The sequence below is a fragment of the Streptomyces sp. NPDC028298 genome, from assembly GCF_055565895.1.
The window spans coordinates 14,594-71,255 of record NZ_JBVHTL010000011.1; the positions used below are offsets into that span (position 1 = coordinate 14,594).

Annotated in this window: 48 protein-coding genes; 27 read left to right on the plus strand and 21 right to left on the minus strand. The window is 71.4% G+C overall.

The features are described 5' to 3' along the window. Positions 1 to 129 precede the first annotated feature (129 nt). Positions 130 to 1,980 carry an MFS transporter gene (locus ACZ4TO_RS36410; protein WP_468026433.1) on the minus strand — a complete coding sequence of 617 codons (1,851 nt, stop codon included), beginning with the start codon at positions 1,978 to 1,980 and terminating at the stop codon, positions 130 to 132. A 176-nt stretch (positions 1,981 to 2,156) separates the two neighbouring features. Here ACZ4TO_RS36410 and ACZ4TO_RS36415 point away from each other — a divergent pair, with 176 nt between their 5' ends. Next, complete coding sequence (locus ACZ4TO_RS36415) at positions 2,157 to 2,774, plus strand: TetR/AcrR family transcriptional regulator (RefSeq protein ID WP_382787274.1); 618 nt, start codon at positions 2,157 to 2,159, stop codon at positions 2,772 to 2,774. A 193-nt stretch (positions 2,775 to 2,967) separates the two neighbouring features. On the opposite strand, the gene ACZ4TO_RS36420 is transcribed toward ACZ4TO_RS36415, so the two are convergent. Further along, a complete protein-coding gene (locus tag ACZ4TO_RS36420; protein ID WP_468026539.1) occupies positions 2,968 to 4,383 on the minus strand; it encodes a cation:dicarboxylate symporter family transporter in 1,416 nt (471 codons plus the stop codon). Positions 4,384 to 4,715: 332 nt separating this feature from the next. Between ACZ4TO_RS36420 and ACZ4TO_RS36425 the strand changes: the two genes are divergently transcribed. The 6 genes from ACZ4TO_RS36425 to ACZ4TO_RS36450 all read left to right on the plus strand — a co-directional run bounded on the left by ACZ4TO_RS36425 (position 4,716) and on the right by ACZ4TO_RS36450 (position 11,419). Next, entirely contained in the window at positions 4,716 to 6,551 is a 1,836-nt protein-coding gene (locus ACZ4TO_RS36425) for an ATP-binding protein (RefSeq protein WP_468026434.1), read from the plus strand. Next, positions 6,548 to 7,225, plus strand: coding sequence for a response regulator (locus tag ACZ4TO_RS36430; RefSeq protein ID WP_468026435.1), 678 nt, complete (start codon positions 6,548 to 6,550; stop codon positions 7,223 to 7,225). The genes ACZ4TO_RS36425 and ACZ4TO_RS36430 overlap by 4 nt, the downstream gene beginning before the upstream one ends. A gap of 211 nt (positions 7,226 to 7,436) precedes the next feature. Further along, positions 7,437 to 8,807, plus strand: a complete 1,371-nt coding sequence (locus ACZ4TO_RS36435; protein WP_468026540.1) for an extracellular solute-binding protein — start codon at positions 7,437 to 7,439, stop codon at positions 8,805 to 8,807. Further along, on the plus strand, positions 8,804 to 9,739 hold the full coding sequence (locus tag ACZ4TO_RS36440; RefSeq protein ID WP_468026436.1) for a carbohydrate ABC transporter permease: 936 nt from the start codon (positions 8,804 to 8,806) through the stop codon (positions 9,737 to 9,739). Before ACZ4TO_RS36435 ends, ACZ4TO_RS36440 begins: the two co-directional genes overlap by 4 nt. 1 nt (position 9,740) lies before the next feature. Continuing rightward, positions 9,741 to 10,595 carry a carbohydrate ABC transporter permease gene (locus ACZ4TO_RS36445; protein WP_468026437.1) on the plus strand — a complete coding sequence of 285 codons (855 nt, stop codon included), beginning with the start codon at positions 9,741 to 9,743 and terminating at the stop codon, positions 10,593 to 10,595. 110 nt (positions 10,596 to 10,705) lie between these two features. Next, entirely contained in the window at positions 10,706 to 11,419 is a 714-nt protein-coding gene (locus tag ACZ4TO_RS36450) for a helix-turn-helix domain-containing protein (RefSeq protein WP_382788022.1), read from the plus strand. Between the two features lie 168 nt (positions 11,420 to 11,587). Here the strand turns inward: ACZ4TO_RS36450 and ACZ4TO_RS36455 are convergent, their stop codons facing one another. Further along, positions 11,588 to 12,613, minus strand: coding sequence for an ATP-dependent 6-phosphofructokinase (locus ACZ4TO_RS36455; RefSeq protein WP_037626119.1), 1,026 nt, complete (start codon positions 12,611 to 12,613; stop codon positions 11,588 to 11,590). A 251-nt stretch (positions 12,614 to 12,864) separates the two neighbouring features. On the opposite strand from ACZ4TO_RS36455, the gene pta reads away from it, so the two are divergent. From pta to pyk, 3 genes are all read left to right on the plus strand, one after another. Then, positions 12,865 to 14,955, plus strand: a complete 2,091-nt coding sequence (gene pta, locus ACZ4TO_RS36460) for a phosphate acetyltransferase (protein WP_468026438.1) — start codon at positions 12,865 to 12,867, stop codon at positions 14,953 to 14,955. Positions 14,956 to 14,981: 26 nt separating this feature from the next. Then, a complete protein-coding gene (locus ACZ4TO_RS36465) occupies positions 14,982 to 16,217 on the plus strand; it encodes an acetate kinase (RefSeq protein WP_468026541.1) in 1,236 nt (411 codons plus the stop codon). Positions 16,218 to 16,313: 96 nt separating this feature from the next. Continuing rightward, entirely contained in the window at positions 16,314 to 17,744 is a 1,431-nt protein-coding gene (gene pyk / locus ACZ4TO_RS36470) for a pyruvate kinase (protein ID WP_355769438.1), read from the plus strand. Positions 17,745 to 17,835: 91 nt separating this feature from the next. Here pyk and ACZ4TO_RS36475 read toward each other — a convergent pair whose 3' ends face one another. From ACZ4TO_RS36475 to ACZ4TO_RS36490, 4 genes are all read right to left on the minus strand, one after another. Continuing rightward, positions 17,836 to 19,140, minus strand: a complete 1,305-nt coding sequence (locus ACZ4TO_RS36475; protein WP_382787287.1) for a hypothetical protein — start codon at positions 19,138 to 19,140, stop codon at positions 17,836 to 17,838. Beyond that, positions 19,130 to 19,705: a DUF6114 domain-containing protein gene (locus ACZ4TO_RS36480; RefSeq protein WP_382787289.1), complete on the minus strand. Its 576-nt coding sequence runs from the start codon at positions 19,703 to 19,705 to the stop codon at positions 19,130 to 19,132. Before ACZ4TO_RS36480 ends, ACZ4TO_RS36475 begins: the two co-directional genes overlap by 11 nt. 121 nt (positions 19,706 to 19,826) lie before the next feature. Then, a complete protein-coding gene (locus ACZ4TO_RS36485; protein ID WP_382788026.1) occupies positions 19,827 to 20,462 on the minus strand; it encodes a DUF6230 family protein in 636 nt (211 codons plus the stop codon). 618 nt (positions 20,463 to 21,080) lie between these two features. After that, positions 21,081 to 22,055, minus strand: coding sequence for a tetratricopeptide repeat protein (locus tag ACZ4TO_RS36490; protein ID WP_382787291.1), 975 nt, complete (start codon positions 22,053 to 22,055; stop codon positions 21,081 to 21,083). Between the two features lie 245 nt (positions 22,056 to 22,300). Between ACZ4TO_RS36490 and ACZ4TO_RS36495 the strand changes: the two genes are divergently transcribed. Continuing rightward, a complete protein-coding gene (locus tag ACZ4TO_RS36495; RefSeq protein ID WP_382787293.1) occupies positions 22,301 to 22,945 on the plus strand; it encodes a TetR/AcrR family transcriptional regulator in 645 nt (214 codons plus the stop codon). A 236-nt stretch (positions 22,946 to 23,181) separates the two neighbouring features. On the opposite strand, the gene ACZ4TO_RS36500 is transcribed toward ACZ4TO_RS36495, so the two are convergent. The 4 genes from ACZ4TO_RS36500 to ACZ4TO_RS36515 all read right to left on the minus strand — a co-directional run bounded on the left by ACZ4TO_RS36500 (position 23,182) and on the right by ACZ4TO_RS36515 (position 27,543). Further along, positions 23,182 to 24,882 carry an acyl-CoA mutase large subunit family protein gene (locus ACZ4TO_RS36500; RefSeq protein WP_382787295.1) on the minus strand — a complete coding sequence of 567 codons (1,701 nt, stop codon included), beginning with the start codon at positions 24,880 to 24,882 and terminating at the stop codon, positions 23,182 to 23,184. A 74-nt stretch (positions 24,883 to 24,956) separates the two neighbouring features. After that, a complete protein-coding gene (locus tag ACZ4TO_RS36505; protein ID WP_382787297.1) occupies positions 24,957 to 25,295 on the minus strand; it encodes a DUF3817 domain-containing protein in 339 nt (112 codons plus the stop codon). Between the two features lie 115 nt (positions 25,296 to 25,410). Continuing rightward, on the minus strand, positions 25,411 to 25,920 hold the full coding sequence (locus tag ACZ4TO_RS36510; protein WP_382787299.1) for a MarR family winged helix-turn-helix transcriptional regulator: 510 nt from the start codon (positions 25,918 to 25,920) through the stop codon (positions 25,411 to 25,413). A 192-nt stretch (positions 25,921 to 26,112) separates the two neighbouring features. After that, positions 26,113 to 27,543, minus strand: coding sequence for an MFS transporter (locus ACZ4TO_RS36515; protein WP_468026439.1), 1,431 nt, complete (start codon positions 27,541 to 27,543; stop codon positions 26,113 to 26,115). Positions 27,544 to 27,615: 72 nt separating this feature from the next. Between ACZ4TO_RS36515 and ACZ4TO_RS36520 the strand changes: the two genes are divergently transcribed. Continuing rightward, the gene (locus ACZ4TO_RS36520; RefSeq protein WP_382787303.1) at positions 27,616 to 28,599 is read left to right on the plus strand and encodes an ArsR/SmtB family transcription factor; all 984 of its coding nucleotides are present in this window, start codon (positions 27,616 to 27,618) and stop codon (positions 28,597 to 28,599) included. A gap of 130 nt (positions 28,600 to 28,729) precedes the next feature. After that, entirely contained in the window at positions 28,730 to 29,728 is a 999-nt protein-coding gene (locus tag ACZ4TO_RS36525; RefSeq protein ID WP_468026440.1) for a glycoside hydrolase family 6 protein, read from the plus strand. 40 nt (positions 29,729 to 29,768) lie between these two features. Here the strand turns inward: ACZ4TO_RS36525 and glxA are convergent, their stop codons facing one another. The 4 genes from glxA to ACZ4TO_RS36545 all read right to left on the minus strand — a co-directional run bounded on the left by glxA (position 29,769) and on the right by ACZ4TO_RS36545 (position 34,457). After that, positions 29,769 to 31,724 (minus strand): radical copper oxidase GlxA, encoded by a 1,956-nt coding sequence (glxA, locus tag ACZ4TO_RS36530; protein WP_468026441.1) that lies wholly within the window; start codon positions 31,722 to 31,724, stop codon positions 29,769 to 29,771. 3 nt (positions 31,725 to 31,727) lie between these two features. After that, on the minus strand, positions 31,728 to 33,503 hold the full coding sequence (locus ACZ4TO_RS36535; protein ID WP_468026542.1) for a glycosyltransferase family 2 protein: 1,776 nt from the start codon (positions 33,501 to 33,503) through the stop codon (positions 31,728 to 31,730). 319 nt (positions 33,504 to 33,822) lie between these two features. Beyond that, positions 33,823 to 34,116 (minus strand): MTH1187 family thiamine-binding protein, encoded by a 294-nt coding sequence (locus ACZ4TO_RS36540; RefSeq protein WP_382787309.1) that lies wholly within the window; start codon positions 34,114 to 34,116, stop codon positions 33,823 to 33,825. Further along, positions 34,113 to 34,457, minus strand: coding sequence for a DUF3817 domain-containing protein (locus ACZ4TO_RS36545; RefSeq protein ID WP_382787311.1), 345 nt, complete (start codon positions 34,455 to 34,457; stop codon positions 34,113 to 34,115). Before ACZ4TO_RS36545 ends, ACZ4TO_RS36540 begins: the two co-directional genes overlap by 4 nt. Positions 34,458 to 34,704: 247 nt before the next feature. Here ACZ4TO_RS36545 and ACZ4TO_RS36550 point away from each other — a divergent pair, with 247 nt between their 5' ends. The 4 genes from ACZ4TO_RS36550 (at position 34,705) to ACZ4TO_RS36565 (ending at position 37,367) form a co-directional block, all read left to right on the plus strand. After that, the gene (locus tag ACZ4TO_RS36550) at positions 34,705 to 35,337 is read left to right on the plus strand and encodes an AIM24 family protein (protein WP_468026543.1); all 633 of its coding nucleotides are present in this window, start codon (positions 34,705 to 34,707) and stop codon (positions 35,335 to 35,337) included. A gap of 1 nt (position 35,338) precedes the next feature. Further along, entirely contained in the window at positions 35,339 to 35,989 is a 651-nt protein-coding gene (locus ACZ4TO_RS36555; protein WP_382787313.1) for an AIM24 family protein, read from the plus strand. After that, entirely contained in the window at positions 35,986 to 36,786 is an 801-nt protein-coding gene (locus tag ACZ4TO_RS36560) for an AIM24 family protein (RefSeq protein WP_382787315.1), read from the plus strand. The genes ACZ4TO_RS36555 and ACZ4TO_RS36560 overlap by 4 nt, the downstream gene beginning before the upstream one ends. A 104-nt stretch (positions 36,787 to 36,890) precedes the next feature. Continuing rightward, positions 36,891 to 37,367, plus strand: a complete 477-nt coding sequence (locus ACZ4TO_RS36565; RefSeq protein ID WP_103550943.1) for a MarR family winged helix-turn-helix transcriptional regulator — start codon at positions 36,891 to 36,893, stop codon at positions 37,365 to 37,367. A 40-nt stretch (positions 37,368 to 37,407) separates the two neighbouring features. On the opposite strand, the gene ACZ4TO_RS36570 is transcribed toward ACZ4TO_RS36565, so the two are convergent. The 3 genes from ACZ4TO_RS36570 to ACZ4TO_RS36580 form a co-directional block, all read right to left on the minus strand. Then, positions 37,408 to 38,700, minus strand: coding sequence for an MFS transporter (locus tag ACZ4TO_RS36570; RefSeq protein WP_468026442.1), 1,293 nt, complete (start codon positions 38,698 to 38,700; stop codon positions 37,408 to 37,410). Between the two features lie 365 nt (positions 38,701 to 39,065). Further along, positions 39,066 to 40,022, minus strand: a complete 957-nt coding sequence (gene meaB / locus ACZ4TO_RS36575) for a methylmalonyl Co-A mutase-associated GTPase MeaB (protein WP_382788032.1) — start codon at positions 40,020 to 40,022, stop codon at positions 39,066 to 39,068. A gap of 40 nt (positions 40,023 to 40,062) precedes the next feature. Beyond that, a complete protein-coding gene (locus tag ACZ4TO_RS36580; RefSeq protein ID WP_355760401.1) occupies positions 40,063 to 41,265 on the minus strand; it encodes an acetyl-CoA C-acetyltransferase in 1,203 nt (400 codons plus the stop codon). A gap of 147 nt (positions 41,266 to 41,412) precedes the next feature. Between ACZ4TO_RS36580 and mce the strand changes: the two genes are divergently transcribed. The 5 genes from mce (at position 41,413) to ACZ4TO_RS36605 (ending at position 48,987) form a co-directional block, all read left to right on the plus strand. Then, a complete protein-coding gene (gene mce, locus ACZ4TO_RS36585; protein WP_382787320.1) occupies positions 41,413 to 41,853 on the plus strand; it encodes a methylmalonyl-CoA epimerase in 441 nt (146 codons plus the stop codon). A 241-nt stretch (positions 41,854 to 42,094) separates the two neighbouring features. Next, positions 42,095 to 45,937, plus strand: coding sequence for a polarized growth protein Scy (gene scy, locus ACZ4TO_RS36590; protein WP_382787323.1), 3,843 nt, complete (start codon positions 42,095 to 42,097; stop codon positions 45,935 to 45,937). Positions 45,938 to 46,197: 260 nt separating this feature from the next. Further along, positions 46,198 to 47,133 carry a coiled-coil domain-containing protein gene (locus ACZ4TO_RS36595; RefSeq protein WP_037624897.1) on the plus strand — a complete coding sequence of 312 codons (936 nt, stop codon included), beginning with the start codon at positions 46,198 to 46,200 and terminating at the stop codon, positions 47,131 to 47,133. A gap of 97 nt (positions 47,134 to 47,230) precedes the next feature. After that, positions 47,231 to 48,217, plus strand: a complete 987-nt coding sequence (locus tag ACZ4TO_RS36600) for an ABC transporter ATP-binding protein (RefSeq protein WP_385043060.1) — start codon at positions 47,231 to 47,233, stop codon at positions 48,215 to 48,217. Positions 48,218 to 48,219: 2 nt separating this feature from the next. Further along, on the plus strand, positions 48,220 to 48,987 hold the full coding sequence (locus tag ACZ4TO_RS36605) for an ABC transporter permease (protein ID WP_382787327.1): 768 nt from the start codon (positions 48,220 to 48,222) through the stop codon (positions 48,985 to 48,987). Positions 48,988 to 49,005: 18 nt separating this feature from the next. On the opposite strand, the gene ACZ4TO_RS36610 is transcribed toward ACZ4TO_RS36605, so the two are convergent. Beyond that, on the minus strand, positions 49,006 to 50,019 hold the full coding sequence (locus ACZ4TO_RS36610) for a hypothetical protein (protein WP_468026443.1): 1,014 nt from the start codon (positions 50,017 to 50,019) through the stop codon (positions 49,006 to 49,008). A 173-nt stretch (positions 50,020 to 50,192) separates the two neighbouring features. Here ACZ4TO_RS36610 and ACZ4TO_RS36615 point away from each other — a divergent pair, with 173 nt between their 5' ends. From ACZ4TO_RS36615 to ACZ4TO_RS36625, 3 genes are all read left to right on the plus strand, one after another. Continuing rightward, a complete protein-coding gene (locus ACZ4TO_RS36615; RefSeq protein WP_382787331.1) occupies positions 50,193 to 51,116 on the plus strand; it encodes a hypothetical protein in 924 nt (307 codons plus the stop codon). A gap of 227 nt (positions 51,117 to 51,343) precedes the next feature. Next, positions 51,344 to 52,612, plus strand: a complete 1,269-nt coding sequence (locus ACZ4TO_RS36620; RefSeq protein ID WP_468026444.1) for an ABC transporter ATP-binding protein — start codon at positions 51,344 to 51,346, stop codon at positions 52,610 to 52,612. Further along, positions 52,609 to 53,466: an ABC transporter permease gene (locus ACZ4TO_RS36625; protein WP_468026445.1), complete on the plus strand. Its 858-nt coding sequence runs from the start codon at positions 52,609 to 52,611 to the stop codon at positions 53,464 to 53,466. The genes ACZ4TO_RS36620 and ACZ4TO_RS36625 overlap by 4 nt, the downstream gene beginning before the upstream one ends. A gap of 45 nt (positions 53,467 to 53,511) precedes the next feature. Here the strand turns inward: ACZ4TO_RS36625 and ACZ4TO_RS36630 are convergent, their stop codons facing one another. Next, entirely contained in the window at positions 53,512 to 53,844 is a 333-nt protein-coding gene (locus ACZ4TO_RS36630; RefSeq protein ID WP_361683319.1) for an ATP/GTP-binding protein, read from the minus strand. Between the two features lie 243 nt (positions 53,845 to 54,087). On the opposite strand from ACZ4TO_RS36630, the gene ACZ4TO_RS36635 reads away from it, so the two are divergent. Further along, positions 54,088 to 55,116, plus strand: a complete 1,029-nt coding sequence (locus tag ACZ4TO_RS36635; protein ID WP_385043067.1) for an LLM class flavin-dependent oxidoreductase — start codon at positions 54,088 to 54,090, stop codon at positions 55,114 to 55,116. 105 nt (positions 55,117 to 55,221) lie between these two features. Here the strand turns inward: ACZ4TO_RS36635 and ACZ4TO_RS36640 are convergent, their stop codons facing one another. Continuing rightward, positions 55,222 to 55,614 carry an SCO5389 family protein gene (locus ACZ4TO_RS36640; protein WP_103550954.1) on the minus strand — a complete coding sequence of 131 codons (393 nt, stop codon included), beginning with the start codon at positions 55,612 to 55,614 and terminating at the stop codon, positions 55,222 to 55,224. Positions 55,615 to 55,978: 364 nt separating this feature from the next. Between ACZ4TO_RS36640 and nucS the strand changes: the two genes are divergently transcribed. Beyond that, entirely contained in the window at positions 55,979 to 56,650 is a 672-nt protein-coding gene (nucS, locus tag ACZ4TO_RS36645) for an endonuclease NucS (RefSeq protein ID WP_382787339.1), read from the plus strand. The last annotated feature ends 12 nt before the right edge of the window (positions 56,651 to 56,662 follow it).

The following is a 56,662-nucleotide window of genomic DNA, read 5'->3' on the forward strand; positions in this document are numbered from 1 at the left end:
CTGTTGGGGGGGTGGTTCCCCCTTACCGCCACCATGCCATCTCTCCCCCCCCCCCCCCCCCTCCCCTTCCCCCCCCCCCCCCTCCCCTTCCCCCCCCCCCCCCCCCACCCCCCCACGGTAGTGCATGTTCTACGAGACGGCGGCCCGGGGGGGCACGGTTCCGGCGTGATCACCATCGCCCTCCGCACCCCCGTCGCCGGCCGGCGCGACCCCTTCTTCCGCACCGCCGGACTCGGTCTCGGACTCGGTCTCGGACTCGGTCCCCGTCTCGGTCTCGGACTCGGTCTCGGTCTCGGACTCGGACTCGGTCCGGGCCTCCGGTTCGGGCCCGGCCTCGCCCTCCGTGCCCTCCGTGCCCTCCGTGCGGGTCCCGCGGGGCAGCAGGACCGCCACCAGGACGGTGCCCACGCCCAGGATCACCGCTCCGACCAGGCTGGTGTGCGCCACGGCGTCCGAGAAGGACGAACCGACCGCGTCCGCCATCTGGCGTGCCCCGTCGGCGAGTTGTCCGGCCTGCGCCTTCAACTGGGCCGCCTGCTCGGCGTTCGAGGACTGCGCGGCCTGCTCGCCGAGCGCCCGGGCCTTGTCCCCGATGCCCTGGGCGACGGCGTACCCGGCGCCCACCGAGTCCTGGGCCGTGGACAGGGCGCCTGCCGGGAGCTTGCTGCCCGCGGTCGCGTCGGCGAGGTGCGAGGAGTACGAACTCGCCAGCACCGAGCCGAGGATGGCGATGCCGAGCGAGCCGCCGAGCTCCAGCGAGGTGTCGTTGACCGCGCCGCCGACGCCCAGCTCGGACTCGGGGAACGCGCCCATGATCGCGTCCGTGCAGGGCGAGAGGGCCAGCCCGATGGCGAGGCCGAGCATCACGAGGGGCAGCACGAGGTCGCCGTACGCGGAGGAGGCGTCCACGCGGGTGAGCAGCGCCAGGGCCGCCGTGCCGCCGACCATGCCCGCGGTGACCGTGAACTTCATGCCGACGCGCGGGGTGAGGTACCCGGTGAGCGCCGAGCCCACGAAGACGGCGCCGGCGAGCGGCAGCATCCGGACGCCGGTGTCCAGCGCGTCGTAGCCGAGGACGAACTGGAGGTGCTGGGTGAGGTAGTAGAAGGCGCCGAAGACGGCGAGGAAGAAGAGGGCGACGGCGAGGTTCGAGCCGGCGAAGCGCCGCTGTCCGAAGCGTCGTACGTCGATGACCGGACGCGGGTGGCGCAGCTCCCACAGGACGAAGAGAAGCAGTCCGGCCCCGGCGACCACGGCGGCCGTCACGGCCTTGACGCCCCACCCGAAGTGCGGGCCCTCGATGATCATGTAGACGAGGGAGCCGATCCACACGACCGAGAGCAGCCCGCCGACGTAGTCGATGCGGTTGTGGTGCGCGGCCCTGGACGGCGGCACCAGGACCAGGGCTCCGACGATGGCGAGCGCGGCGATCGGCACGTTGATCAGGAACGTGGACGACCAGCCGTGGTGCTCCAGCAGGGCACCGGCGACCAGCGGACCGGCGGCGATGGCGAGTCCGGCGGTGGCGGTCCACAGGACGATCGCCTTGGCCCGCTCGGCGCGCGGGAAGGTCGCGGCGAGCAGGGAGAGCGTCGCGGGCATGATCAGCGCGGCGCCGACGCCCATGACGGCACGGGCCGCGATGACCCCGGTGGAACTGCCGACGAGCGAGCCGGCGATCGCGCCGCCGCCGAAGACGACGAGGCCGAGGACGAGCGCGCCGCGGCGGCTGTACTTGTCCCCGATGGCGCCGAGCAGCAGCATCAGGGCGGCGTACGGAACGGTGTAGCCGTCGATGACCCATTGCAGGTCGGCGCTGGACAGGCCGAGGTCCTGGGTCATGTCGGGTGCCGCGACCGTGAGGGCGGTGTTCGCCATCACGATGATCAGCAGGCTCAGGCAGAGCACCAGCAGCGCCCACCACCGCCTGGGGTAGGGCCGGTCCATCCTCTCGACCGGTTCGTTCATGACGAGACGCATGGCTACGGTCGCCCTTCCTTCGTCGACGGGCGCGGAGATCGTCCGCACCAGGACTTGCACAGTGGAGTGCAAATGCACAACGCTGTGCAAGATACGAGATTGCACAGCGCTGTGCAAATGACGGAGGTGGAGGCCCGGTGGAAACAGGACAGGAGGTCGCCCGGAGGGCGGGCAGAATGGCAGCCATGACCACGGGTAACCCGAGCCGCGCCGATGTGAACCGCCGCCGCATCCTGGACGTCGCACTCGCCGAACTGCTGCGTGACCCCGACGCGTCCATGGACCAGATCGCGCGGGCGGCGGGCGTCGTACGACGTACGGTCTACGGGCATTTCCCCAGCCGCGAGGCGCTGGTCGGCACCCTCACCGACGAGGCCGTGGCGGCGGTCGCGGCGGCGCACGCGGCGGGCCGCGAGGGAATCGCGGACCCGGCCGAGTCGCTGGCCCGCTCGACCCTGGCCGTCTGGGAGATCGCCGACCGCTACCGGCTGCTGGTCGCCCTCGCCCAGCGCAGCGTCACCATGCAGGGCATCCGCGAGCGTCTGACGCCGGTCCGCGAGGCCTGCGCGGAGATCCTCCGGCGCGGCCTGGAGCAGGGCGTGTTCGCCTCACCGCTGCCTCCGTACGCCCTGGCGTACGTCCACGAGCAGACCCTGTTCGCCCTCATGGAGGCCGTGAACGACGGCCTCCTGGCGGCGGAGGAGGCGGGCGGCTCCGCCACGGTCACCATGCTGACCGCTGCGGGCGTACCCGTCTCGCGTGCCACCGAACTCGTGGCGAAGCTGAACGGCTGAGTCCCCGGAGGCGGTCAGGGACCTCCGGGGACCGGGCCGTCGCCGGCCGTGCGCCGGGCGGCCGGGCCCGTGGGGGACGCCCTGCCGCCCGGCATCCCGGGGCCGGTCGGGCGGGGAGTGCCGGACCCGGTCCCGGGAGCTCCTGGGGCGCGCCCCGAGGCGCGCCGAGCAGGCGTGAGTTCGCGGTCGGGATCTAGGCCGTGGCGGGCTCCTTCTCGCCGCCCTGCTCCGGCACGTCCGCGTGGACGTCGGCGGGGCCGGAGTCGTCCAGCAGGGTCTTCTCGTCGAAGGGGATGCGTCCGGCGAGGACCTCGGACACCCGCTCCCTGTCGATCTCCTTCGTCCAGGTGCCGATCAGGACGGTGGCCACGGCGTTGCCGGCGAAGTTCGTCAGCGCGCGGGCCTCGCTCATGAAGCGGTCGATGCCGACGATGAGGCCGACACCGTCCACCAGGGCGGGCTTGTGCGACTGGAGGCCCCCGGCCAGCGTGGCCAGGCCCGCCCCGCTGACGCCCGCCGCGCCCTTGGAGGCGACGAGCAGGAAGAGCAGCAGCGGGATCTGCTCCCCGACCGACATCGGCGTGCCCATGGCGTCGGCGATGTAGAGCGAGGCCATGGTCATGTAGATCATCGTGCCGTCGAGGTTGAAGGAGTAGCCGGTCGGGACGGTGATGCCCACCACCGACTTGCCGACGCCCAGGTGCTCCATCTTCGCGATGAGCCGCGGCAGGGCGGACTCGGAGGACGAGGTGGACAGGATCAGCAGGAACTCCCGGCCCAGATACCTGAGGAACGTGAGGATGTTCAGGCCCGTCACCACGCGCAGCAGCGTCCCGAGCACGATGAAGACGAAGAGGAAGCAGGTGACGTAGAAGCCGAGCATGAGCACGGCGAGACTCTTGAGCGCGTCCAGGCCCGCGGAACCGGTGACGGCGGCGATGGCACCGAAGGCGCCGAGCGGGGCGGCCCACATGACCATGGCGAGGATGCGGAACACGAGCCGCTGGATGTGCTCCACCCCGCGCAGGACCGGCTGCCCGGCCGTTCCCATGGCCTGGAGGGCGAACCCGGTGAGCAGCGCGACGAGCAGGGTCTGCAGGACCTGGCCCTCGGTGAACGCCGACACCATCGTGGTCGGGATGATCGAGAGCACGAAGTCGACCGGCGGCAGCGCCTCCGCCGACACCTGGCCCTGCCCCGCCTCCTTGACCGCGTCGGTCATCGCCAGGCTGCTGCCCGGCTCCAGGATGTTCCCGACGACCAGGCCGATGGCGAGCGCGACCAGCGACATGACCAGGAAGTAGCCGAGCGCGATACCGCCGACGGCGCCGACCTTGGCTGCCTTGCGGACCGAGCCGATGCCCAGCACGATCGTGCAGAAGATGATCGGGGAGATCATCATCTTGATCAGGTTCACGAAGCCCGTACCGATGGGCTTGAGCTCGACGGCGAAGTCGGGGGTGATCAGCCCCACCGCGATCCCGAGGATCACGGCGCCGATCACGGCGATGTACAGATAGTGCGTGCGGTCCCGTCTGGCGGCGGGTGCGGCAGGTGCGGTCTGCGGCGTGCTGGCCACGGCTGCCCTCCTTGACGACGTCGTCGGCATCATCCGGCGTGCGGCTCACGTCCGGCGGAACCCGGCGTGCGGCTCACGTCCGGGGGATCCGGGAGGCGGGGCTCCCGGGGGGATGAGGGGACTATCTCCCGGCGTGTGAGGGCGGTCACCCTTCCGTTCATTGAGTTCACGCGCACCCCGAGACATCCGCTTCGCCCCGGGGCGTCCGCCTCGTCACACGCCCTGGGGCACTTCCTCGGTCGCGCACCCCTGCGGAACCCGCTTCGTCAGGCACACCTGCGGCACCCTTCGCCACGCACACCTGGGGCGCCCCGTGTCACACGGCTGGGGCGCCCACGCCGGAGGAAGGCACACTGAACGGCATGCGTCTCCCCCGTGTCCCGCGACCGCGCAGCCTGGCCGGCCAGCTCTTCGGCATGCAGGCCGTGCTCATCGCGGTCCTCGTCGCCGGGTACGCGCTGTTCACCTACGTCAGCGACCGCGGCCAGGCCGAGGAGGCCGCGGGCCGTCAGGCGATGGCGGTCGCGCGCTCGGTCGCGGACGCCCCGTCCGTCCACGCGGCCATCGGCACCGCGAACCCCACCGAGCGGCTTCAGCCGTACGCCCTGCGCGTCCAGCGCCACACCGGCGTCGACTTCGTGACGATCATGGACCGGCGCGGCATCCGCTGGACGCACCCCGAGGAGCAGCAGATAGGCAGGCACTTCCTCGGGCACACCGCTCCGGCGCTCGCGGGCAGGTCCTTCACGGAGACGTACACGGGCAGCCTCGGCCCCTCCGTGCGCGCCGTCACCCCCATCCGGGACGGCGGGCGGATCATCGGCCTGGTCAGCGCCGGCATCAAGGTCGAGGCGATCACCGAGCGCGTCCAGGACCAGGTGACGGCGCTGATCGGGGTCGCGGCGGGCGCGCTGCTGCTGGGCGCCGTCGGCACGTACGTCATCAACGCGCGGCTGCGGCGCTCCACCCACGGCATGAACGCGGCCGAGCTGAGCCGGATGCACGACTACCACCAGGCCGCGCTGCACGCCGTGCGCGAAGGGCTCTTGATGCTGGACGGGCAGTTCCGGGTGGCGCTGATGAACGACGGCGGGCGGGAGCTGCTCGGCGTCACGGACGACGTGGTCGGCCGCTCACCGGCCGAACTCGGGCTGCCCGCGCCGCTGACGGGCGCGCTGCTGTCGGCGGAGCCCCGCGTGGACGAGGTCCATCTGACGGACACCCGCGTGCTGGTCGTGAACACCTCCCCGGTGTCGGGCGGCGAACGCCGCGGCACGGTGGTCACCCTGCGGGACGTGACCGAGCTCCAGTCGCTCACGGGCGAGCTGGACTCGGAGCGCGGTTTCACCCAGGCGCTGCGCTCGCAGGCGCACGAGGCGGCGAACCGGCTGCACACGGTGGTCTCCCTGATCGAACTGGGCCGCGCCGAGGAGGCCGTCGAGTTCGCCACGGCCGAGCTGGAGCTGGCGCAGGCGCTCACCGACGAGGTGGTCTCCGCTGTCGGCGAACCGGTCCTCGCCGCGCTGCTGCTGGGCAAGGCGGCGCAGGCGAACGAGCGCGGGGTGGAGCTCGTGGTCTCCGAGGACAGCGGCATCGACGACGGACTGCTCCCGGCCTCGCTGACCCCGCGCGACCTGGTCACCGTGCTCGGCAACCTGATCGACAACGCGATGGACGCGGCGCGCGGGACGGTGGGAGCCCGCGTCACGGTGACGGCGTTCACCGAGGAGTCGGCCCTGGTGCTGCGGGTCGCCGACACCGGGCCGGGGGTGGACCCGGCCCATACCGAGCGGGTCTTCCAGCACGGCTGGACCACGAAGCCCTCGGGCCCCGGCGGGCGCGGTCTCGGCCTGGCCCTCGCGCGCCAGACCGTGAGCCGGCACGCGGGAACCCTCACGGTGCGCGAAGGAGCCGACGGCGGAGCCGAGTTCGAGGTACGCCTGCCGCTCCCGACCCCACCCGAGGCTCCGGTCCCGGACCCGGACCCGGCCACGGCCACGGCCACGGCCACGAACGCTTCCCCGGCCACGGACCCGAACCTTTCCACGGCCACGGACCCGGCCCCGAACCCTTCCCCCGCCACGGGCCGGTCCGCGGGCCCGGGCCCCGCCTCGCACCGGACCCCCGACGCCGCGGCGGTGCCCCGCGTGCCCGGCGCCCGGTCGTCCGCCGCCGTTCTGCCGGGAGGCGCCCCGTGACCGAGCCGATCCGTGTGCTCGTCGTCGAGGACGACCCGGTGGCCGCCGACGCGCACGTCCTGTACGTCGGCCGGGTGCCCGGCTTCACCGCGGTGGGCAAGGTCCACACGGGTGCGCAGGCGCGCCGCGCCCTGGAGCGGACGCCCGTCGACCTGCTGCTGCTCGACCTGCACCTGCCGGACACGCACGGCCTCCAGCTCGCCCGGTCGCTGCGCGCGGCCGGCCACCGTGCCGACGTCATCGCGGTCACCTCCGCGCGGGACCTGGCGGTCGTACGGGAGGGCGTGTCGCTCGGGGTCGTCCAGTACGTGCTGAAGCCGTTCACCTTCGCCACCCTGCGCGACCGGCTGATCCGCTACGCGGAGTTCCGTGCGGCGGCCGGCGAGGCGAGCGGCCAGGCCGAGGTGGACCGCGCGCTGGCCGCGCTGCGGGCTCCCGGCCCGGCGGCGCTGCCCAAGGGGCTGAGCGCGCCGACCCTGGAACGGGTGACCGTCGCCCTCAGGGACCACGCGGGCGGACTGACGGCGGCCAAGGTCGCGGAGGCCGTCGGCATCTCCCGGATCACGGCCCGGCGCTATCTGGAGCACCTGGTGGAGGCGGGCCACGCGGCCCGGGCCCCGCAGTACGGGACGGTCGGCCGGCCGGAACTGCAGTACCGCTGGGTGAAGAGCTGACCCGGCGGCCGGGTGAGGAGCCGACCCGCCGGAGGCGGCCTCCCACCGATGGGCCGCCGGCCGACCGGCGACCGCGCGTTCCCGGCCAACTCGGCTTCCCCTTGCGTGACTTGCACCCCTGCGCGAGTCATTGACCTGACATCCGCACAGCTTTACGTTCGGCGGGCAGACAACTCGGCTCCACGACAACGATGTCGGTCCGTAGGAGGTCCTGCCCGTGCGCCCCACCGCCGCCCCCGCTCTCCTCGCCACGCTGCTCGCCGCGACGGCGCTCACCGCCTGCGGATCCGGGTCCGGAAGCGATCCCGACACCGTGAAGGTGTCCTACAAGCAGTCCACGGACAACTCGATCCGGGTGATGGACACCTATCTCGGCGAGATGAAGAGGCAGTTCGAGAAGGCCAACCCGGGCAAGAAGGTCGAACTCGTCCCGATCAAGGCCCCGGACTCCGAGTACTACACGAAGCTCCAGCAGATGCTGCGGTCGCCGAGGACCGCGCCCGACCTGGTCTACGAGGACACCTTCCTCATCAACTCGGACATCACCAGCGGGTACCTGAAGCCGCTCGACGCGTACCTGGACAAGTGGCCCGACTGGGACCGGTTCATCGGCACCGCGAAGGCGGCGGCCAAGGCGCAGGACGGCAGGACGTACGGCGTCCCGGACGGCACGGACACCCGCGGACTCTGGTTCGACAAGGGGATCTTCGCGAAGGCCGGACTGCCGGCCGACTGGCGGCCGAAGACCTGGGACGACGTCCTCTCGGCCGCCCGCACCATCAAGCGGAAGGTCCCCGGCGTCACCCCGCTGAACGTCTACACGGGCAAACCGGCGGGCGAGGCCGCCACCATGCAGGGCTTCGAGATGCTGCTGTACGGGACCGGTGACGGCACCCGGGATCCGCTGTACGACGCGTCGTCCAGGAAGTGGATCGCCGGCGGCCAGGGTTTCAGGGACGCCCTCGGGTTCGTCGAGACGGTCTACAAGGAGAAGCTCGGCCCCGATGTCGCCGACGCGCTCGACCCCAACTTCGCGACCAGCGTGCGCGGTGAGCTGCTGCCCAAGGGCAGGCTCGGCATCGACCTCGACGGGAGCTGGCTCCCGCAGGACTGGCTGAAGGGCTCCGGCCACGAGTGGCCCGAGTGGTCGGCGAAGCTCGGTCTGGCCCCCATGCCCACCCAGCACGGGCAGGCGCCCGGCAAGGTCAGCATGTCCGGCGGCTGGACCTGGTCGATCCCGTCCAAGGCGGCCAACCCCGACCTGGCCTTCTCCTTCGTCAAGACGATGCAGACGACGGAGAACGCCCGGAAGTGGTACATCGCCAACTCCGGCATCGCCGTCCGCGACGACGTCGCCGCCGACCCCGAGTACGTGAAGGCCCAGCCCGGCATCAAGTTCTTCACGGACCTGGTCGCCAGCACGCACTACCGGCCCGCCTACCCGGCGTACCCGAGGGTCTCGACCGCCATCCAGGAGGCCATGGAGAGCGTGACGACCGGCGACAGTTCGGTCGCCGAGGCCGCGAGCGCCTACGACGAGGAGCTGAAGACCGCCGCCGACGGCCGGGTGACCCGCGGGTGAGCACCGTCGCGAAGGCCGCCTCCCCGCCGGTCCGGCCTCCGGGAGCGGGCCGCGCTCCCCGGCGCCGGGGAGGCCTCGCGCGCTCGCTCGTCCGGACGCTCCCGCTCGCCCCCGCCGTCGCCCTCCTGCTCCTGTTCCTCGCGGGCCCGATCGTCTACTGCGCCTACATCGCATTCACGGACCTGCGGCTGACGGGCCAGGCGCACGCGTCGTTCGTCGGCCTCGACAACTTCCGGACCGCGTTCCACGACGCGGAGTTCGTCAACGCCGTATGGCTGACCCTGGTGTTCACGGTGCTGTCCTCGCTGATCGGCCAGAACACCCTGGGACTCGCGCTGGCCGCGCTGATGCGGCGGGCGTCCCGGCCGGTGCGCACGGTGACCGGCGCGGTGGTCGTCACGGCGTGGGTGCTGCCCGAGGTGGTCGCGGGCTTCCTGCTCTACGCGTTCTTCCGCCGCGAGGGCACCCTGAACGCCCTCCTCGAACAGCTCGGCCTCCCCTCCCAGAACTGGATGTTCACGCTGCCGATCCTGGCGGTGTCGTTCGCGAACGTCTGGCGCGGCACGGCGTTCTCGATGCTGGTCTACTCGGCGGCGCTCGGCGAGATCCCGAAGGAGATCACGGAGGCGGCCGAGGTCGACGGGGCCGGAGGCTGGCGGCGGATGTGGCACATCACGCTGCCGATGATCCGCCGTTCGATCGGCACCAACCTGATGCTCAACACCCTCCAGACGCTGTCGGTGTTCGGGCTCATCTGGGTGATGACGCGAGGCGGGCCGGGCGGCCGCAGTCAGACCCTGCCGCTGTTCATGTACGAACAGGCTTTCCAGAACAGCATGATCGGGTACGGGACGGCGGTCGCGCTGCTGCTCCTGGTGGTCGGTTCGCTGTTCTCGCTGGTGTACATGCGGCTGCTGCGGACGGAGGTGTGAGATGGCCGTACCGGCACGCGGCCCGGCCCTCGGGTCCCGGCGCTCGCGGCGACGGCTGGCGGCCGACGCCGGACTCCTGTTGGTGACGGCCGCGTTCGCGCTCCCGCTGGCCTGGGTGATCCTGTCCTCCCTGGACGCGCACGCGGATCTGCGAGTGAAGGCGCCGGACGGTGTCACCCTGGCCAACTTCGACGCCGTGCTGAAACCGGACATCACCTTCACCCCGCTGCTGAACAGCCTGGTCCTGTGCGGTGGCGGCACCGCGCTGACGGTGGTGTGCGCGGCGCTCGCGGCCTATCCCCTCTCGCGCTTCAGGTCCCGGCTGAACCGCCCCTTCCTGCTCACGATCCTCTTCGCGACGAGCCTGCCGATCACGGCGATCATGGTCCCGGTGTACGCCCTGTTCGTCCGGGTGAACCTGATCGACACCGCGCAGGGCACGATCCTCTTCTTCGCCGCCTCCCAACTCCCGTTCGCGATCTGGCTGATGAAGAACTTCATGGACGGCGTGCCGAAGGAGCTGGAGGAGGCGGCCTGGACGGACGGGGCGTCGGCCCCGCAGTCCCTGGTGCGGATCGTGCTGCCGCTGATGGGGCCGGGCGTGGCGGTGGTGACGGTCTTCTCGTTCGTGATGATGTGGGGGAACTTCTTCGTCCCGTTCATGCTGCTGCTCACGCCGGACCAGATGCCGGCGTCGGTGAGCATCAACGAGTTCTTCGGCAACCGGGGGACGGTGGTCTACGGGCAGTTGGCCGCGTTCTCGGTCATCTACTCCACCCCCGTGATCCTGCTGTACGTGCTGGTGGCCCGGCGCCTGGGCGGGGGGTTCGCGCTCGGCGGGGCCGTCAAGGGGTGATCGTCCGGCACGGCCCGGCGCTTTCCGGGCACGGCCGAAACCGTATGTTCCTACAATCTGTAATTGTGGCCGAACAGACCGTAGTCACCGCTGCCCCCGGCCCATACTTTGTGCGCGTGCACCGACCGCAAGCCCAACAGCCCACCCCGCCCTTCAACGCCCCGGCCGCCCGAAGACTGCGCGCGGCGCTCGGCATGGGGCCCGAGCACGTCGCGTACGGACTGAGAGCCTCGTACGGGCTGCCGTACGCCACACCCGACCTGGTCATCGCCTGGGAACGCGGCATCGCCCGCCCCAGCAGCCCCGAACTCACCGCTCTCGCGGGCGTGTTGTGGTGTTCGGCGGGCGAACTCATAGGCGCGCCGCGCACCTTGCGCGAACACCGCGTCGCCCGCGACCTCGCCGCGGAGGACGTGGCACACGCCGTCGGGATCGACCTCCTCGCCTACGAGCGCATGGAGGAGTCCGGCAACTGGCGCGGCAACGAACGGCAGTCGACCGCGCTCGCCAAGGCCCTCGACCTGTCGCTGCCCGACTTCGTCACCGTGACGGGCCGTGACGGGCGGCTCGCCGACCTGCTGCGCAGCGCCGTGACGACGCGCTGGGCGGCCTACGTGCGCCCGGTCGGGAAGCTGGTGCCGCTGGACCGCGCCCTGCTCGAGGCCGCGCTGGAGGAACTGCACACGGACTACCAGGGGCGGATGGCCGCCACGCTGAACTGGGGCGGCGGACCGGCCGCGACCGGTTCCGGCGAATCCGGCCAGGACTTCCTCGACCGGGTCGTCGACCATTTCTGGACAGCCGTACGCGGAAGCACGTACTGACGGCCGAGCGCGGAAGCACGTGACGAGGTCTCCGGCTCCGGGGCGCGTGGACCGCGGCCCCGGGCCGGGCCGTGGTCCGGCACCCGGCCAGGGCGCCGGACCGCCGTCCGTCCGCGGGTTCCCGGTTCCGGTTCCGGTTCCGCCCGGATCCGCCCGCGGGTCCCGGGTCTAGAAGACCGACTCGGCCTCGTCCATCCGGTCCTTCGGCACGGTCTTGAGTTCGGTGGTCGCGTCCGCGAGCGGCACCATCTCGATCTCCGTGCCGCGCAGCGCGGTCATCCTGCCGAAGTCGCCGCGGTGCGCGGCCTCGACGGCGTGCCAGCCGAAGCGGGTGGCGAGGACGCGGTCGTAGGCGGTCGGCGAACCGCCACGCTGGACGTGGCCGAGGATGACCGGCTTGGCCTCCTTGCCCAGGCGCCGCTCCAGCTCGTACGCGAGAGCCGTACCGATGCCCTGGAAGCGCTCGTGGCCGAACTGGTCGATCTCGCCGTGGCCGTAGTCCATGGTGCCCTCGGCGGGGTGGGCGCCCTCGGCGACGCAGATGACGGCGAACCGCTTGCCGCGCGCGAAACGCTCCTCGACCATCGCGACCAGGTCGGCCGGGTCGAAGGCGCGCTCGGGCAGGCAGATGCCGTGGGCGCCGGCCGCCATGCCGGACTCCAGGGCGATCCAGCCCGCGTGCCGGCCCATGACCTCGACGACCATCACGCGCTGGTGGGACTCGGCCGTCGTCTTCAGACGGTCCATGGCCTCCGTGGCGACGCCGACGGCGGTGTCGAAGCCGAAGGTGCGGTCCGTCGCGGAGATGTCGTTGTCGATGGTCTTCGGCACACCGACCACCGGCAGACCCGCGTCCGACAGCATCCGGGCCGCCGTGAGCGTGCCCTCGCCGCCGATCGGGATGAGCGCGTCGATGCCGAACTCGCGGGCCATGTCCTGCGCGTTGTCGCAGGCCTCGCGGAGCCGGTCGCGCTGGAGCCGGGAGGAGCCGAGGATCGTGCCGCCACGGGCGAGGATGCCGCTGACGGCGTTGAGGTCGAGGGTGCGGTAGTGGCCGTCGAGGAGTCCGGCGTAGCCGTCCTCGAAGCCGATGACCTCGTCCCCGAAGTTGGTGACCGCTCGGTGCACGACCGACCGGATCACTGCGTTCAGGCCAGGGCAGTCGCCGCCTGCGGTGAGAACTCCGATGCGCATCGTGCTGTGTCTCCTGCTCCCTGCTGGTCCGTGTGAGCCGTTTCGATTGTTTCACGGCGCGGGGAGCCCCGCCGATTCCGTCCACCGCCCGCCGCGCCACCGCACGCCCCCGCCCCGCCGACCGGCACACTTGCCCTGGCGGGCGCCTTAGCCAGCGCCGGAGGTATTGTCAAGAGGGTTCTGCTCACGTTGGTGGGCCCTTTTTCCGAGCCCAGAAACCCGCCTGGCGACGAAACGGATGGAGAGCACGCGTGACGCGCAGCGTGTACGTGACCGGGATCGACCGAGGTGACGGCCGTCAGGTCGTCGAACTGGGGGTCATGGAGCTCCTGACCCGCCAGGTCGACCGGGTGGGGGTGTTCCGCCCCCTCGTGCACGACGGTCCGGACCGGCTCTTCGAGCTGCTGCGGGCCCGCTACCGGCTGGCGCAGGACCCGGCGACGGTGTACGGCATGGACTACCGGGACGCGGCCGCCCTCCAGGCCGAGCAGGGTACCGACGAGCTGGTGTCCACGCTCGTCGACCGGTTCCACCTGGTCGCCCGCGACTACGACGTCGTCCTGGTCCTCGGCACCGACTTCGCCGCCACCCAGCTCCCCGACGAGCTCGCGCTCAACGCCCGGCTGGCGAACGAGTTCGCCGCCTCCGTGCTCCCGGTCGTCGGCGGCCGGGGCCAGAGCGCGGAGTCGGTGCGCGCCGAGACGCGCAACGCCTACCGCGCGTACGACGGGCTCGGCTGCGACGTCCTGGCCATGGTGGTGAACCGGGTGGCCCCCGAGGACCGGGAGCAGATCGCCGAGCGGCTCGACTCCCGGCTGCCGGTGCCCTGTTACGTGCTTCCGGACGAGCCCGCGCTCTCCGCCCCCACGGTCGCGCAGATCACCCACGCGCTCGGCGGGAAGGTGCTCCTCGGCGACGACGCGGGGCTCGCCCGTGACGCGCTCGGCTTCGTCTTCGGCGGCGCGATGCTGCCGAACTTCCTGGCGGCCCTGACCCCGGGATGCCTCGTGGTCACCCCGGGAGACCGGGCCGACCTGGTGATCGGCTCGCTGGCGGCCCACAGCGCCGGCACCCCGCCCATAGCCGGCATCGTGCTCACCCTGGACGAGAGGCCCACCGACGAGATCCTCACGCTCGCGGCCCGCCTCGCGCCCGGCACCCCGGTCGTCTCGGTGGCCGGGAACTCCTTCCCCACCGCGGAGGCGCTCTTCGCCCTGGAGGGCAAGCTGAACGCGGCCACCCCCCGCAAGGCGGAGACCGCGCTCGGTCTGTTCGAGCGGCACGTGGACACCGCCGGCCTGCTGAAGCGGGTCTCCGCGCCGAGCAGCGACCGGCTCACCCCGATGATGTTCGAGCACCAGCTCCTGGAGCAGGCCCGCTCCGACCGGCGCCGCGTCGTGCTGCCCGAGGGCACCGAGGAGCGCGTCCTGCACGCCGCCGAGGTGCTGCTGCGCCGGGGCGTGTGCGATCTGACCCTGCTCGGCCCGGTCGACCAGATCCGCAAGAAGGCCGCCGACCTCGGTATCGACATCAGCGCCACCCAGCTCGTCGACCCGCAGACGTCCCCGCTGCGGGACTCCTTCGCCGAGAAGTACGCCGAACTGCGCGCCCACAAGGGCGTCACGGTCGAGCTGGCCTACGACGTCGTCGCGGACGTGAACTACTTCGGCACGCTCATGGTGCAGGAGGGCCTGGCCGACGGGATGGTGTCGGGAGCCGTGCACTCGACGGCCGCGACGATCCGTCCCGCCTTCGAGATCATCAAGACGAAGCCGGAGTCGAGGATCGTCTCGTCCGTCTTCTTCATGTGCCTGGCCGACAAGGTCCTCGTCTACGGCGACTGCGCGGTGAACCCCGACCCGGACGCCGAGCAGCTCTGCGACATCGCCATCTCCTCGGCCGCCACCGCGCAGCAGTTCGGCGTCGAACCGCGGATCGCGATGCTGTCGTACTCCACCGGAACCTCGGGTTCGGGCGCCGACGTCGACAAGGTGCGCGAGGCCACCGAGCTGGTGCGCGCGCGCCGCGGCGACCTGCGGATCGAGGGGCCGATCCAGTACGACGCCGCCGTCGAGCCGTCGGTGGCGGCGACCAAACTGCCGGAGTCGGAGGTCGCCGGGCAGGCGTCCGTGCTGATCTTCCCCGACCTCAACACCGGCAACAACACCTACAAGGCCGTGCAGCGTTCGGCCGGCGCGATCGCCGTCGGCCCGGTGCTCCAGGGTCTGCGCAAGCCCGTCAACGACCTGTCCCGCGGCGCGCTCGTCCAGGACATCGTCAACACGGTCGCCATCACGGCGATCCAGTCCCAGACCTCCGACCAGAAGGCTGCCCGTCAGTGAGCGCCCACCCGTCCCCCGAGGCCGCCGTGCCCGAGGAGCCCGCCGCCACCCCGCAGGCCGTCCGGGTCCTCGTCCTCAACTCCGGTTCGTCGTCCGTGAAGTACCAATTGCTCGACATGCGTGACGGCTCCCGCCTGGCCGTCGGCCTGGTGGAGCGCATCGGCGAGGGATCCTCCCTGCTGCGGCACACCACCGGCTCGACGGGCGAGACCCGCGAGCGGGCCGACACGTTCGCCGACCACGAGGCCGCGCTGAAGGCGATGGCCGAGGAACTGGCGGTGGACGGACTCGGCCTGGACTCCCCCGAACTGGCCGCGATCGGCCACCGTGTGGTGCACGGCGGGCGGACGTTCACCGAACCGACCGTCATCGACGCGGAGGTCCTCGCGGAGATCGAGCGGCTGATCCCGGTCGCTCCCCTGCACAACCCGGCGAACCTCACCGGCATCCGCACCGCGATGGCGCTGCGCCCCGACCTCCCCCAGGTCGCGATCTTCGACACCGCGTTCCACACGACGATGCCGGAGGCGGCCGCGCGCTACGCGATCGACGTGGCGACGGCCGACGAGCACCGCATCCGCCGGTACGGCTTCCACGGCACCTCGCACGCCTACGTCTCCCGGACGACGGCCGAACTCCTCGGCAAGGCGCCCGAGGAGGTCAACGTCATCGTGCTGCACCTGGGCAACGGGGCCTCGGCGTCCGCGGTCAGGGGCGGGCGGTGCGTGGACACCTCGATGGGGCTGACCCCGCTGGAGGGACTGGTGATGGGAACGCGGTCCGGCGACGTGGATCCCGCCGTCATCTTCCATTTGGAGCGCGTTGGCAACATGTCCACGGACGAGATCGACACTCTTCTCAACAAGAAGAGCGGTCTGATCGGTCTGTGCGGCGACAACGACATGCGGGAGATCCGTCGCCGGGTCGACGAAGGGGACGAAAAGGCACGGCTCGCCTTCGACATCTACATCCACCGGCTGAAGAAATACATCGGCGCCTACTACGCGGTTCTCGGCCGTGTGGACGCCGTCGCCTTCACCGCCGGAGTGGGCGAGAACGCCGCCCCGGTGCGCGAGGCCGCGATCAGGGGCCTGGAGGAACTGGGACTGGCGGTCGACGGCGAACTGAACGCCGTGCGCGGCGGTGAGCCCCGGCTCATCTCGCCGCCGTACGCGCGCGTCGCGGTCGCCGTCGTGCCGACGGACGAGGAACTGGAGATCGCCACACAGACGTACGCATTGGTCGGAAAGGGCGGCGCCTGAGCGGGCCGGAAAGCCACGCCTGAGCACCCGCCCGCCCATTTGTATCTTCCGCCAGACGGAATATTCCGTTGCGAAACAAACCGATAGGATCGCCCCATGCGCCGTTCGAAAATCGTCTGTACTCTCGGCCCCGCGGTCGACTCCCACGAAAAGCTGGTCGCTCTGATCCAGGCCGGCATGAACGTGGCCCGATTCAATTTCAGCCACGGCTCGCACTCCGAGCACCAGGGCCGGTACGACCGTGTCCGGGCCGCCTCGGCCGAGACCGGCATCGCCATCGGTGTCCTGGCCGACCTGCAGGGCCCCAAGATCCGCCTGGAGACCTTCGCCGAAGGCCCCGTCGAGCTGGAGCGTGGCGACGAGTTCGTCATCACGGCCGAGGACGTCCCCGGCGACAAGCACATCTGCGGCACGACCTACAAGGGTCTGCCCGGTGACGTCTCCAAGGGCGACCAGATCCTCATCAACGACGGCAACGTCGAGCTGCGCGTCGTCGAGATCGACGGCCCGCGGGTCAAGACGGTCGTCATCGAGGGCGGCGTGATCTCCGACCACAAGGGCATCAACCTGCCCGGCGCGGCCGTGAACGTGCCCGCGCTGTCGGAGAAGGACGTCGAGGACCTGCGCTTCGCGCTGCGGATGGGCTGCGACATGGTCGCCCTGTCCTTCGTGCGCGACGCCAACGACGTGAACGACGTCCACAAGGTGATGGACGAGGAGGGCCGCCGCGTCCCCGTCATCGCCAAGGTGGAGAAGCCGCAGGCGGTCGACAACATGGAGGGCGTCGTCGCGGCGTTCGACGCCGTCATGGTGGCCCGTGGCGACCTGGCCGTCGAGTACCCGCTGGAGCGGGTCCCGATGGTGCAGAAGCGCCTCGTGGAGCTGTGCCGCCGCAACGCCAAGCCGGTGATCGTGGCGACCCAGATGATGGAGTCGATGATCACCAACTCGCGTCCGACGCGCGCCGAGGCCTCCGACGTGGCCAACGCGATCCTGGACGGCGCGGACGCGGTCATGCTGTCCGCCGAGTCCAGCGTGGGCGCGTACCCGGTCGAGACCGTGAAGACGATGTCGAAGATCGTCGCCGCGGCCGAGGAGGAGCTCCTCTCCAAGGGCCTGCAGCCGCTGGTCCCGGGCAAGAAGCCGCGCACGCAGGGTGGTTCGGTCGCCCGCGCCGCCTGCGAGATCGCCGACTTCCTCGGCGGCAAGGGCCTGGTGGCCTTCACCAAGTCCGGTGACACCGCCCGCCGGCTCTCGCGCTACCGCGCCGCCCAGCCGATCCTGGCCTTCACCACGGACGAGGGCACCCGCAACCAGCTCACGCTGAGCTGGGGCGTCGAGTCGCACGTCGTGCCGTTCGTCAACAGCACCGACGAGATGGTCGACCTGGTCGACCGCGAGCTGCAGAAGCTCAAGCGGTTCAACGAGGGCGACGTCGTCGTGATGACCGCCGGTTCGCCCCCCGGCGTCCCCGGCACCACCAACATGGTCCGGGTGCACCACCTGGGCGAGGTCAACCACGCCTGACCTCCGCCCGCCGAACGCCGCTGAGGGCGCCCCCTGTTCGACAGGGGGCGCCCTCAGCGTCTGTGCGGCTCCCGGACGGGCTCTGGACGACTCAGCCGGTCGTGTACTGGTGGAGTCCGGGAACGTGCAGGGTCCCGCCGAACTGGCCGGCCTGAACGACCTTCACCTTGGTGAAGTAGATCAGCGGGATGTTCAGCGGCGGAGGGTTGTCCGGATCGAACGTGACCGGGATGAGCCCGAGCAGGTTCCCGGAGATGCTCTCCGTGTACATGATCGTCTTGCCGTCGCGGATCGTGGACGTCGAACCCGAGGCGGCCTGCACGTGGTAGGTCTTGCCGGACTGCTTGTCGTTCACGGTCTGGTGAAGGTCGCCGATGTCGGTGCCGTCGGATATGACGTACTTCAGCACCTTCTTGACGGTGCCGTCGGCGGTCTTCACCTTGACTATGCCCTGGTAGTCGGCGCCCTTGAGGAGCAGCGAACTGGCGTTGAGGTACCAGGGGTCGGTCGGCAGGGCGACCGGGTTGTCCACGCCGCCCTCGTCGTCGGTGGCGACCGGGCAGTCCGCCGCGTCCGTGGTGGCGCTCGCGGACGGGCTGGGCGACTCGGTGACCGCGTCCTTCGCCTTCTCGGTGGCGTCCGAGGCGGCCTTCGACGCGGTGTCCGTGACCTTCTTCGTCGTGTCGTCCACCGTCTCGGTGACCTTGTCGGTCGTGTCCTTGACGGTGTCCGCGGTGCTCTTGCCGTCCGACGTGTCCGAGCCGGCACTCGCCGAGGCGGACGGTGAGGCGGTCGGCGCCGGGGTGGAGCTCGCCGTCTCGTCGGGCGTGAGGATGTCCTTGATGGCGTCGCCGACACCCAGCGGGTCGAGCGGGTTCTTGCTGCTCTCGGAGGCCGAGGGGGTCGGCGTGGACGCGCCGCTGTCCGCCGCCTTGTCCGCCGTCTTCTCCTGCGCGCTCGCGGAGGCGGACGGGGTCGCGGTGGGCTCGGCCTTGTCGTCGGAACCTGAATCCGACGAAGAGGCCGTGTCCTTGTCCGGGGCGTCCGACGACGCGGAGGGGGACGGCGTGGCGTCGTCCGAGGAAGCGCTCGGGCTCGGCGAGGCGGAGGGCGACGCCGAGTCCGACGCCTCCTCACCCGTGACGGCCTCGACGCACGCCTGGTACTCCTCGGCCGTGAGGCTCTTGGAGGTGGAGTGGTCGTCGGCCTGGGCGAGCGTCGGGGTGAAGCCCATGCCCATGAGGACCGCCGTCGGCATCGCCGCTATGGCTATCACCTTGCCGGCGGGCATCTGGAACCTGGTGAACAGCGGCTTCCTCGGGGCCGCGTGGCGCGGCCCGGTTCTCACACGGGACGCCTCCACATCTGTCCCATGGGTCACCTCGTCAGCCGGCACTGTGCCTCCCGTTCGCCCCGTTGGTCGGGCTCGTTCCTGACAGATCGTTCGGGTCGTCCGCGCCGTCCGCCGCCTCGGGCCCGACGGGCTCGGCCGCCGAAGCGTCCAGGGTGTCCTGCTTGCCGAGGGAGCTCGACGTGGCGTAGCCCTCCTCGGGCTCCCCGGGAACCCAGGAGACCGCCATGGCGCCGCCGAGCAGGGCGAACAGGAAGCCGATCAGGAAGCCGCCGAGGTTGGCCACCGGGATGGACACCAGGGCGAGGAGGATCGCGGCGACACCCGCGAACGTCCGCACGTGCTTCTGGAACCAGAGGCTGATCCCGAGCACGACGAGGAGTACGCCGATGATCAGGGATCCGGCACCGGCGGTGGTGGACATCGCCAGCGTCAGATGGCCGAGGTGAAGGTGCGCGTACGGGAAGTAGGCGATGGGGAATCCGCCGAACACGATGTACAGGCCGGCCCAGAACGGGCGGTCGCCCCTCCAGTTACGGAAGTTCCGCCGGAACACCTGAAGGTAGTGCTCATCGTTCTGACCAGGCGCGGCAGGGGTCTCGGCGCTCATGGAAACAGCTCCCTGGAACGGCATTGCTGTGAGAAGTACGCGTTGGGTGCTCCGCGTACGACGGGCGGAGCGGGCGGGGCGGGCGAAGCGGCCTGGGCCTCGACGCCCGCCCCAGGGGTGCTTAGTAGCACTCCTTGGTGCCGGCGGACACCGACATCTTCAGACCGCTGAGCTTGAACGTGCCGGCGGTGGTCGCCCACGCCGTCTGCTTCACGTCGGTCAGCGTGGCCGACTCGGCCTGCTGGGCGAACCCGTAGGGGTTGGCCTGCTCGCCGCCGCCCTTCATGCCCGGACCCTTGGTGGCGTCCTTGGCGGCAACACCGATGTCGATGTTCTTGAACGTCGCGTCAGCGCCGAGGTCCTCGACATCGATGTAGAGGTTGTCGGCGTGAACCGGCGTACCGCTGCCGCCGGCCTTCAGCACGAGGCTGACGGAACCGAGCAGCGGGATGTTCGGGGTGACGACGGACTGACACATGCTGGTGATGTCAGCGCTCTTGAACGCCGACACCGCGACAGGGTGCAGCGCAGCCTTGCCGTCGAGGCCCGTGCCCTGGTCGAGAGCTCCGTACTGGGAGAAGCCCGTACCCTCGAGCTTGTCCGCGGTCACCTTGAAGGACTGACCGGAGACACTGAACGATGCGGCGAGAGCACCCTGCGCGAGGGCGACACCTATCGCTGCCGTGGCTGCCACGCTGGGCACCATGACGACGGCGAACCGCTTCCATCTGGTCCCGCCACGCACCTGGGACATAATTTTTCCTCCTTCTCGGACGTACATCTCCTGGCCCTGACTGCCACGTTGCGGCGGCTCAGCCGGGCAGGGATGGGAGAAGTGCTACGTCCTCGGGAAGGAGAGCGCCTGTACCCGGAGGTGCGAATGCACCCGAATCACCGGCGATCACCCCCGAGCGACAACCACTGGTCGCGCCTGAACACATCACGCACAACCTGCTGGACAGGCTCCGCCGGACGGCGAAGACCCCCCTGCCCAAGAACCGATCGCACTGCTGTCGGCCCTACTCGGTGGGGACCCAGAAAGTCCGCCGACCCGATTGGCTGTCGGGGTGCGGGAATGGACCGAGCGTCGCCGATCGTGGTGCATTCTCGCCGCGTGCACAAGGGGGTTCGTTACTCGCTAGTAACGGCGGGATAACCGAAGAACGACCCGTCGGTATCGGGTGGCGACTCAGGGTGGCCCCACCCGGGGTGACACAGTGGTCAAATTCCGGACGGAAACAGACAGTTCAACGTCCGCGACTTACTACGAGTAACAGCGGCCGCGTTTACCAAGTTTTGGTAAAGCGCGGCCACATCCGTCCCTGTCGGCCAATCTTTCACCCGGGCATCACAAGCCCTGGCGTTTACGGACTGGTCAGAACAGCGCCCTGGCGAGGGCCCTGCGCGCGGCCACCACGCGGGGGTCGTCGGCACCGACGACCTCGAAGAGCTCCAGCAGCCGCAGGCGTACGGCGTCACGGTCGTCGCCGGCCGTGAGGCGCACGGTGTCGATGAGCCGCCCGAAGGCGTCCTCGACGTGCCCGCCCACGAGGTCCAGGTCGGCCGCCGCGATCTGCGCCGTCACGTCACCGGGCTTCGCCGCGGCGTCGTGGCGCACCTTCTGCGGGTCGAGACTCTGCACCCGCTGGAGCAACTCGGCCTGGGCCAGGCCCAGTTTGGCCTCGGTGTTGCCCGGGTCGTCGCCCAGCACGTTCTTGTACGCCTGGACGGCACCGCCGAAGTCGCCCGCGTCCAGCGCCTGTACGGCGGCTTCGAGGAGCGCGTCGTAGGGTCCGGCGGGCATCTCCTGCGCCGCGGCGGGCGCGCCCTGGGCGGCGTCCGGGTCGACCGTCAGGCCGGTCAGGCCGAAGCGCTGCTCGGCCACCTGGACGAGCTGGTCGAGGGTCCCGCGGATCTGGGCCTCGGCGGCGGCTCCCTGGAAGAGCGGCAGGGCCTGTCCGGCCACCACCGCGAACACGGCCGGGATCCCCTGGACCCCGAACTGCTGCATCAGCATCTGGTTGGCGTCGACGTCGATCTTGGCGAGCACGAAGCGCCCGTTGTACTCGACGGCCAGCCGCTCCAGCAGCGGGCTGAGCTGCTTGCAGGGCTCGCACCACTCGGCCCAGAAGTCGATGACGACGGGTACCTCGGTGGAGCGCTGCAGGACGTCCTGCTCGAATCCGGCCTCGTCTACGTCGATGACGAGGCTCGCGGGAGTCACGGCCCCGCCTCCGCCCTGCCTGGCGGCTTCGGCTCGCGCCTGCTCCGCCTTCGACTTGGCCTCCTGGGCCGCCTTCACCGCGGCGAGGTCGACGACTCCGCTCATGGACATGTTCCGTGGCTGCATGAGTACATCCTCCCCCTTCCTCGCGCACGTGTGAAAAGCGTCGTGAAAGCCAGGCTGTGTCAGGCCTGTTCGGCACCCGGTCCCCACCTGGCGCCTGTGCGGTTGTCGCCGCGGTCGAGCTTTCGCTACGAGTCGTAGCGTAACTGCACGGACGCACGCCCGTGCACCGTCCGCCGGTGATCTCCCTCACGGCTTCACAGAACCGCCGGATATCGCCGGTGAGACGGCCGGATATGGTCAATGGCATGCAATGTCGCTCCCATGCCGCCCGTACGGGCCGCCCCCGCAGCGCGGCCGCGGACGCCGCGATCCTGGAGGCGACGCGCACGGCCCTGGTCGAACTGGGCTGGTCCAAACTGACGTTGGGGTACGTGGCGACGCTCGCGGGGGTGGCCAAGACGACCCTCTACCGTCGCTGGGCGGGCAAGAACGAGTTGGTCGTCGACGCGGTGGCCGAGCTCTTCGACGAGCTGGAGCTTCCCGACCGGGGGAGTCTGGCCGCCGACATCGAGGGTGTGGTGCTCCAGTTCGCGGCGATCCTGGACCGGCCTGAGGCGAAGACGGCGCTGATGGCCGTGGTCGCGGAGTCCACCCGGGACGAGCCGCTGCGGGAGCGCATCCGCACGTCGATCGTCGACCGGCAGAAGCGGCTGGTCATGGAGGGGCGGGCCCGCGCCCAGGCGCGCGGTGAGCTGCCCCCGGAGTCGGACCCGGTGGCCGCCGACCGCACCGCGGCCCTGATCTTCGACGTGGTCGCCGGAGCGGTCGTGCATCGCACCCTGGTCAGCGCGGAGCCCGCGGACGAGGAGTGGGTGCGCTCGTTCACCCGGGTCCTGCTGGTCGGCCTGACCGGCGCGGCGACCGACGACCCGGCACCTCCCGGGGGCTGACCGCACGGTCCGGCGGGGGGGGGGCGGGGCCGCGCCGGTACATCAGCGTGCAGGCGTGAGTTTCAGCCCCTCCGGCGTTTGAGGAGCGGGGTCCGGGGCGGAGCCCCGGGTACGGGACGGGTAGGGGCGGAGGGGGCGAGAAAAGGTCCACCTGGCGCCGGGCGGGCCCCGCCGGGGTGGCGGGGGCCCGGAGCCCGGGGGCGGGCAGCCAGGGGGCTCCTGGCTGCCCGGGGCGGTCAGAAGCCCGCCGGTTCCGTGTAGATGCCCCACTCGTCGCGCAGGACCCCGCAGATCTCACCCAGGGTCGCCTCCGCCCGCACGGCGTCCAGCATGGGAGCGATCATGTTCGCCCCGTCGCGCGCGGCGGCGAGCATGGCGTCCAGCGCGCCGCGCACGGCGACCTCGTCGCGGTCCGACTTGCGCGAGGCCAGCACCCGCACCTGCTCGCGCTCCACCTCGTGGCTGACCCGGAGGATCTCCAGGTCGCCGGTGACGGACCCGTGGTGGACGTTGACACCGACGACCCGCTTGTCGCCCTTCTCGACCGAGCGCTGGTACTGGAACGCCGACTCGGCGATCTCACCGGTGAACCAGCCGTCCTCGATCCCGCGCAGGATGCCGGAGGTGATGGGCCCGATGGGGTGCTTGCCGTCCGGGTGCGCCCGCAGTCCGCGCTCCCTGATCTGCTCGAAGATCTTCTCCGCGTCGGCCTCGATGCGGTCGGTGAGCTGCTCGACGTACCAGGAACCGCCCAGCGGGTCCGCGACGTTGGCGACGCCGGTCTCCTCCATGAGCACCTGCTGGGTCCGCAGGGCGATCTCGGCCGCCTGCTCGGAGGGCAGGGCCAGGGTCTCGTCCAAGGCGTTGGTGTGCAGCGAGTTCGTGCCGCCGAGGACCGCGGCGAGCGCCTCCACGGCGGTGCGCACGACGTTGTTGTACGGCTGCTGGGCCGTCAGCGAGACGCCGGCGGTCTGCGTGTGGAAGCGCAGCCACTGCGCCTTCTCGGAGGTGGCGCCGTACACGTCGCGCATCCAGCGGGCCCAGATCCGGCGGGCCGCGCGGAACTTGGCGATCTCCTCGAAGAAGTCGACGTGCGCGTCGAAGAAGAACGAGAGGCCGGGGGCGAAGACGTTCACGTCGAGGCCGCGGGACAGCCCCAGTTCCACGTAGCCGAAGCCGTCCGCCAGCGTGTAGGCGAGCTCCTGCGCGGCCGTGGAGCCGGCCTCGCGGATGTGGTAGCCGGAGACGGACAGCGGCTTGTACGCGGGGATCTTCTCGGCGCAGTGCTCCATCAGGTCGCCGATGAGGCGCAGATGCGGCTCGGGCTGGAACAGCCACTCCTTCTGCGCGATGTACTCCTTGAAGATGTCCGTCTGGAGCGTGCCGTTCAGTACGGCGGGGTCGATGCCCTGCCGCTCGGCGGCGACCAGGTACATGCAGAAGACCGGCACGGCGGGACCGCTGATCGTCATCGACGTGGTGACGTCACCGAGCGGGATGTCCTGGAACAGGACCTCCATGTCGGCCGCCGAGTCGATCGCGACACCGCAGTGCCCGACCTCGCCGAGCGAACGGGGGTCGTCCGAGTCGCGGCCCATCAGCGTCGGCATGTCGAAGGCCACCGAGAGGCCCCCGCCGCCGTTGGCGAGGATCATCTTGTACCGCTCGTTGGTCTGCTCGGCGTTGCCGAACCCGGCGAACTGCCGGATGGTCCACGTACGGCCCCGGTAGCCGGTCGCGTACAGCCCGCGCGTGAAGGGGTACTCCCCGGGCCAGCCGATCCGCTCGAAGCCCTCGTAGTTGTCCCCCGGTCGGGGACCGTACACCGGCTCCACGGGATCGCCGGAGAGCGTGGTGAAGTCCGCGTCGCGCTTGCGCGACGCGTCGTAGCGGGCCTGCCAGCGTCGGCGGCCTTCCTCGATGGCGTGAGCGTCCATACCCTCGAATTTACTAGGACGTCCTAGTAAATGTCGATGGCAAACCGCCGTACGTGTGCGTACGGCGGTGTTGATCAGGCCTTGGCGACCGCGGGAGTACCGTCCGCGACCTTGGACTCCAGCTCGCGGCTGATGTTCCGCTCGACGAAGAAGGCGGCCGTGGGGATCGTGCCCGCCAGCAGCACCCAGAGCTGCTTGCCGACCGGCCACTTCGCCTTGGAGCCCAGGTCGAAGGCGAAGATCAGGTAGACGACGTACAGCCAGCCGTGCGCGATGGCGACGACACGGGTGAAGTCCGCGGCTCCGTCCAGGCCCATGCCGTACTTCGCGATCATGCTCAGGCACAGCAGAACCAGCAGCACGCCGGTGACGTAGGCCATGACGCGGTAGCGGGTCAACACGCTCTTCTTCATGGCACGAGGGTAACCACCCTTTTCGGCCGATCTTCAGGCGCCCCCACACCGCGCGCCGCCCCGGGCTCCCCGCCCGTCGCCGGCCCTGGCCCCCCATGGCCGGGCCGGCCCCCGGCTACGCCTCGTCGAAGTCGTGGGCGGCGACGCGCAGCGGGCGCAGCATCGCGAAGATCTCCCCGCACTCCTCGGCGTCGTAGACCCCGAGCCCGAAGTCCATCGCCATCAGATCGCGGGTGGCCGCGTCGCAGACCTCGCGGCCCTTGTCCGTGATGGAGGCGAGGGTGCCCCGGCCGTCGTTCGGGTTCGGCCGCTTGTCGACGAGCCCGGACCGCACCAGCCGGTCCACCGTGTTCGTGACGGACGTCGGATGCACCATGAGCCGCTCGCCGATCTTGGACATCGGCAGCTCGCCCGCCTTGGAGAAGGTGAGCAGCACCAGCGCCTCGTAGCGCGCGAAGGTCAGCCCGTACGGCTTGACGACCGCGTCCACCTCGGCGAGCAGGATCTGGTGCGCGCGCATGATCGAGGTGATGGCGGACATGGACGGCACGGAACCCCAGCGCTGGCGCCAGTGTTCGTCGGCGCGGGCGATGGGATCGAAGGCAAGGCTGAGCGGCTTCGGCACGCCGACGACCTTACCGGCCGGTCACATCGTGGTCAGCCCCGTCTCGCTTTTCGGTCTCCGCCCTCGCGGGAACCGGGTCCGGGGCGGCTCCGAAGCCCGCTCACCGCTCCCCGTCGGTCAGGGATTTCTCCTCGTCACCACTCCCCGTCGGCCAGGGATTTCTCCCCGTCACGCGTCGCGTCGGCCAGAGCGTCACGGGTGGCGTCGGCCAGAGTTTTCCTCGTCACGCGTCGCGTCGGCTTCCGTGCGCCGGGCGGCCACCGCCAGGGCCACGCAGGCCGCGGTGCCCAGGACGCCCGCGCCCACGATCGTCGTGCGCACGCCGGCGAACTCCGCCACCACGCCCGACAGGGCCATCCCCACGCCCTGGAGGGTCATCAGCCCGGCCGTGTTCAACGTCATGGCCCGTCCGAGCAGTTCGTCCGGCACCGCCCGCACGAACCACTGGTCCAGGCCGAGGGTGTACGCGGATCCGGCCCCCGCGAGCACCAGCAGGACCAGCGTCCAGCCGAGACCGGGCCGCAGCGCGTACGCGGCGTAGGGCAGCAGCGTGACGCAGACCAGCGGGAGCGTGAGCCGGCCCCGGGTCGCCGGCCGCAGCCGGGAACCCGCGAACAGCTCCCCCGCGATCGTGCCGACGGGCAGCGCGCACATCAGCAGGCCCAGCCCGGCCGTACCGGCCCCGAGCCCCTCGGCGTACGGCGCCGCCAGCGCCTCCGGCGCGACCACGAACATCGACGGCACCCAGAACAGCAGGAGCAGCACGAGGATCCGCCGGTCGGCCAGCACCTGCCGGGCACCGCGCAGGGAGTCGCGCACGAGCGCCTGGCCCCGGTCCGCCCGCGCGGGCCGCCACCGGGTGCCGAAGCGCAGCAGGACGGCGGAGGCGAGGAACGTGCACACCGTGACGAGGAGCGCGTGGCGCGGGGAGACGACGGTGAGGAGCAGGCCGCCGGTCCCGAAGCCGGCGAGCAGCGCGCTCTGCGACAGGATCCGCAGCAGGGAGCGGCCGAGCACGAACAGTTCCCCGTCGCCGAGGACGTCCGCGAGGGTCGCCGTCCGCGTCCCCTGGAAGACCGGGGCGACCAGGGCGAGCGCGGCCCGCATCACGAGCAGCACCGCGACGGGCGCGCCCGGCAGCACCATCACGGCCACACAGCCCGCGCACACCAGATCGCACACGACCAGGACGCGGCGGGCCGGGAAGCGGTCCGCGACGCCGGCGAGCAGGGTCCCGCCGATCAGGTAGGGCAGGAAGCCGAGCGCGAAGGTCAGGGCGCTGAGCAGCGGGGAGCCGGTCAGCCCGTAGACGAGGACGGAGAGGGCGATCTCGCTGACGACGAGCCCGAGCAGCGAGAACGCGTGCGCCACGAAGACGGCACGGAACTCGGGCACGGCGAACACGGGACCGTACCCGCTCCGCGCGGGTGCCCCCTCCGGGTCGCGCTCCGACGGGGGCGTCACCGGCCCGGCGGCGCCCTCCGGGGCGGGCCCGGCGGTCCTCTCCGCGGCGTCCCGCGGCGGCGTGGTCGGGTCCCCCGTGGCGGGCGGCGCGGTGTTCCCGTCGGTGGCGCGCGCCTCGGTGGGCACGGTCGTCGTGCCCTTCGTCTCTGCTTCCGGCATGGGCGACAGCGTGCCCGGCCCGGCCCCGGCCGCGTAAAGTTTCGGCGTCAGCCGAATCTTCTGGGGTCGTTCATGCCGTCACTGCTGCACTTCGGGGAGGACGACCTCCTCAACTGCCGGTTCGCGGTGTCGCCGCTGTGGGAGACGCAGGAAGCGGTCCGCACGCTCGACCGGCCCGCGCGGCACGGCTATCACGCACCCTGGCTGCGCCGCATGCGCGCGGCCGCCGCCGGGCTCGACCTCACCCCGCTGTGGCTGCTGATGCCGCAGCGCGGCTACTCCCCCGACTGGCTCGGACCGCCACCGCTGGGCCCGGCGGCGAGCTTCGAGGAGGAGATCGCCGCCCTCCGCGCGGCCGATCCGGACGTGGCCCGCGAGGAGAGCGCGCGCTCGCTCGCCGACACCCCCGGCGCGCTGGACTCGCCGCGCGGCCGGGCCCTGCTGGCCGACCCGGTGCGTATGGTGCGGGATTTGACGGACCTGCTGGAACAGGCCTGGCACACCCTCGTGGAACCGGACTGGCCACGGCTGCGCGCCCTGCTGGACGCCGATGTCGCCTTCCACTCCCGGCGGCTGGCCGAGGTGGGCCTCGGCGGGCTGCTGCCGGAGATCGACCGGCGTTTCGGCTGGCGCTCGCACACGCTGACCGTCGAGGTCGGGGGCCTGCACGAACGGCACCTGGCCGGCCAGGGCCTGGTCCTCATGCCGAGCGTGTTCTCCTGGCCGGACGTGATCAGCGGCTTCGAGCCGCCGTGGCAGGCGACGCTCGTCTACCCCGCGCGCGGCATCGGCGGCCTGTGGACCGAGCCGGCCGACCGCACCCCCGAGGCGCTCGTACGCCTCCTCGGGCGCGGCCGCGCCGGTGTGCTCACCGCGCTCGACGAACCGGCCGGGACGACCTCGCTCGCGCACCGGCTGCGGCTGGCTCCGTCGTCCGTCTCCGCGCATCTCACCGCCCTGCGCGACGCGGGCCTGCTCGTCTCGCGCCGGTACGGGCACCAGGTGCTGTACGAGCGGACTCCGCTCGGGATCGCGCTGGCCTCGGGCGGCGGCTGACGCAGGACCGCCGGCGGGACCGGCGTCCCGGGTGCCCGGCCCGCCCACCGCGCGACGCGGCCTCCCCCGTCGCCATGGCCCGCTGTGCCACGATTGATGACCGTACGTCACCTTCGCGCAAGGGAGCGGCATGCCCCGGCTGATCCACGCCCTCGCGGTCCTCGCGGCGCTCGCGCTCACGGCGGGCTGCACGTCCGCGCCCGAGGCCGGCCGGGCCCCGGTCACCGGCGGCGCCTCGAAGCGGTCGGGCCCCGCCGCCGGCTCGCCCTTCTGGGTCGACCCGCGGGGCCCGGCGGCGCGGCAGATCGAGCTGTGGCGCCGGCAGGGCCGGGCCGGGGACGCCGCGCTGCTGAGGCGGATCGCGGACGAGCCCGTCGCCCTGTGGCCGGCGGGCGAGCTCGACCCGGGTCCGGCGGTCCGGTCGGCGATCGCGTCCGCGGACCGGGAGGGGCGGACGGCGGTCTTCGTGGCGTACGACATCCCGCACCGGGACTGCGGCCAGCACTCGGCGGGCGGGGCGGCGGACGCGGACGCCTACCGCCGGTGGATCGGCAGGTTCGCCGACGCCCTCGGTGACGGCCGGGCCCTGGTGGTCCTGGAGCCGGACGCGATCGCCCACATCGTGGACGGCTGTACGCCCGCCGAGTACCACGACGAGCGCGAGCGGCTGCTCGGCGAGGCGGTCGTCCGGCTGAAGGGCCGGCCGCGCACCAAGGTGTACCTGGACGCCGGGAACCCGTCCTGGATCCCCGACGCGGAGCGGCTGGTCGGACCCCTGGAACGCGCGGGCGTCGCGCACGCCGACGGTTTCGCGCTCAACGTGTCCAACTTCCAGACGGACAAGGTCAGCAGGGAGTACGGCGTCCGTCTCTCGGCACGGCTGGGCGGCAAGCACTTCGTGGTCGACACCAGCCGCAACGGCAACGGCCCGCTGGAGGGGGTGTGGTGCAACCCGCCGGGCCGGGCCCTGGGCACCCGGCCGACCACGGCCACCGGCGAGCCCGTCCTCGACGCCTACCTGTGGATCAAGCGGCCCGGCGAGTCGGACGGGGAGTGCGGGGGCGGACCGCCGGCCGGCCGGTGGTGGCCGGAGTACGCCCTGGAGCTGGCGCGCGGCTCGACCGGCTGAGGGCCGCGGCGGTCCCGCGCAGGACACCCCGCGCCCGGCGTCACCTGACGTGGATCCACTTCGCCTCGGACGGTGTGCCCCGCGCGTCCGTCACGAAGAGCATGTACCAGCCCGGCGGCACCAGCGCCGGATCCCTCGGCACCTCGACGGTGACCGAGCCCGCGGTCTTCGTCAGCCCCAGCTCGACGGACCGCTGTTCGACGTCCGTGGTGTGGGTGACGGCGCTCGGCCGCATCAGCCGTGCCTTGACGACCCGTTCGGGGTGGCCGGTGGCGAAGGTCGCCCGGTGGTTCGCGTCGAGTTCCTCGGGGCCCGCCCCGAGCACCGGGCGGGCGGCGCCGTCGCGGTGCAGGGCGGGTGGGGTGAAGACCTCCATGCGCTGTTCGAAGTGGCCCAGTTTGGTGTTCTTCCGGTCGTCGAAGAGCGGGTCCGAGCCGAAGGTGGCGACCCGGCCGTCGGGCAGGAGCAGCGCCTCGGAGTGGTAGTTGCGGCCCACGCGCGGGGACGCGGCCTCGGTGAAGGTGTTGGTGCGGGGATCGTAGAACTGCGCCTTGAGGATGTTGCTGGCGCCGCGGCCGCGGTAGTCGCGGGAGCCGTTGGTGGTGAAGACGGTGTCGTCCGGCATGATCACGCTGTTCAGATAGCGGGTGCCCTGGGGCAGGTCGGGCCCGGCCTCGAAGACCGGGCTGTCCTTCTTGAGGTCGACGACGGCGGTGCGGGCGGTGGACTTCCGGGACTCGCCGACGCCTCCGCCGCCGAGGATCATCACCTTCTGGTCCTGGGCGGGCGGGAGCAGGACCGACGAGGAGGTCTCGGTCCGGTCGGCGTCCCGCAGGCCGGGCACCTTCTGGAAGGTGTTGGTCCGCGGGTCCCACAGGCCCGGCTCGCGGCCCTGGTCGGCGGGCCCGTACCCGGCGTTGGAGGCCGGGTAGAAGAGCTTGCCGCCCTTGGTGAGGAAGAGGGCCGGATAGGTGGGGAAGTAGCGGTGGGGGCCGGGTCCCCACTTCTTCGTCACCGGGTCGTAGATCTCGGTGTCGCCGGGGTCGATGACCCCGACGTCGTCGAGGCCGGAGACGGCGAGGACCCGTCCGTCGTCGAGCCCCACGAGGGTCGGGTACCAGCGGGCCTTGTCCATCGGGTCGACGGGGACGTACCGCTCGGCCTTCGGGTCGAACTCGTAGGCGGCCCTGATGCCCTGGAAGTCCTGCTTCTCCAGGGTGATCTTCTCCGAGAGGCCGTACGTGTTGTACGCGTCCTCGCCGCGCAGGCCGACGATCTCGTACTGGGCCTGCCGGTCGGTGACGGACCCCGGTCCCCTCTCCTCGGCCTCGACGAAGACGCGGGCCTCCCCGGCGGTCACCTCCGTCCTCCAGGGCTGCATGGCGCCCTTGCGGTCGTAGGTGATGATCTGGTTCCGCCGGGCCCTCGGGACCGTCACGTCGACCCTGCTGACGTAGTCGACACCGGCGGGTGAGCGGAAGACCGTGCCCTTCTTGAGGACGATCGTCTTGTCGGGGTTCTCGTTCTTCACGCGCATGCCGCCGGCGGCCCGTACGACCTCGCCGTCCAGCTTCTCGTAGCGGGCGGTGCCGCCGGCCACGAGCAGCCTGCCGTCGGGGAGCTGGGCGTGTCCGGAGCAGAAGAAGTCGTCCGGCGTGGGGATCTTCTTGAAGGTGTCCGTCCTCGGATCCCACAGGACGGTGTCGAAGGTCCCCTGGTCGAACTTCTTCTGCTCGTTGCCCGACCCGGCGACGATGAGCACCTTCCCGGTGTGCAGGAGGGCCGCGTGGATCGCGTTGGTGCGGTAGCGGGCGGGGATGTCGACACCGCTCCAGGAGCCGTACTTCGCCTGGTAGGCGGGGCGGGAGATCTCGTACTCGTGGTACTTCTCACCGGCGAAGCCGAGCGCGGCCGGGGCGTTGAGTGCCGCGAGGACGGCGATGCCGGTGATGCCGAGCAGCGTCTTCCTGGTCTTCTTCGAGGGCCGGTGGGCCATGGCCTAGGTGCCTCCTGTCGGGGAGCCGGTGACCGTGACGGGCGTGGCCGCCACCGATTCGCGGCTGTCGGGAACGCGGACCGAGGTGGGCGCCGGGGGCCGGGTGCGGCGTTCCCCGGCACGGGTGCGGATCCAGACCGCGACCGGTGCCAGCGCGATGCCCATGGCCAGCAGCGCCCAGGTCCGCATGGCCGGGTGGGTGTGGCCGAGGACGGCGGAGGCGCCGAGCGAGACGGCCAGCAGCGCGGCCCAGCCGAGATGGACACGGAAGGTCCCGAGCCGGTCGGGGCTCGCGTCGTGGCCCTTCGGGGTGACGACGAAGCGGCTGGGGCGGCGGACGACCGCCTCGCCGAGCGCCTTCAGGTAGACGGGGGCCGACAGGGCCGACATCGCCATGCCGGCCAGGCCGCCGGATCCCTCGGGCTCGTGCGGCGAGACGTTGTGCCGCCGGTTCCACAGGTACAGGCAGATCTGGAGGGCGGCGGCGTCGCCGTACAGCATCAGCCACAGGGACGCGCTGACCTGTGTCCCGGACGCCCCGAACCACAGGAAGAGGAAGCAGCTCAGCATGCCCAGGAGCCAGTTGACGGCCGTCATCGGGTAGTAGAGGAGCATCAGCGTGTACGAGAGGAGCCGGCCGGGGGGCATGGTGAACAGCGCCTTCCCGTACTGCTTGGCCAGCGTCTCGTAGGTGCCGCGGGACCAGCGCGTCTGCTGGGTGAAGAAGTCGGTCCAGGTGGAGGGGCCCTCGCCGACGGCGAGCACGTCCGGGGTGTAGACGGACCGCCAGTGCCGGCCGGTGCGGGGGTTGCGGTGCCGGTGCACCTCGAACCCGGTGGCCATGTCCTCGGTGATGGAGTCGTACAGCCCGCCGATCTGCCGGAGCGCGGCGATCCGGACGACGTTGTTGGTGCCGACGAACATGGGTGAGCCGTAGCGGTTCCCGGCGCGCTGGATGAGGGCGTGGAAGAGGAACTGCTGGGACTCGGCGGCCTTGGTGACGGGGTTGTCGTAGTTCCCGTACACCTGGGGGCCGACGACGAACGCGACGTCGGGGTCCCGGAAGTAGCCCATCATGCGGTCGAGGAATCCGGGCAGCGGGACGTGGTCGGTGTCGACGGAGGCGAAGAAATCGTAGGCGTGCCCGTACAGGTCGAGCCACGCGTTGTAGTTGCCGTGCTTGGTACGGGCCTTGTGGCGGCCCTCGGGGCGGTTCCACTCGGGCACGCCGAACCGGGTGAAGTGCCGGACGCCGAGCTCGGCGCAGAGGGCTCTGGCCTGGTCGTCGTCGCCCTCGTCGAGCAGCCAGACGTCGAGGGGACCGGTGTGGGTGAGCGCGGCCGCGGCCTCGAGGGTGGCCCGGACCGTGGCGAGGGGTTCCTTTCCCGGGACGTAGGTGGTGAGGAAGGCGACCCGGGTCCCGTGCGCGGGACGGACGGGCACGGGGTCGCGGGCGACCATCGTCGCGTGCGCGATGCTCAGGACGTTGACGACCATGAAGAGTTCGATCAGGCCGATCGCGACGAGCATCGTGGTGTCGAGGGCGGTCATCCAGGGCGTGCCGCCCTGGCGTCCCGCCCAGTGGGTGGGCCACACGAGGTAGACGAGGAGCGCGCCGGTGAGCACCGGGGCGAGGGTCATCAGGACGATGGCGCCTATTCGGTGCGGCTCGCGCGCCAGGAGCTTGGTGTACCGCACCCGGTAGCCGGTGCCGGACGGCTCGGTCAGGGGTCCGGCGAGACGGCTGTGGGTGTCGTAGTCGTAGCCCGCGGGCCGCACATCGCCCTCCCGTGGTTCGACGCGTCCGGTGATCGTGATCGCTGGTACCCACACATAAGTGGAGTTTTCGCGACACGTCGAGCGGGGCGGGGCCGAAGGGGTGCGGCGGCGGGCGGGCGGGTGGTCTTTCGTCGCCGGACGGCCCTCCGGCCCCGGCGGGGGAACCACCCGTCCGCGCGGGGCGGGTGACGCGGGAGCGGTCCGGACATGCGAGAACCCCGGTCCTGGGGACCGGGGTTCTCGCCGCGGGGCCGCGCCGGGCGCTCTCCCGCAATGCCGACATACCGTCATGTGGTCATGCGGTCATGGCGTCATGACGTCATGCCGACAGATGCCGCTCCACCGTCTCCACCTTGGAGGTGAGGCCGTCCGTCACGCCGGGGCGGATGTCCGCCTTGAGGACGAGCGAGACGCGGGGCGCGCGTGCCTCGACGGCGGCGACGGCGCGCTTGACGACGGCCATCACCTCGTCCCACTCGCCCTCGACCGAGGTGAACATCGCGTCGGTGCGGTTGGGCAGGCCCGACTCGCGGACCACACGGACGGCGTCGGCGACGTACTCCCCCACGTCCTCGCCGACGCCGAGCGGCGTCACGGAGAAGGCGACGATCATGCCTTCACGGCTCCTTCGCCGAAGGAACGGGAGGCGACGACCGCGTCCTCGGCCTCGCGCTTGAGCTTGCGCTCGGCGAAGAAGCCGCCGGTGGGCAGGACGGAGAGGACGAAGTAGAGGACGCCGGTACGGGCGCTCCACCGGGCGCGGTTCCAGGCGTCCGCCCAGAAGATCACGTACAGGACGAAGAGGACGCCGTGGACCGCGCCCATGACGGGGACGGCGTTGAAGTCCGTGGTCCGCTTCAGCACCGAGCAGACGAGCAGCAGCAGGAAGGAAACGGCTTCGGGGGCCGAGACCAGGCGGAGCCGGCGGAGTGCGGTGGCGGTCTTTATGTCCACGGGTCACCTTCGGTGGGATTCGCTGTCGGGGGAACGCCCGGCTTGTGAACGCAAGCACAAGCGTCCCGGCCATTGTGGCATCCGGCGCGCGCGATCCCGGGTCCGGGGGCCTCGACGACACGGGCGACACCGGACGGCCCGGGACCGGCAGCGGAGGCGGCGCACCCCTAGGGGGCGGATCAGGGACGGGATCCACCCGGGGGCTCTGTCGGTGCTCCGGCCGTGCGGCTACCTTCACTGCGTGGCGATGTTTCGACTTCAGGGCAGCAAGGTGCTGGCCGTCGACATGACCGGGGACGCCGTGAAGGCGAAGAACGGCTCCATGGTCGCGTACGACGGCCAGATGGCCTTCAAGAAGCTCAGCGGGGGCGGTGAGGGACTCCGGGGGATGGTGACCCGGCGCCTCACCGGCGAGCAGATGACGGTGATGGAGGTGAAGGGGCACGGCACCTGCTGGTTCGCGGACCGGGCCTCGGAGATCAATCTGGTGGCCCTTCAGGGGGACAAGCTGTACGTGGAGTCGAGCAATCTGCTCGCCACGAACGCCGGTCTGCGCACGGGCACGACGTTCACGGGGCTGCGCGGCGCCTCGCAGGGCAACGGTCTGTTCACGACCACCGTCGAGGGCCACGGCCAGGCGGCGATCATGTCGGACGGGCCCGCGGTGGTCCTGCGGGTCAGCGCGCAGTACCCGCTGACGGTCGACCCGGGGGCCTACATCGCGCACCAGGGCAACGTGCGGCAGTCGCTGCAGTCCGGTGTGACGTTCCGCACGTTCCTCGGGGAGGGCGGCGGCGAGGCGTTCCAGATGCGCTTCGAGGGCGACGGTCTGGTCTACGTCCAGCCCAGTGAGCGCAACACGATCGCGGGGGATGTGTGAGATGGCGTTCCGCGAGGTGAACTCGAAGATGGTCGAGGCGACGGTCGTGCCGGGGCAGCGGCTGTTCAGTCAGCGCGGCGCGATGCTCGCGTACAAGGGCGAGGTGTCGTTCACCCCGAACATCCAGGGCGGGCAGGGCGGGGTGATGTCGATGATCGGCCGCCGCCTGGCCAACGAGGCGACCCCCCTGATGACCGTGGAGGGTTCGGGCACGGTGCTCTTCGGGCACGGCGGCCACCACGTGCACGTGATCAGCCTCACGGGTGACACGTTGTACGTGGAGGCGGACCGGCTGCTGGCGTTCGACGGGACGCTCCAGCAGGGCACGATGTTCCTGGGCTCGCAGGGCGGCGTCATGGGCATGGTGCGGGGTCAGGTGACCGGGCAGGGGCTCTTCACGACCACGCTCAAGGGGCACGGGGCCGTCGCCGTCATGGCGCACGGCGGCGTCTTCGAGGTCCCGATCACTCCGCAGCGCGCGGTGCACGTCGACCCGCAGGCGTACGTGGCCCACCACGGCGACGTGCGCAACAAGCTGTCCACGGCGCTGGGCTGGCGCGACATGGTGGGACGCGGTTCGGGCGAGGCGTTCCAGCTCGAGCTGAGCGGCAGCGGTTCGGTGTACGTCCAGGCCTCGGAGGAGAAGCTGTGAGCGGGTACGGAGCCCCCGGCGGTCCGGTGATCCATGATCCGATGTCGCTGCCGGTCGACGACAACGTCAACAACTACACCTTCTGCGTGGAGCTCAAAGGGAGCGAGTGGTTCCTGCAGAAGGGCAAGATGATCGCCTACTACGGATCGATGGAGTTCAACGGCATCGGACACGGTCGACTTGACCGTCTTGTCCGTACGTCGTTCCATTCGCCACTGCACGCGAGCGACTGGGTCGTGGCCCAGGGTTCGGGCAAGATGCTGCTCGCCGACCGGGCCTTCGACGTGAATTCGTACGATCTCGACGACGGCAACCTGACCATTCGCTCCGGCAACTTGCTCGCTTTTCAGCCAAGTCTCGCGCTCAAGCAGTCGATCGTGCCGGGCTTTCTGACACTGATCGGAACCGGCAAGTTCGTGGCCGCGTCCAACGGTCCGGTGGTGTTCATGGAACCCCCGATCCGGGTGGACCCGCAGGCCCTCGTGGGCTGGGCCGACTGCCCCTCCCCGTGCCACCACTACGACCACGGGTACATGACAGGCGTGATGGGCGGTCTACGTGCGATGACGGGCCTCGGAGGGGCCTCCGGCGAGGAGCATCAGTTCGAGTTCGTGGGCGCGGGCACGGTGCTGCTCCAGTCCACCGAGATCCTGATGGCGGAGCAGGCCACGGGGGCGGTCCCGCACCAGGCGGGAGTGCCCGGCGCGGGAGGGGCGCCCGGTCAGCACGGGCAGCAGGCGGGGGCACCGCGCCTTCCCGGACAGCTCGGGGACCTCCAGCGTCGCTTCGGGCTGTGAGCGGTAGTCTGCGGAGTGTGACGTCGAACGCACATCGAACACGTGCGCACGGTCACACAACCCCTCACTAGTTCGCATTTCAACATTTTAGGTAGACTTCATTCATGGAGACCGAGACGGCCACGCGCTGGCTGACCGATGCGGAGCAGTGCGCCTGGCGCACCCACCTGGAGGTCAACAGGCTGTTGACGTACCAGCTTGAGAGGGACCTTCAGCCGTTCGGGCTGACGATGAACGACTACGAGATCCTGGTGAACCTCTCCGAGTCGGAGGGCGTCCGCATGCGGATGAGCGATCTGGCGTCCGCCACCCTCCAGTCCAAGAGCCGGCTCTCGCACCAGATCACGCGCATGGAGAACGCGGACCTGGTGCGCCGGGAGAACTGCGAGTCCGACCGCCGGGGGCTGTACGCGGTCCTCACCGAGCACGGCATGGAGACCATGAAGAAGGTCTCCCCGCATCATGTGGCGTCCGTGCGACGGCACTTCATCGACCTGCTGTCACCCGAGGCGCTCGAGGACCTGCACAAGTCGCTGCGTCCGATCGCCGAACACCTGCTGGGGCAGCGCGGCAAGCCGTAGGACCGGGCACGTCGTCGTGGCCCGGTCCCGACGGCGGTCCTCAGCCGGACAGTCGCGCGCCGTCCGTCACCTCGGGCCGCGCACCGTCGCCCGCACGGTTCCCCGCGTCCGCACCCGGACGCGGGGTCCGTGCGTTCCGCACGCAGCTCAGGGCCGCCGCCATCGCGGCCGCGCCCGAGACCGCGAAGCACAGCCCCAGCGGCAACCGGCCCACCAGCAGGCCCGCACCTGCGGTGCCCACCGAACCGCCCGCGTTCACCGCGGTGTTGACCCAGGCGCCGGCCTGGGTGCGAAAGCCCGGCGGAGCGGCCGCGTCGGCCATCAGGTACGAGGTCGTCAGGGCCGGGGCGACGAAGAAGCCGGCGCAGGCGACGGCCACCGCCAGCGCCCCGAGGCTCTGGGCGAGCCCCGCCCCGAGCAGCGCGAGGCCGAGGGCGCCGGCCAGCAGCGGCAGCCGTACGCCGGGGGCCGCGCGCCAGTCGACCGCGCCGTTCAGCAGCCCGCCCAGGGCGCTGCCCAGCGACAGTGCGGCGAGCACCCAGGCCACCACGCCCCCGCCGTGATGGTGGCGCTCGGCGAAGGCCATGACCAGGAGGTCGACCGCGCCTAGGGAGAGGCCGACGCCGGCGGCCACGACGACGGGCCGGGCCAGGGCCCGCCCCAGGGCCCGGCCGCCTCGCCCGCCGGGCCCCCGCCCGTGTTCCGTGCGCGCCGCGGGCGGACGGACGCCCGCCACGAGCGGGGACAGGACGAACGCCAGGGTTCCCGACCACACCAGCAGGGCGCTGAGCGCGACGGCGGCGGCGGGCGGTGCCGTCTGGACGACCGCGCCGACGACCAGGGGGCCGGAGACGAAGAGGATCTCCTCGACGACGCCGTCCAGGCTGTAGGCGCGCTGCAACAGCCGTTCGTCCTGGATCACTTCGCCCCACACGGCGCGCATCGTGGGGCCGAGCGGCGGGGTCCAGGCACCCGCGGCGACCGCGAGCACGCCGATCGCCGGGACGGGGGCGCCGGGGCGCCAGGCGGTGAGCGCGAAGGCCGTGAGCAGGCCCGCGTAGAGCGAGGCCATGGGGATCAGGGCACGGCGGGCGCCGTACCGGTCGATCAAGGCCGCCCGTGCGGGCGACAGGAAGACGCTCGCCGCGCCGAACAGCGCCATGACCGTGCCGGCCACGGCGTACGAACCGGTGGCGCGGGTCGTGGTGAGCATCATGGCCAGGGAGACGACGCCGTACGAGAGACGGCCGGTCATGGCCGCCGCGAAGGTGCGGCGGGCGTGGGGCATGCGGAAGAGCGCGGCGTAGGACGGCCGCGTGGGTGACGCAGACATGGGTGGAGTTCCTCAACACCGAGGCGGGACAGGGTCGCCGGAGTGCCGCGACGCCACGGCCACGGTGCCGTGTCCACGTCGCGGGCCTGAGCGGCGCCTACGCCAAGAGAAGGAACATGCCCTCAACGTAACAGCGCCCACGACAAGCCGGCCAGGCCTTTTCGCTCGCGCTCCCCCGGCGCGCCGTCTCCCGGGGCATCCCCGGTCTACCGCGTCGAGTCGCCCCGCGAGGGGGCGTGCCGTCCGGTGGGTGCACTCGGTCGTGTGCGGCGCACCGCTTCGCGCCTCAGCGCGCCGGGGCGCGTCTCCCGGCCCGGGAGCGGGAGGACGCACCCGCGCCCGAAGCGGTACCCACCCGGTAGGGGTCAGGCTTCCTTCAGGCCCTCGATCAGGGAGTCCGCCGCCGCGTACGGGTCGAGTTCGCCGGCGACGATGCGCTCCGCGAGGGCGCTCAGGCGGCGGTCGCCGTGGAGGTCGCCGATGCGGCGGCGCAGCGCGGTGACCGCGATCGTCTCGACCTCCTGGGACGCCCGCGCGCGCCGGCGCTCGGCCAGGACCCCGCGCTCCTCCATCCACGCCCGGTGCTTCTCCAGGGCCTCGACGACCTCGTCGATGCCCTCGCCGCGCGCGGCGACCGTCTTGACGATCGGCGGCCGCCAGTCCCCCGGCCCCCGGGACTCGCCGAGGCTGAGCATGTGGTTGAGCTCGCGGGCGGTGGCGTCGGCCCCGTCGCGGTCGGCCTTGTTGACGACGTACACGTCGCCGATCTCCAGGATTCCCGCCTTGGCGGCCTGGATGCCGTCGCCCATGCCGGGGGCGAGGAGGACGACGGAGGTGTCGGCCTGGGAGGCGATCTCCACCTCCGACTGGCCGACGCCCACCGTCTCGACCAGGATCACGTCGCATCCCGCCGCGTCCAGGACGCGGATCGCCTGGGGGGCCGCCCAGGCCAGCCCGCCCAGGTGGCCGCGGGTGGCCATCGAGCGGATGTAGACGCCCGGGTCCGAGGCGTGGTCGGACATCCGGACGCGGTCGCCGAGCAGCGCCCCGCCGGAGAACGGCGAGGACGGGTCGACGGCGAGGACGCCGACCCGCTTGCCCTGCCGCCGGTAGGCCGACACCAGCGCCGACGTCGAGGTCGACTTGCCGACACCGGGCGAGCCGGTGAGGCCCACCACGTACGCGTTGCCGGCCAGGGGGGCCAGCGCGGCCATGACCTCACGGAGCTGCGGTGCCGCTCCCTCCACGAGGGAGATCAGCCGGGCCACCGCCCGCGGCCGTCCTTCCCTGGCCTGGGTCACCAGCGAGGAGACGTCCTGCATCACAGCTCCGTTCACGAGAGGTCGGTGGGTCGAACGCGGGTCAGGCCTTGGCCACCCGCACGATCAGGGCGTCGCCCTGACCGCCGCCGCCGCACAGGGCGGCCGCGCCGACGCCGCCGCCGCGCCGCTTCAGTTCGAGGGCCAGGTGCAGCACCAGGCGGGCGCCGGACATGCCGATCGGGTGACCGAGGGCGATGGCGCCGCCGTTGACGTTCACCTTTTCCGTGGACACGCCGAGGTCCTTCATTGACTGGACCGCGACCGCCGCGAACGCCTCGTTGATCTCGATCAGGTCGAGGTCCTCGACCTCCAGGCCCTCCTTCTTGAGGGCGTGCAGGATCGCGTTCGAGGGCTGCGACTGGAGCGAGTTGTCCGGGCCGGCCACGTTGCCGTGGGCGCCGATCTCCGCGATCCACTCCAGGCCGAGCTCCAGCGCCTTGGCCTTGCTCATCACGACCACGGCGGCCGCGCCGTCCGAGATCTGCGAGGCGCTGCCGGCGGTGATGGTGCCGTCCTTGGCGAAGGCGGGACGCAGCTTGCCGAGCGACTCGGCGGTCGTCTCGGCGCGGATGCCCTCGTCCTTGCTGAAGACGACCGGCTCGCCCTTGCGCTGCGGGATCTCGATCGGTGTGATCTCCGCCTCGAAGAGGCCGTTCTTCTGGGCGGCGGCCGCGCGCTGGTGGGACAGGGCGGCGATCTCGTCCTGCACCGGACGCTGGATGCCGAGACGGGTGTTGTGCTTCTCCGTCGACTCGCCCATGGCGATGTTCTCGAAGGCGTCCGTCAGACCGTCGTAGGCCATGGCGTCGAGCATCTCGATGGCGCCGTACTTGAAGCCCTCGCGGGACTTCGGGAGCAGGTGCGGGGCGTTCGTCATGGACTCCTGGCCGCCGGCGACCACGATGTCGAACTCGCCGGCGCGGATGAGCTGGTCCGCCAGGGCGATGGCGTCCAGGCCGGAGAGGCACACCTTGTTGATGGTGAGGGCCGGGACGTTCATGGGGATGCCCGCCTTGACGGCGGCCTGGCGCGCCGGGATCTGCCCTGCCCCGGCCTGGAGCACCTGGCCCATGATCACGTACTGCACCTGGTCGCCGCCGATGCCGGCGCGGTCGAGGGCCGCCTTGATCGCGAAGCCGCCGAGGTCGGCCCCGGAGAAGGACTTCAGCGAGCCCAGCAGTCGTCCCATGGGCGTTCGGGCGCCCGCGACGATCACCGAGGTGTTGCTGTTCGTTCCAGACATGAGGTGCGATCCCCTTACCGGCTGCACAGCCGAGGAGTGAACGAGGGTTTACTGAGAATGTACTGAGCGGTAGGCCACCCGTCATCCGGCCCGCAGTGTGATCGCGCGCACGTTGCGTAACCACGCCGGGAGCGCTGCACTGACTCCATGCTGACGCGAATCGACCACATCGGGATCGCCTGTTTCGACCTCGACAAGACTGTCGAGTTCTACCGTGCGACGTACGGCTTCGAAGTCTTCCACTCCGAGGTCAACGAAGAGCAGGGCGTGCGGGAGGCCATGCTCAAGATCAACGAGACGTCCGACGGCGGCGCCTCCTACCTCCAGCTCCTGGAACCCACCCGCGAGGACTCGGCCGTGGGCAAGTGGCTGGCCAAGAACGGCGAGGGCGTGCACCACATCGCCTTCGGCACCGCGGATGTCGACGGTGACGCCGCCGACATCCGCTCCAAGGGCGTCCGGGTGCTCTACGACCAGCCCCGGACCGGGTCCATGGGGTCCCGGATCACGTTCCTGCACCCCAAGGATTGCCACGGCGTACTGACAGAACTGGTCACTTCGGCGGCGGTTGAGTCACCTGAGCACTGACCTCCGTATATCTGGGCCGGTAGGGTTGGGCTCGGCCGTCGCCTTTCGCGGGGGACGGCCGTGGTCCTGGCGCCTTGCGGTGATCGGGACCAAGGGCCGGGGTCCAGGTTTCGGGGGGCGAGCGTCGGGGCAGCAGCCCTTGCTCCGCCGTTGATCTGACACCATTCCCCGGGGGCCCCGTTCGGCGGAAGAACGGTGCTCGTTCGGAATTACATGACCAGGGGACGGATGGGACCGCGCAGTGCGGGGCTACGAACGCCAGGAGCGAGAGCCGGCGGCTGACGTCGACCACCTCTCTCGGTTCGAGGCCGAGATGGAACGGCTGAAGACCGAGCGGGAGAAGGCCGTCCAGCACGCCGAGGACCGCGGCTATCAGGTCGAGGTGCTGCGCGCCAAGCTGCACGAGGCGCGCCGCAGTCTGGCGACCCGTCCTGCCTACGACGGGGCCGACATCGGCTATCAGGCCGAGCAGATGCTCCGCAATGCCCAGATGCAGGCCGACCAGCTCCGCGTGGACGCCGAGCGCGAGATCAGCCAGGCCCGGGCGCAGACCCAGCGTCTCCTCCAGGAGCACGCCGAGCACTCCGCCCGGCTCCAGGCCGAGCTGCACCAGGAGGCCGTCACCCGGCGTCAGCAGCTCGACCAGGAGCTGGCGGAACGCCGCCAGACCGTCGAGTCGCACGTCAACGAGAACGTGGCGTGGGCCGAGCAGCTCCGCGCCCGCTCCGAGTCCCAGGCCCGCCGGCTGCTGGACGAGTCGCGCGCCGAGGCCGAGCAGGCGCTCGCCGCCGCCCGCGCGGAGGCCGAGCGGGTGACCGCCGAGGCGCGTCAGCGGCTCACCACCGACGCCGAGGCCGCCCGTGCGGAGGCCGAGGCGCTGCTGCGCCGTGCCCGCACGGACGCCGAGCGGCTGCTGAACGCCGCCTCGACGCAGGCCCAGGAGGCCACCGACCACGCCGAGCAGCTCCGCAGCAGCACGGCGAGCGAGTCGGACAACGCCCGCCGTCAGGCCGGCGAGCTGAGCCGCGCCGCCGAGCAGCGGATGAGCGCCGCGGAGACGGCGCTGCGCGAGGCGCAGGCCGAGGCGGACAAGGTCCTGACCGAGGCCAAGGAAGCCGCCGCGAAGACGATCGCGAACGCCGAGTCGGTCAACGAACAGCGCACCCGGACCGCGAAGGAGCAGGTCGCCCGGCTGGTCAGCGAGGCCAGCCAGGAGGCCGAGACCACCAAGTCCGAGGCCGAGCAGATCGTCGCGGACGCCCGCAGCAAGGCCGAGACGATCGTCGCGGAGGCCGAGGAGAGCGCCCGCAGCCTCACCGCCGAGGAGACCGCCTCCCAGCTCGCCAAGGCGGCCCGTACCGCCGAGGACGTGCTGAACAAGGCGTCCGAGGAGGCCAAGCGGACCACGAAGGCGGCCTCCGAGGAGGCCGAGCGGATCCGCACCGAGGCGGAGACCGAGGCCGACCGGCTGCGCGCCGAGGCGCACGACATCGCCGAGCAGCTCAAGGGCACGGCGAAGGACGACACCAAGGAGTACCGCGCCAAGACCGTCGAGCTCCAGGAGGAGGCGCGGCGGCTGCGCGGCGACGCGGAGCAGCTTCGTTCGGACGCGGTCGCCGAGGGCGAGCGCATCCGCGCCGAGGCCCGGCGCGAGGCCGTCCAGCAGATCGAGGAGGGCGCCCGGACCGCCGAGGAACTGCTCGGCAAGGCGAAGGCGGACGCGGACGAGCTGCGCCAGGCCGCCACGGCGGACAGCGAGAAGGTCCGCACCGAGGCCATCGAGCGCGCCACGACGCTGCGCCGGCAGGCCGAGGAGACGCTGGAGCGGACCCGCGCGGAGGCCGACCGGCACCGTGCGGAGGCCGAGGAGCGGGCCGAGGCGATCGCGGCCGACGCGGAGCGGGCCGCCGAGCGGCAGCGCGAGGAGACCGAGCGGGCCATAGAGGCCCGTCAGGCCGAGGCCGCCGAGGGGCTGGCCCGGCAGCACACGGAGGCCGAGGAGCGTCTGGCCGCCGCCGAGCAGGCGCTGACCGACGCGCGCGCGGAGGCCGAGCGGATCCGCCGCGAGGCCTCCGAGGAGATCGACCGGCTGCGTTCGGAGTCCGCCGAGCGGATCCGTACGCTCCAGGCCCAGGCCGAGGCGGAGGCCGACCGGCGGCGCGACGAGGCCGCTGCGGACGCGTCGGCGTCCCGTGCCGAGGGCGAGGCCATCGCCGTACGGCTGCGTTCGGAGGCCGCCGCGGAGGCCGAGCGGCTCAAGTCGGAGGCCCAGGACAGCGCCGACCGGGTGCGGAGCGAGGCGCAGGCCGCCGCCGAGCGTCTGGCGGCCGAGGGTGCCGAGACGCTGGCCGCCGCCCAGGAGGAGGCCGCCCGGCGCCGCCGCGAGGCCGAGGAGACCCTCGGTTCGGCGCGCCAGGAGGCCGACCAGGAGCGCGAGCGGGCCCGCGAGCAGAGCGAGGAACTGCTGGCGTCCGCGCGCAAGCGGGTCGAGGAGGCCCAGGCCGAGGCCGTACGGCTGGTCGAGGAGGCCGACCGGCGCGCGACCGAGATGGTCTCCAGCGCCGAGCAGACCGCGCAGCAGGTGCGGGACTCGGTGGCGGGGCTGCACGAGCAGGCCCAGGAGGAGATCACCGGGCTGCGGTCGGCCGCCGAGCACGCGGCGGACCGTACGCGCACCGAGGCGCAGGAGGAGGCGGACCGGGTCCGCGCCGACGCCTACGCCGAGCGCGAGCGGGCCGGCGAGGACGCGGCGCGGATGCGGCGCGAGGCCAACGAGGAGCGGGAGGCCGCGAGCGCGCTGGCCGAGCGCACGGTCGCCGAGGCGATCGAGGAGGCGGAGCGGATGCGCTCGGACGCCTCCGACCACGCCCAGCGGGTGCGCACCGAGGTGTCGGACGCCATCGCGAACGCCGACCAGGACGCCGCGCGCACCCGTGCCGACGCCCGGGAGGACGCGAACCGGATGCGTTCGGACGCGGCCGCTCAGGTGGACACGCTCATCACGGAGGCGACGGCGGAGGCCGAGCGGCTCGGGATCGAGACCGCGGCCGAGGCGGAGCGGGTACGCGCCGAGTCCGTGGCCAAGGCCGAGAAGCTCATCTCGGACGCGACCGGCGACGCGGAGCGGCTGCGCGCCGAGGCCGCCGAGGCGGTCGGTTCCGCCCAGCAGCACTCCGAGCGGATCCGTACCGAGGCCGAGCGGTTCAAGGCGCGGGCGACGGAGGAGGCCGAACGGCGTACGGCGGCGGCCCGCGAGGAGTCCGAGCGGCTGCTGGACGAGGCGCGCCAGGAGGCCAACAAGAAGCGTTCCGAGGCTGCCGAGCAGGTCGACACGCTCATCTCCGAGACGGCGTCCGAGGCGGACAAGCTGCTCTCGGAGGCGCAGCAGAGCGCGCAGAAGACGACGGCGGACGCCGAGTCGCAGGCCGACACGATGGTCGGTGTGGCGCGTGGCGAGGCCGAGCGGCTGGTCTCCGAGGCCACCGTCGAGGGCAACACGCTCGTGGAGCGGGCCCGCGCGGACGCGGACGAGCTGCTGGTCGGGGCGCGCCGGGACGCCACGGCGATCCGGGAGCGCGCCGAGGAGCTGCGCGACCGTGTCACGTCCGAGATCGAGGACCTGCACGAGCGGGCCCGCCGTGAGTCGTCCGAGGCGATGAAGAACGCGGGCGACCGGTGCGACGCGCTGATCAAGGCCGCCGAGGACCAGCTCGCGGAGGCCGAGGCGAAGGCCAAGGACCTGGTGGCGGAGGCGAACTCCGAGGCGAGCAAGGTCCGGATCGCCGCCGTGCGCAAGGCCGAGGGTCTGCTCAAGGAGGCCGAGCAGAAGAAGTCCTCGCTCGTCACCGAGGCGGAGAAGATCAGGTCGGAGGCCATTCAGGAGGCGAAGGCCGCCGTCGAGGAGGGCAAGCGCGACCTGGAGGTCCTGGTCCGCCGGCGTGAGGACATCAACACGGAGATCTCCCGTGTCCAGGACGTCCTTGAGGCGTTGGAGTCTTTCGAGGTCCCTGGGGCCGGCAAGGACGGCGGGGTGAAGGCGGCCGCCGGGGCGGCGCGTTCGGGTGGCAAGGCGTCGGAGAGCTAGGGCCCGGCGGACGGGCCCCGGGGCCCGTCGCGGGTCGGGCGGCGTCCCTCCGGGCGCGTCCGCCGGGTACACCCCGGCGGGAAGCCCGGATTCGGGTGGTTTCTGGGACGTTTGTCACAGGTTCTGGCAAGCCTTCCGGCAGCCGGCCACCCAAAAGGAGTGTCATTCTCCAGATCAAACACGTATCCGCTCGATGACACACCGCATTGCCCCCTAGGATTCCACCTATCACCTCACCGGTCTCATTCGACAGGAACCCCATGAGCGACACTTCCCCCTACGGCTTCGAGCTTGTGCGGCGTGGATACGACCGCGCTCAGGTGGACGAACGCATCTCGAAGCTCGTCTCCGACCGTGACAGCGCTCTGGCCCGTATCACCGCCCTCGAAAAGCGCATCGAGGAACTCCATCTCGAAACGCAGAACGCCCAGGCCCAGGTGAGCGACGCCGAGCCGTCGTACGCCGGTCTCGGCGCCCGCGTCGAGAAGATCCTCCGCCTCGCCGAGGAGGAGGCCAAGGACCTGCGCGAGGAGGCCCGTCGCGCGTCCGAGCAGCACCGCGAGCTCGCCGAGTCGGCCGCTCAGCAGGTGCGCAACGACGCCGAGTCGTTCGCCGCGGACCGCAAGGCCAAGGCGGAGGACGAGGGCGTCCGGATCGTCGAGAAGGCCAAGAGCGACGCCTCCCAGCTCCGTTCCGAGGCGCAGAAGGACGCGGCGTCCAAGCGCGAGGAGGCGGACGCCCTCTTCGAGGAGACCCGCGCCAAGGCCGCCCAGGCCGCCGCCGACTTCGAGACGAACCTCGCCAAGCGCCGCGAGCAGTCCGAGCGCGACCTGGCCTCGCGTCAGGCCAAGGCCGAGAAGCGCCTCGCGGAGATCGAGCACCGCGCGGAGCAGCTCCGTCTGGAGGCCGAGAAGCTGCGCACGGACGCCGAGCGCCGCGCCCGCCAGACGGTGGAGACGGCTCAGCGCCAGGCCGAGGACATCGTGGCCGACGCGAACGCCAAGGCCGACCGGATCCGTTCGGAATCCGAGCGCGAGCTGGCCGCCCTCACCAACCGCCGCGACTCGATCAACGCGCAGCTCACGAACGTCCGCGAGATGCTCGCGACGCTCACGGGCGCCGCGGTGGCCGCCGCCACGGGTCCGGCCGAGGACGAGCCGATCACCCGCGGGGTTCCGGCGCAGCAGTCCCGGTAACCGCACGGCACGACACCAGGGCCCGTTCCCTCTTCCGAGGGCGCGGGCCTTGTCGTGTCAAGTGGCAGGCCCCCGGGGGCGGTCTTAGCGTGGCCGCATGATCGAGCTCGAGGGGCTGACGAAGCGGTACGGCGAGAAGGTGGCGGTCAACAACCTCACCTTCACCGTCAGACCGGGCATCGTGACCGGCTTCCTCGGCCCCAACGGCGCCGGGAAGTCCACGACGATGCGGATGATGCTCGGGCTCGACCGTCCCACCGCGGGCGACGTACGGATCGACGGACAGCACTACGACCGGCTCAAGGACCCGCTGAAGTACATCGGCGCCCTGCTGGACGCCAAGGCGATGCACGGCGGCCGCAGCGCCTTCAACCACCTTCTGTGCCTCGCCCAGAGCAACGGCATCCCGAAGGCGCGGGTGCACGAGGTCCTCGACACCGTCGGTCTCACCGCGGTCGCCCGGAAGAAGGCGAAGGGGTTCTCGCTGGGCATGGGCCAGCGGCTCGGCATCGCGGGCGCGCTGCTGGGCGACCCGCGGATCCTGATGTTCGACGAGCCGGTCAACGGCCTCGACCCCGAGGGCATCCACTGGATCCGCAATCTGATGAAATCCCTCGCGTCCCAGGGCCGTACGGTCTTCGTCTCCTCGCACCTCATGAGCGAGATGGCGCTGACGGCCGACCACCTCGTCGTCATCGGCCAGGGCAGACTGCTCGCCGACACCTCGATGGCCGACTTCATCCGGCAGAACTCGCGCTCGTACGTCCGGGTGCGCTCCCCGCAGCGCGAGCGGCTGCTGGACGTGCTGAAGAGCGCGGGGATCACGGTCGTCCAGACGAGCGGCGGGGCGCTGGAGGTGGACGACGGGAAGCCGGAGCACATCGGTGAGCTGGCCGCGCAGCACCAGATCGTGCTGCACGAGCTGAGCCCTCAGCAGGCCTCGCTGGAGGAGGCCTTCATGGGGCTGACCGCCGAGTCGGTGGAGTACCACGCGCACACCGACACGCCGGAGCGGGAACTCACGTCGAGCCCGCCGGACACGCCCCCCGCCCCGCGGTGGGGCGGCGACTGGAGGAAGGGCTGACGATGGCGGCCACCCAGGTCCTCAAATCCGAGTGGACCAAGATCCGTTCCGTTTCGTCCACGGTGTGGACGCTGAGCCTCGCGGCGGTCGTCACGATCGCGCTGGGCCTGCTCATCTCGCTCCTCTCCAACAACGAGTTCGACAACATGAGCCGGCAGGACCGGCTCACCTTCGACCCGACGTTCATCAGCTTCGCGGGCATGACGCTGGGGCAGCTCGCGATGATCGTGTTCGGGGTGCTCGTCGTCGGCAACGAGTACAGCACCGGCATGATCCGCACCTCGCTCTCGGCGGTCCCCCAGCGCGGCACGTTCCTGTTCAGCAAGGTCGCGGTGGCGGCCGGCCTCGCCCTGGTGGTCGGGATGATCACCAGCTTCATCACGTTCTTCGTGGGCCAGGCGGCGCTCGGCACGCACCGGACGTCGATCGGCGATCCGGGGGTGCTGCGCGCGGTGATCGGCGGGGGGCTCTACATGACGCTCATCGCCGTCTTCTCGATGGGCGTGGCGGCGATGCTGCGCTCCCCGATGCTCTCGCTCGGCATCCTGATGCCGTTCTTCTTCCTGATCTCCAACATCCTGGGCGCCGTCTCCGCGACCAAGAAGGTCGGCCGCTACCTCCCCGACCAGGCCGGCAGCAGGATCCTGCGGGTGGTGACACCCATCGACGACACGCCGTACGGTCCCTGGGGCGGCCTCGGCATCATGGTGCTGTGGGTGGCCGTGGCCCTGGCCGGCGGCTACGCGCTGCTCAAGAAGCGGGACGCGTAGACGAGGGACGGGCGCGGCTCAGGAAGGGTCGCGTGCGGGAGGGCCGGGAGGGGGAGGTCCGTCGCCGTCCGGGCCGGGGTGGATCAGGCCGTCGAAGTCGGACCAGCCGTCCCACTGCCACACGTCCTTGCCCAGGTCCGGCTGGAGCGGCACGAAGCGGCCGAGTTCGAAGTCCCCGGCCTCCAGGTCGAACCAGCGTTCGTCGGCGACCTCGGTGCCGAGCCCGACGGTGCGCGCGGTCAGCCGGACGAGCAGTTTCACCCCGGACGAGCGGGACAGGTCCTTGCCCTGGATCCGGTGGAACGGCAGCGCGGCCACCGGCGCCTCGACCGGTATCCAGACCGTGAAGGGCGCCCCCCGCTCGACCGCGAGCCAGCTCCGCTCGTCGGCCGGGTCGCCCTGCGCGTCCAGGACCTTCAGCCACTGCTTGTAGATGACGAGACTGCCGTCGTGCGGGGAGCGCTCCAGATAGCGCAGATGGGCGCGGGCCCGCAGGTCGACGACGGACAGATTGTCGAAGCGGTTGTAGAAGCGGACGGCGATGATGGCGTGGTCGCTGCCCGCGTGCCGCCGCGAGTAGCCGGGGAAGTCGGCGGTCCAGGCGTGCGAGATGCTGGCCCGCCGCCGCCAGACGAAGGGCCGCAGCGCGAACAGCTTGATCAGGGCGATGCCCAGCAGCACGGCGGGCACCAGGGCGCCGGTCACGGAGGCGAGCGTGGCGAGGAGCTGGTGGGTGGTGCTGTCCGGCTCGGGGTCGAGGCTGTCGGTGCCGACGCAGGCGCGCAGCACGCCGAGGCTGAGGTCCAGGAGCCGCTCCCCGTCGGAGAAACGGTCCGCCATCGAACGCGGCGAGTCCTCGGTCAGCGTCCAGGCCGCCGCGACGACGGCCGAGAGCACGGCCAGCGCGCCCAGGGTCATCAGCAGCAGGGCGTGGACGGTGCGTCCGGCGATCCACCAGCGAACGGACATGCGATAGCGCGGATGCGCCGGTCCGCGGCCGGTCCGTCCCAGCCGCGCCAGACTTTGCCTCACGAGCCCCAACTTGCTTCCCCCGTAACCGATTTCGCCCTCAGCCATACAATAGGGGCGACATGATTCCCGGTGTCGGTTCAGGCCAACCGCGCTCAGCCGGGGAGACCGGGTCCCACGCCGGGTAGACCTCGGATGAAGGCCCAGGTCCACCTCGCGTGAAAGGCTGTGCCGGCATGCGCGCGACACCACCCCCGGAGGGCGTCACCGTGACGACGAAGGACCGAAGCCTGGAGGCGCTGGGCCTGAGCGACGTGCCCGCGAAGAAGCCCCTCACCTATCCGGGCCGCCCCACCACCGAGCCGTCCCTGCTGACCGGCGGCGAGCTGCTCCAGCTCGACGTGCGGCCGCTGCGGCTCGGCGAGTGGTACGTGGAGGAGCGCCAGGCGCAGCAGCGGCTGGACGAGGCCCTCGCCGACCTGGGGCAGGTGGGTACCGGGCTGCGCCACCCGGTCATCGCCGTCGGTTCGAACGCCTCCCCCGGGCAGGTCGCCCACAAGCTGACCCGGCTGGGCATCCCGGCGACGGTGCCGATGGTTCCGGTGCGGGTGCGCGGGATCGGCGTGGGCTGCTCGGGACACATCAGTCCGGCGGGTTACGTGGCCGGGACGCCGTACGTGGACCCGGGCGCCGAGACGACGCTCGTGGTGACCTGGCTGGACTCGACGCAGCTCAAGGCCGTCGACGACACCGAGTTCCCGGACTACCGGCGGGCGATACTCCCCGGCGACGCGTTCGCGATGACGATGCCCTCCGGGGAACGGCTCGGCGGCGCGTACATCTACTTCAGCGCGCACGGCGTGCTCGCCGAGCCGGAGAGCGGGCGGCCCCGCCCCGGCGGCGGCGACCAGTCCGAGCTGCTCGCGGCCCTGCTGGCGGCCTCCGGGCGGCTGCGCGAGCTACTCGGGCCCGATCCGGCGACGTGGGTGCGCCGCGCGGGTGCCGACCGGTCGCTGCGCGAGGCGGGCACGCTGATCTTCGGCGAGGAGGGCTGGGTGCTGCCGCAGACCGACTTCCTGCCCTACCTCGACGAATCGGCCGAGCTGCGGCTGTACGACGATCTTCCGCCGCTCGACGATTCCCTGCCGGGCCGCGGCTGAGTTTTCCTTCCTGAGGGACCGGCGTGAATTCGCCTTTCCCTCCTCGCCAGGAAAGACGGGTACCTGACAGAACGCCGGTACGAAACTTCGCGCTCTACTGGATCTTTCACCAACCGATGGGCGCGACTTTACTTCCCCTTGAGTGGAACCGTCGGCGCCCGGATATCCTCCTAACCCTTACGGGGGCGTGCGCCCCGACGTCCTGAACCTTTCGATGGGTGCGGAGAATGATCGAGGCAGTCGGCCTGACGAAGCGCTACGGCGCCAAGACAGCCGTGTACAACCTTTCCTTCCAGGTCCGGCCGGGTGCGGTCACCGGCTTCCTCGGGCCCAACGGCTCGGGCAAGTCGACGACGATGCGCATGATCCTCGGCCTCGACAACCCGACCTCCGGGCAGGTCACGATCGGCGGCTTCCCCTATCGCAGGCTGCCGAACGCGCCCCGCCAGGTCGGCGCGCTCCTCGACGCCAAGGCCGTCCACGGCGGCCGCAGCGCCCGCAGCCACCTGCTGAGCCTGGCGCAGCTCTCGGGCATCCCGGCCCGCCGCGTGGACGAGGTGCTCGGCGTCGTCGGCCTCCAGGACGTGGCGAAGAAGCGCTCCAAGGGCTTCTCGCTCGGCATGGGCCAGCGGCTCGGCATCGCGGCCGCGCTCCTCGGCGACCCCCAGGTGCTCCTCTTCGACGAGCCGGTCAACGGCCTCGACCCCGAGGGCATCCTCTGGGTGCGCAACCTGATGAAGTCCCTGGCCGCCGAGGGCCGTACGGTCTTCGTCTCCTCGCACCTCATGAGCGAGATGGCGCTGACCGCCGATCACCTCATCGTGATCGGCCGCGGCCAGCTCCTGGCCGACCAGAGCATCAAGGAGTTCATCTCCCACAACTCGGCCGACTTCGCCCGGGTGCGCACCCCCGACACCGAGCCGCAGCAGCGCGAGAAGCTGACCGCCGCGCTGACCGAGGCCGGCGGCCAGGTGCTGCCCGAGCAGGACGGCGCGCTGCGCGTCACCGGCCTGGCGCTCCCCCGCATCAGCGACCTCGCGCACTCCGCCGACGTCCGCCTGTGGGAGCTGTCCCCGCACCAGGCCTCGCTGGAGGAGGCGTACATGCGGATGACGCAGGGAGCCGTCGACTACCGCTCGACCGTCGACCAGAAGGCCGGGCTCCAGCAGCCGCTGCCGCCGGGCGCCATGCCTCCCCCGCAGATGCCGGTGGCGGGCCAGGGCCAGCCCGGCTGGTACGCGCCGCTGCCGCCCCAGCAGGGCGGGCAGCCCTTCGCCATGCCGCAGGCCGGTCCCTACGGCGCCCCCGCGGCCCCCGGTGCCGGTGCTCCCGGCCCGTACGGCGCTCCGGCGGCCCCCGGCGCCCCGGACGCCAACCCGTACGCCCAGGCGCCCGCGGGCCCCGCGGCGCCCGCCGCCGCACCCGCTCCGGCGCCCGAGTCCGCACCCACGACCGCGCCCGCCGCCGACCTGACCAAGCCCGAGGACGCCCGATGAGCACGCCCCAGCCCCCGATGCCGCAGCAGGCCGCCGCTGCCCCCGCCTGGCAGGCGGCGCCCGGCACTTCGTACACCTCGCCGATCCCCGTCACCCGCACCCACCTCGGGCACGCGCTCCACTCCGAGTGGACGAAGATCAAGTCGGTGCGCTCCACGATGTGGACGCTCGGGATCTTCCTCCTCCTGGTGATCGGCATCGGCTTCCTGGTCGCCGCGCAGACGACGAACGAGGACTTCGGCGACGTGCCGTACACGATCCCGGCGTTCTTCGGTCTGATGCTCGGGCAGATCTGCCTGATCACGCTGGGCGTGCTGGTGGTCTCCTCCGAGTACGGCACCGGCATGATCCGCACGACGTTCACGGCCTCGCCGCAGCGCCACCGGGTGCTCGCCGCCAAGCTGATCATCTTCTTCGCGGTGGCGTTCGCCGTCTCGGCGTTCGCGATCGGCCTCGTCGGCCTGTTCACCGAAGGGATGCACAGCGACGCCGCCGGCGACGCCTCCCAGGTCGCCTGGGGCGGCACCGTCCTGATGGGCGCCCTGTACGTCTCCCTGCTCGGCGTTCTCGCGCTCGCGGTGGGATCGATGCTGCGTCACTCGGCCGGCGCGATCACCACGATGCTCGGTGTCGTGCTGGTGCCCGCGATCATGCCCGCGTTCCTGATGATGTCCGAGAGCATGCGCAAGATCGGCGAGAAGATGCAGGAGTACAACGCGCCGAACGCCCTCGCCCACGTCTTCCGGCTCGACTCGGAGAGCGGCCACGGCGGAGCGCAGCTCGGCCTGCTCTCCGGCGTCACCGCGGCCGCGGTCGTCGCCGCCTTCATCCTCCTGGAGCGCCGCGACGTCTGACGCCCGCGCCCGTCCCGGCTCTTGGGGACGGACGGTCGAAGTCGCCTAGAACCTGGGCGCGTTACGGGACCGCTGCACCCGCGAGGTGCGGCGGTCCTTCGCGTTCCAGCAGGCCTTGTGCCAGTGCCGCCGCTCGTCGACGCCCGAGTGCTCCGGCCAGGCCACCACGTGCGGCACCCCGGAGGGGATCAACTGGTCGCAGCCGGGGCAGCGGTAGGTCTTGCCCTGCGCGCTCGCGCCCGCCACATGACGCACGCTCCACTCCTCGCCCTGCCAGCTCTCCGTGGACTGCCAGCCGCCGTAACGGTCCGACGAGTCCTCCTCAGGGCTCCTGCCGGACGAGCCGGCGTCCTTCGGACGGTTGCGACGCGGGGACAAGGGACACCTCACGGAGCTATACAGGGAGCAGGGGCCGACACCAGCCTACGCGGGACGCGCAGGGGTACGCGTACTCCGCCAACCCGCACAGATCCCCCTGCGGACCGTCCTCGGAGGGTCTTCGGACAGCCCAATTCCCAGACAATCCGCAAATCTCTCCGCAAGGCCGTGTCTTCGGCACGTGTCAGGCGGTTATGCCGGGTGGGGGAGCTCCGTGTCGGAGCCGAGGAAGCAGGAAGTTCGATGCACGTTGGAAGTTTTGTACTCGCCGCCCAGTTCCCGGGACAGGGCCAGGGAGAGGCCCTGCACCGCGCGGTGCGATCCGCCGAGGTCGCCGAGGAGGCCGGGCTGGACGCGGTGTGGCTGGCCGAACACCACTTCGTTCCGTACGGGACATGCCCGTCGGCCGTCACACTCGCCGCGTATCTGCTCGGCCGCACCGAACGGATCCGGATCGGCACGGCGGTCAGCGTGCTGCCCACCGCGCACCCCGTGGCGCTCGGCGAACAGGCCGCCCTGCTGCACCTGACGTCCGGCGGGCGGTTCTCGCTGGGGGTCGGCCGCGGCGGTCCCTGGGTCGACCTGGAGGTCTTCGGGGCGGGCCTGGAGGCGTACGAACACGGGTTCCCGGAGTCACTCGATCTGCTGATCCGCTGGCTGCGCGAGCCGTCGGTCGCCGGCACCTCCGAGCGGTTCGCGTTCCGTGAAGTCCCCGTCGTACCACGCCCGTCGGAGGCGCTGAGCGGCGCTCCGGGCCCCGAGGTCGTCGTGGCGTGCACCTCGCCCGCGAGCGTACGGCTGGCCGCCGAGCGCGGGCTGCCGATGCTCCTGGGCATGCACGTCGGGGACGAGGAGAAGGCCGAAATGGTCGCGCTGTGGCGGCGGCACGCGCGCGCGGCGGGCCGCCCCTCGGACGAGATCCACACCGCCGCCCACGTCTCCGCCGGCGTCTGCCAGATCGCGGACCGCCGGACCGACGCCGTCGAGACGCTCGTCAAGGCCATGCCGGGCTGGCTGAAGCAGGGACTGGACGCCCATGTGACGGTCGACGGCCGCCTCCGTTCGATGCGGGACCCGGTGGCGTACACCGAACTGCTCTGCGGACTGCACCCGGTGGGCACGCCGCGGCTGTGCGCCGACCGGCTCGCGGCGACCTCCGAGCGGACCGGCATCGGGCGCTTCGCGCTGCTCGTCGAGGGTTCGGGCGACCTGGCGGCGACCGAGGAGAACGTACGGCGGCTCGGGGCCGAGGTGCTGCCCCAGCTCCGATGACCGTACGGTGTCCGGCCCCGACGGGCCGGACACACGGGGAGCTTGCCGCCCCAGTACCAATGCACCTCCCGCGTACGGAGCGGCAAGCAGTGCGGCATCAGTGCGTCAGCAGTCCCTGAACTCCGGGGACTGGTTGAGCAGCTGACTGCGGACCGAGGTGAAGCGTGCCAGTGTGTCGTCCACCGAGTCGTCCAGTGGGAACACCGCCACCCGGTGGCAGTTCTGGAAGGCCAGCCGCACTCCGAAGTGCCGCTGCAGCGCGCCGCGTATCGCGTCACTCGCGAGCGCACGCAGCAACTGGCCACGTGCCTGCTCGTCCGGCGGAGGCGTCTGGTTGTCGGCGAACGTGCCGCCGTCCACCTTCAGCTGGGCCACCAGGGAGCTGATCATCTCCCATGCGTAGGGCAGGGAGGTCCGGACGCAGTCGACGAATTCTGCTTCATCGACCTCGCCTCGCTCGGCCTGTTGGAGTAGGGCCGGTGAGACGTCGAGCGACATGGGTACTCCTCTCGCACCCCCACACCTCGGGGGTTGCCGGACAGGGACGGGGACCGCGGTATCGAACACGCTGAGTACATGTACCGCGACCTCCCGTTCATACGGTAAGCATCGGCAGGTAACGGCACCAGGAGAATGGGCACATAGCGAACACCCGGTAGGCCGACAATCGGCCACACCGGAACACGGAATCTTCAGGATCAATGGGGTGACCCGCGAAAACGCCGTCCGGACCGGGCGGCACCGACCTGCGGAACAAATGGGGCGAACCACGGATTCCGCCTCGGGGCCGGGCGCGGGAGGGGGTTGCGGGACGGGGCCGGGAATCGCGTGCACCACCACCGGTCGAGTAGCGTTGCCGACCATGCGTCTCGTCATTGCCCGCTGTTCCGTGGACTACGCGGGCCGGCTCACCGCCCATCTCCCGTCGGCGCCCCGCCTGATCCTCGTGAAGGCGGACGGCAGCGTCTCGATCCACGCGGACGACCGGGCCTACAAGCCCCTCAACTGGATGTCGCCGCCCTGCACACTGAAGGAGGGGTCCGGCGACGACGAAGGCGTCTGGACCGTCATCAACAAGGCGGGCGAGAAGCTCATCATCACGATGGAGGAGATCCTCCACGACTCCTCGCACGAACTCGGCGTGGATCCCGGCCTGATCAAGGACGGCGTGGAAGCGCACCTCCAGGAGCTGCTCGCCGACCGGATCGAGACCCTCGGCGAGGGCTACTCGCTCATCCGCCGCGAGTACATGACGGCCATCGGCCCGGTCGACATCCTGTGCCGGGACGCCGACGGGCAGACCGTCGCCGTGGAGATCAAGCGGCGCGGCGAGATCGACGGCGTGGAGCAACTCACACGCTATCTGGAGCTGTTGAACCGCGACCCGCACCTCGCGCCGGTCCGCGGCATCTTCGCAGCCCAGGAGATCAAGCCGCAGGCCCGCGTCCTCGCCACCGACCGCGGCATCGGCTGCGCGGTCCTGGACTACGACGCCCTGCGCGGCATCGAGGACGACAAGCTGCGGCTGTTCTGAGCCCCCGGGCTT

What these genes read in the sequence shown, in the direction of transcription:
- ACZ4TO_RS36410 (WP_468026433.1), bottom strand. Translation starts at nt 1,980, where the DNA reads ATGCGTCTCGTCATGAACGAACCGGTCGAGAGGATGGACCGGCCCTAC.
- ACZ4TO_RS36415 (WP_382787274.1), top strand. Translation starts at nt 2,157, where the DNA reads ATGGCAGCCATGACCACGGGTAACCCGAGCCGCGCCGATGTGAACCGC.
- ACZ4TO_RS36420 (WP_468026539.1), bottom strand. Translation starts at nt 4,383, where the DNA reads ATGCCGACGACGTCGTCAAGGAGGGCAGCCGTGGCCAGCACGCCGCAG.
- ACZ4TO_RS36425 (WP_468026434.1), top strand. Translation starts at nt 4,716, where the DNA reads ATGCGTCTCCCCCGTGTCCCGCGACCGCGCAGCCTGGCCGGCCAGCTC.
- ACZ4TO_RS36445 (WP_468026437.1), top strand. Translation starts at nt 9,741, where the DNA reads ATGGCCGTACCGGCACGCGGCCCGGCCCTCGGGTCCCGGCGCTCGCGG.
- ACZ4TO_RS36455 (WP_037626119.1), bottom strand. Translation starts at nt 12,613, where the DNA reads ATGCGCATCGGAGTTCTCACCGCAGGCGGCGACTGCCCTGGCCTGAAC.
- pyk (WP_355769438.1), top strand. Translation starts at nt 16,314, where the DNA reads ATGCGCCGTTCGAAAATCGTCTGTACTCTCGGCCCCGCGGTCGACTCC.
- ACZ4TO_RS36480 (WP_382787289.1), bottom strand. Translation starts at nt 19,705, where the DNA reads ATGAGCGCCGAGACCCCTGCCGCGCCTGGTCAGAACGATGAGCACTAC.
- ACZ4TO_RS36490 (WP_382787291.1), bottom strand. Translation starts at nt 22,055, where the DNA reads ATGCAGCCACGGAACATGTCCATGAGCGGAGTCGTCGACCTCGCCGCG.
- ACZ4TO_RS36495 (WP_382787293.1), top strand. Translation starts at nt 22,301, where the DNA reads ATGCAATGTCGCTCCCATGCCGCCCGTACGGGCCGCCCCCGCAGCGCG.
- ACZ4TO_RS36500 (WP_382787295.1), bottom strand. Translation starts at nt 24,882, where the DNA reads ATGGACGCTCACGCCATCGAGGAAGGCCGCCGACGCTGGCAGGCCCGC.
- ACZ4TO_RS36505 (WP_382787297.1), bottom strand. Translation starts at nt 25,295, where the DNA reads ATGAAGAAGAGCGTGTTGACCCGCTACCGCGTCATGGCCTACGTCACC.
- ACZ4TO_RS36515 (WP_468026439.1), bottom strand. Translation starts at nt 27,543, where the DNA reads ATGCCGGAAGCAGAGACGAAGGGCACGACGACCGTGCCCACCGAGGCG.
- ACZ4TO_RS36520 (WP_382787303.1), top strand. Translation starts at nt 27,616, where the DNA reads ATGCCGTCACTGCTGCACTTCGGGGAGGACGACCTCCTCAACTGCCGG.
- ACZ4TO_RS36525 (WP_468026440.1), top strand. Translation starts at nt 28,730, where the DNA reads ATGCCCCGGCTGATCCACGCCCTCGCGGTCCTCGCGGCGCTCGCGCTC.
- glxA (WP_468026441.1), bottom strand. Translation starts at nt 31,724, where the DNA reads ATGGCCCACCGGCCCTCGAAGAAGACCAGGAAGACGCTGCTCGGCATC.
- ACZ4TO_RS36540 (WP_382787309.1), bottom strand. Translation starts at nt 34,116, where the DNA reads ATGATCGTCGCCTTCTCCGTGACGCCGCTCGGCGTCGGCGAGGACGTG.
- ACZ4TO_RS36550 (WP_468026543.1), top strand. Translation starts at nt 34,705, where the DNA reads ATGTTTCGACTTCAGGGCAGCAAGGTGCTGGCCGTCGACATGACCGGG.
- ACZ4TO_RS36555 (WP_382787313.1), top strand. Translation starts at nt 35,339, where the DNA reads ATGGCGTTCCGCGAGGTGAACTCGAAGATGGTCGAGGCGACGGTCGTG.
- ACZ4TO_RS36565 (WP_103550943.1), top strand. Translation starts at nt 36,891, where the DNA reads ATGGAGACCGAGACGGCCACGCGCTGGCTGACCGATGCGGAGCAGTGC.
- ACZ4TO_RS36570 (WP_468026442.1), bottom strand. Translation starts at nt 38,700, where the DNA reads ATGTCTGCGTCACCCACGCGGCCGTCCTACGCCGCGCTCTTCCGCATG.
- meaB (WP_382788032.1), bottom strand. Translation starts at nt 40,022, where the DNA reads ATGCAGGACGTCTCCTCGCTGGTGACCCAGGCCAGGGAAGGACGGCCG.
- ACZ4TO_RS36580 (WP_355760401.1), bottom strand. Translation starts at nt 41,265, where the DNA reads ATGTCTGGAACGAACAGCAACACCTCGGTGATCGTCGCGGGCGCCCGA.
- mce (WP_382787320.1), top strand. Translation starts at nt 41,413, where the DNA reads ATGCTGACGCGAATCGACCACATCGGGATCGCCTGTTTCGACCTCGAC.
- ACZ4TO_RS36595 (WP_037624897.1), top strand. Translation starts at nt 46,198, where the DNA reads ATGAGCGACACTTCCCCCTACGGCTTCGAGCTTGTGCGGCGTGGATAC.
- ACZ4TO_RS36600 (WP_385043060.1), top strand. Translation starts at nt 47,231, where the DNA reads ATGATCGAGCTCGAGGGGCTGACGAAGCGGTACGGCGAGAAGGTGGCG.
- ACZ4TO_RS36605 (WP_382787327.1), top strand. Translation starts at nt 48,220, where the DNA reads ATGGCGGCCACCCAGGTCCTCAAATCCGAGTGGACCAAGATCCGTTCC.
- ACZ4TO_RS36615 (WP_382787331.1), top strand. Translation starts at nt 50,193, where the DNA reads ATGCGCGCGACACCACCCCCGGAGGGCGTCACCGTGACGACGAAGGAC.
- ACZ4TO_RS36620 (WP_468026444.1), top strand. Translation starts at nt 51,344, where the DNA reads ATGATCGAGGCAGTCGGCCTGACGAAGCGCTACGGCGCCAAGACAGCC.
- ACZ4TO_RS36625 (WP_468026445.1), top strand. Translation starts at nt 52,609, where the DNA reads ATGAGCACGCCCCAGCCCCCGATGCCGCAGCAGGCCGCCGCTGCCCCC.
- ACZ4TO_RS36635 (WP_385043067.1), top strand. Translation starts at nt 54,088, where the DNA reads ATGCACGTTGGAAGTTTTGTACTCGCCGCCCAGTTCCCGGGACAGGGC.
- ACZ4TO_RS36640 (WP_103550954.1), bottom strand. Translation starts at nt 55,614, where the DNA reads ATGTCGCTCGACGTCTCACCGGCCCTACTCCAACAGGCCGAGCGAGGC.
- nucS (WP_382787339.1), top strand. Translation starts at nt 55,979, where the DNA reads ATGCGTCTCGTCATTGCCCGCTGTTCCGTGGACTACGCGGGCCGGCTC.